We start from the raw sequence: 41,039 nt of genomic DNA on the forward strand, positions 1-41,039 counted from the left end.
CTCGATCACCGCCCACGCCGCGTCAGAAATCTCCCCATCCCTCACCACCGGACCAACGATCCGATGATCGGAAAGACACCCCCTAGACCGCCACACCGCCCACTTCGGCTGAACCGGTGGCTCGCCGAGCCCACGCAGAAAACCCAGCCGAAGGCCACCGCTCCGCCCAGGTTCGTGAACACCACTCCTCTGCCACGGTCGCGCTGGCTACGTAGGTCAGAACTGAGAGCGGATGTTCCTGGCGTTCGGGAACGATCCCAAGGGCAGAGGCTCGGAATTATTGATGAGAAGTAGCAGTGCTCCGCGTGCCTGCCGTGTTGAGAGGACTCACTCCGCGAGGCGGCGCTTCCACCAAACATCTGTGGGTGGTGAGAACGGATCTGGCAGAGTCCGTGCCAAGAAGCGGTCGTCCAGGGGTGCGACCGCTCCGAGAAGTTCACGGCGTGCCTTGCGATTCATAGCCGAGGCTGCACCTTCCAACAGTGTTCGCGCGTGTCTGTCCCTCCAGATGGTGGTTCCGCACCCGTGATTGGGGCCATGGTCTGGCCATGGCTGAAGCGCCAGCGCCCATGCCCGGAAGGCGTCTGCGACGTGACCGGAAGGCAACTTGTACTGAACTTCGAACCGTGCGATCTGCCCGTTCGTAGCAGCGGACAGTCCGCCGATCACGGGTGCCCGCCGATGATGCGTTCGGCGTCGCGGGAGCTGCGCCCTGATCTCGCCCGATGACCGGCGAGGCATGAACACTTCCAGTAGCAAGACGTTGGGGCGACCGACACCGCCCGCTGCATGCCGCAGTCCGCGAGCGCCGGGATCAGCATTCCCGGGGCCCGGCGCGACCCCGGCGTCACGCGCTGGCTGCCTAGGTCAGAAGCAGGTGCTCTAGACCCGCTCCAGTGGGCGGTGGGGAAGGGGCGGGGGTTCGACCTGGATCGAATCGTGGGGGCGGACGATCCCTCCACGGCGGACCACAGCCATGACGCCACACTTGAACGTGAACTCGCCGGACACGGGGTCGATGGCGAAGACCTCGCCGAGCAGCCCCTCGCGGAAGTCGTTGATCTTCGAGCACGGGTTGCGCAGTCCCGTCACCTCGAGAACCGCCTGCTCTCCGAGATGGAGCAGAGCGCCGGTGGGCAGGCCCAGCAGGTCCACGCCGCGCGTGGTGATGTTCTCGCCGAGTTGGCCCGCGGAGACCTCGAAGTCCTTGAGCGCGAGCTCCTCGAAGAGTTCCTCGTGGATCAGGTGGACCTGACGGAGGTTGGGCAGGTCCGGCTCGTAGGTCATACGGAACTGGTGGCGGATCGTCTCGCCTGCGTGGACGTCTCCTTCCACTCCGAGCCCCGTGAGCAGAGTGATGAAATCGCGATTGGACTTGCTGAACGAGTACATCTCGTCGCGGCTCACTGCGGCGACCTGACCAGTCATCACGCCCCCTGTGGTTGTTCTGTAGCCGGTTGATCTTAGACGCGGTGCAGTCGGCCCCGTGGGTGAGGCATGCCGTGAGCGACCTCGTCGGCGGAATGCGCAAGAGCGTAAGGAATCCGACCGCGTCCCGTCACCGACACCCGACAGACAGGATCTGGTGCCTGCGATATCGCGGGGCAGTTTCGTGCGGCTGAGCCAATGCTCACCGAACGCACCCGGGTCTTCGCGCACGCGGAGCGGTGGGCGGTCCGGTGCTGGGAGCCGGTGTGGCCTCCGCCGCGCCTGCCCCGGCCCCGAGCGGCCGCGAACAGGGTTGCACCGGAGGGAGGCTGAACCGTTGTCTGGACGGTTGCATGCGGCGGGGGACCGGAGGTGTTGCCGGAGGTGGGAGCCGGTCAAATCGGACACCGTCTGTTGTTCCTGGTCAGCGCGGGTGGGCAAGCCTTCCCGCGACGAGGACACCTCTTTCCCACGCGAGAGCCGTGGGGAAGAGGGCCTCTCCACCGCTGGGGCCGGCGCCGGACCCGCTGCTGTCTGCTGCCCGCGGCATGGGTGGCGGCCTGCCTGGATTGCGGAACGAGCCTGGCCGCACCGCTCAGCGCGCGTTGTGCGGGCGGCGAGCTCATGCGGTCGAGGAAGTCGCCGAAGGGCTCATCGAAACCCCTCTTCGACGCCAGGGCTTCGGCCACAGCATGCCAGCGGCCGGGGTCGGTCCCGCACAGGCGCAGCAGCGCGTCGGACCCCAGGGACGCCCAGATCGACCGGCTGAAAGCCGCCAACAGAGCCCTGCAGCACCGCCTTGCCGAGCAGGCCACGACGATCGAGGACCTGACCGACTTCAAGAAGCGAGCCCTGTCTCAACTCGCCGCCCAGCACGAGGAGATCAACCAGCTCCGCCGACAATCCGGACCACCCTCACTGAGGGCGCTTCCGCCTCGACGACCGGAAGCCGTCATCGGGACTTGCGGCTGACCCCCGTCCCGACCGTGGCGGGTGCCAGTGACGCGGACGACGACGTTGCCGCGCTCGGGGTCGGTGTCGACGATGCGGTGGGACCTGTGTGCGCATCCGATGACCTGACCTGCCGGTAGGGGCCTTGGAAGGCCCCTACACGACGTCCCCGTGGTAGTTGGTGTCCCACCGCCAGGAGGCCCACACCGCGGCACCGAGGCAGATGGCTCCGAACAGGACGGGGACTGCTCTTGGGTTCACGCTTGCTGCTGGGCGCGAACGGTTTCACGGTCCGGGCTGGTCGCCATGGTCGCCGACGGTGCGGTGCGGGGCCAGGTCCAGGCGTACCGCAGGATGAGGGCGAGAACGATCACTTCCAGTGCGACGCCAAGGCCGTAGAAGTACCTCCAGGACTCGCCCACCGCGTTGAATGCCGCGAAGGGGATCTGTACCGAGGCCACGATGAGGTTCGTGATGCGGTTCGCCCGGGCGGGTAGCGTCATCGACAGCACGACCATGAGGATCGGGATCGCCATGAGCGCGAGGAAGACGGTCAACAACGTCTGGCTGATGTCGAACTCCCAGACGACGCCGACCAGGATGTCTTCGATGACGCCGGGCTTGAAGAAGGCGAGAATGTCCACGTAGACGTACAGGAACATGAAGCTTGTCCACGCTGCGGCGAGCTTGGCTCTCACCGGGATCCGCTGGTCTTCCAGTGTGGCGGTGGGTTGACGTGTCCTCATCATGGGCTCCGTGGTTGTGGTGAGGATCGGTAGGTCCACGATCGTTGAGCCCGGCGGCGGGCACATCGGCGTCGAGGCCGGACCCGCCTCGGCCGTCGGGAGGAGCGGCGTCTCGTTCTTTCGGTCGGTCCCCGACACCTCGGCGGTCCGTAGGCTAGGTGTGTGATGACCAACGCCCTGAGCTCGCTGTGGGCCGAGCCCCGCGCCACGGACGCTCCCGAACGGGTGTCGCGCGACTGGGTGCTGGTCGCGGTGTTGATGGTGACGGCGCTGCTCGAGGGAGTCCTCCGGGACGACGTCGCCTGGCGGCCGTTCGCGACGATCGTGGCGGTCGGACTTGCGCCGGTGCTGCTGTGGCGGCGTACCCACCCGTTGGTCTGCGTCGTGGTGGGCTTCGGCACCGCCATGGCGTTGGGACTGGCGAGCCTGCTGGGCGGGATCCCGGGCGTGGGCCTGAACACGATGATCTACATCCTGGTGCTCGTCCACGCGCTGGTCCGCTGGGGCTCAGGGCGCGAGATCGTGATCGGGCTGGCGGTGGTGACGGTCGCTGCGGTATTCAGCATTGCGACCGACCACACCGGGCCGGCCGAGCTCTTCGGCGGGTTCGCCGTCCTGGCGGCGGCGGCGGCGGGCGGAGCGGCGTTCCGCTACCGCGCCGAGAGTTGGCGCCGGGCGTTGGACCAGATCCGCAGCCAGGAGCGGGTCGGCCTCGCGCGCGAGCTGCACGACATGGTCGCCCACCACGTCTCGGCGATCGCCGTGCAGGCGCAGGCGGGCCGGGCGATGGCCGGGCAGCGACCGGAAGCGGCGCTCGAGACGCTGGCGGTCATCGAAGGGGAAGCGTCGCGGACGCTCGCGGAGATGCGGGCGATGGTCCGGGTGCTGCGCGACGGAGCGCCGGCGGAGTACGCTCCCCAGCCCGGCGTCGCCGACCTGGTGTCCCTCGCCCGACGCGACCCGGTCCCGGTCGTCGACGTAGAGTTGTCAGACGACCTGGACGAACTTCCGCCCCAGGTCGACGCGGCGGTCTACCGGCTGGCGCAAGAGGCGCTGACCAACGCCCTGCGGCACGCCCGCAACGCCTCGCGTGTGGAGATCCGGGTCGTAGAGGGCGCGGGAAGGCTGCGACTACGCGTGACCGACGACGGACAGACCGACCCGGCACGGTCGGTGAACCACGGCTTCGGGCTGCTGGGGATGACCGAGCGCGTGCAGCTGCTCGGCGGCACGCTGCGTGCCGGGCCTGCGCCCGAGGGCGGGTGGACGGTCGACGCCGAACTGCCGACGAAGGTACGCCGATGACGGTGCGCGTTCTGGTGGCCGACGACCAAGATCTGGTGCGCACCGGCCTGTCGATGATCCTTGACGCGCAGCCCGACATCGAGGTCGTCGGCCAGGCCGCCGACGGCCACGCCGCCGTCGAGCTGGCGCATCGGCTCCGCCCCGACGTGTGCCTGGTCGACATCCAGATGCCCGGGCTCGACGGCATCGAGGTGACCGAGCTCCTCGCAGGGCGGGGCGTCCCGGACCCGATCGCGGTAGTGGTGATCACGACATTCGACCTCGACGAGTACGTCCAGGGCGCGCTCCGGGCCGGCGCCCGAGGCTTTCTGCTCAAGGACGCCGGGCCGGAGCTGCTCGTCCAGGCCGTCCATGCCGCCGCCGTCGGCGATGCCCTGATCGCGCCGAACATCACCCGGCGGCTGCTAGCCACCCTCGCCGCCAGGGAACCGTCGAGCCGACGGACCCAACCGATCGAGCCGCTCACCGAACGCGAGGAGGAGGTGCTGACGCTGGTCGCCCGTGGCCGCACGAACGCCGAGATCGCCGCCGAGCTATTCATCGGCTTGACGACCGCCAAGACCCACGTCGCCAGCCTGCTGACCAAAATCGGCGCCCGAAACAGGGTCGAGATCGCGATGTGGGCGTACGACACCGGCCGGGTGGGGAACTGAACCGAACCTGACGTGCACGCTAGCCCGCTTGGGTGAACGGCGCGTCGCCCCGAAACGCCACCTATCTCGACAACGCCCGCACGCTCGACGCCCACGCCATGAGCCACCGCGACGCCCACGACCCCATCCGTCAACTCGCCAAATAGAGCCGCGCGGCAGTTCGAGCCCCGACCTCCTGCCGCGCCCGACCCGTCACCACGCCAGGGCACACCCGCCCACCCCTGGCCCGCTCACATCTGCCGCTGATCCGATACGTCACGCCGGCCTCGCCGCGTACCCGTCCGACAACGAGTGGACCGAGGTCCGTGCTGGCCTTCGCGGACCTCAGCCCTGAGCCGGTGGCGTTCCAGGCGGCAGTGACACAACCTTCCTCCCAGTGCCACCATCCCTGGCCCTCGCCGTGTTCCAGGAGCTTGCGGATCCGCGGCAGATCCGCGTCCGGCGGGACATCCGGTGCGACCATGCGGTACCGCTCGATCCCTTCAGCACGATCAGCCGGATCGTGCTGTTCTGAGACGGCTGGACCGTCTCACCGGCCCAGAAGACACCGTCGCCATCGAGCTCCACCTTGATGATGTCCCCGCTGGCGACTCCGCGTACGAACCAGGGCGTGTTGTCCAGCGCAGGCGGTCAGCCCGCTGGACGAACCGCACCTGGAGGCCGCCGACGCACTCGCCCAGGCCCTGCGCGCCCGCGGCATCCACACCGTGGCAGCCGGGTTCGGCGGCGACGAGGTCGCCCGCGCCCGCCGCACCCCCGGCGAGCCGCCGCGGACGCCGGTCGCACCGCCCTGGTGCGGCGAGCGGGTACGCGACCTGCTGGGCGACGTGAACACCGCGATTTCCCCGGCCACTGTGGCGCCGGAGACCGCACTGATCGCCCTGGAGGTCGCCACCCCCACCACCGGCACAGTCACCTGGGACGACACCGATCTCGCCGAAGCCGACCCGACAAGCGTGTGGTCGAAGGTCGGACTCGTGCCACAGGACTACACCCGCTGGCCCATGGACCTGCGCGCCAACATCCACCTCGGCCAGCCCCGCACCAGCGACGACACCCCGCTGCTCCACGCCGCGCGCGCGGCCGACGGCGCCGACAGCAAGGCCGCCGTGTTCGTCACTCACAACCTGGAGAACGCCCGCATCGCGGACCGCATCGTCGTCCTCGACGGCGGCCGGATCGTGGAGTCGGGGACCTTCGAATCCCTCCTCGATGCGGCCGGGTTGTTCGCGGAGCTGTACAAACTCTCCCTGGACCGGTGAAACCGCTGGTCAGCGCAGTGCAGTGGCGCCTCAGCGACGGGCACCTCATCAGACCCGTCTACAAGGACGGCCCGGTCGAAAGGCCACCTTCACCCGGGAACGCTGCGCCCTCGGCGCCGGACACCTGTACGCACAGCAGACCCCCACCACCGCGAGCTACCGCCGCGCCCGCCATGTCCCCGCTGCCCACGACCGAGGCGGAAATCCGGTGAATCCGCGATGCGAGCGCACCGGGGCCGCCACGATGGTGGCGTGAGCGAAGAGGATGCGGGGCCGGGGGAGTGGCCGGTGGTGGTGAGGGTTCCGGTGGAGCCGGTAGAGGCCGCGATGGAGGCCGATGCCCTCGACGCCGCGGTACGCCACAGCGCCCTGGCGGTGCGGGGCCCGCTGTTCGGTGTCGCTGCGCACAGCGAGGATGACGGGCGGCGGTGGCGGGTGGTCGTCGAGGTCACCCACGGCTGTCCGCAGCAGGCCCGCGACGCGCTGAACTCCCTGCTCTGGTTCAGGGCGAAGGATCAGGCGACGAGCAGAAAGGAACGGCGCGCGCTGCTGGCAGCGGTCGCCCGGCTGGAGAAGGAGTACGTCGACGAGCTCACCGTGCTCGACATCCGCTACCGCGTCGTGCGGGCCGAGGAATACGCGGCCGTCGACGCACACGGCGACATTGAAGCGCCCCGGCCCACCGACCCCGAACCCCTCACCCCCGACTGGAGCCCCGGCGCCGGCGCCCGCAGCCCGCGGGTCGACGACGGCCTCGTCCTGGACCCGGACGCACCCCTCTCCCCGCTCCAGGCGGCGGAGCGAGTCGCCCTGCGCCCCCTGGCCTACAGCGGCACCCGCTTCCCCGCCCCGGTCCTGTCCGACTCCGCACGGGCCGTGGAAAGCCATCCGGACGTCCTGCTCATGCCGGCGGCCTTCCTGATCGTCGAGCGGACCGGCAACGGCCCCTGGTCCCCGGGCAGCGGGCTCCAAGCCACCGCCCACGACGCACGCCGCACCCTGGACTTCGCCCTGACCTGGATGGAACCACGCACCCGCGGCCTGATCTCCTACGACGCCGACCGCACGGTCGACGCCCGCCACCCGGCCGCCGGGAACACCGAAGCGGCGGTCGCGGAACTCAAAGAATTTGCGGAAGCCGCGGACAGGCTGCGTGCCGGCCGGTGCGACGAGGTCGAGGCCCACGGCACCGTCTACCGGATCGCCCGCTCCCGACGCCTGCTGCGCTGGGGCCCCGACGGACCGGAAGGCCCACGCCCGTCCGACACCACCAACCACACCCCCGCGGCGCTCCACCCGCGCCTCGACGAGGACGGCACCGTCCACTTCGACGAGCCCGAGTGACGGCGAAGGGCCATGTCATTCGCACGCCGACCATCACCGATGGCCCCCATGGGCTGGGAACCTTCAGTCGGGGGCAGGCGTGTCGCCCTCGCCGCAGGCGCGTGGTCTAGAGGATGAACACGCTCTGCGCGGTCTCCGTGTTGTACGTCTCGCCCGGGTACACGAGCCACTCCACCTGGCCGGTGCAGTCGGGGCCTGAGTGGACTTCGGCGATCGCATCGGTGTTGTTGGTCACCGACGAGGGGAACCAGTCGACCGCGTAGCAGCCACTGGGGTCTTCGTACGGGGCGCCGTTCACGACGAGGACGCCTTCCGCGGCTGAGGCGGAAGCGGGAAGGCTCACCGCGAGGAGAGCTGCTGCGGCGAGCGCGAAGGTCATACGGCGGATTTTCATGATCAGTTCAACGTCCGATCCCGTACGGGGTCACGGCTCGAGCAGGAAGAAGTGACGGTTCGGACGCCGGCGGTCTCTTGCCCGGCCCACTCGATCAGCGGGTCGTACGTCGCCTGTGCTCCCGACCCCATCGAGCCGGTCTCGGGTCACGGCACGGCCGCACTTGCGGGACACCGCCGGCGTCCGCGGCGAGACGGAGGGAAGAGGCGAGTCGGCCCCCGGCCGCCGCCATCGCCGACTCGTCCAGCACGATGTGCATCGCCCCGGTATCGGCGTGCGCACGGTGGACCAGCCGGGAGGCCGGCACCCAACTGCTGGTTCCACTACGCCCCCTCGTGCGCGCTCGTCGAAGCTGACCGAGACCGCCCGCAGATCGATTCCTCCGCGGCGGGCGGTGCCCTCTTGACCTCGGTGATGTCAGCAACTAACTTGCGGTCGACGTAGACCCACCACGACCGAGAGGAGGCGACCAGCGGATGTGCACTGCCACTGATCTGAGTCGCCTCGCCCACACCACGGTCTGGGTGCCGGGTCGTATCGCGCACGGCTGCTGACTCGCCGTTCTGACGTGCCCTTCCGTGGCACCTGCTGATCTTCCTTTCACCACCTTCTGGCACGTCGCTGTCACGTGCCCCTTCGCGCCCGCCTCCGGCATGTGGCGCCCCTGAACACAGAAAGCTGCCTGAAATTGGCGAACATGATGAACCGACCGCTCGCGCACCGAAACGAAGGCCCGTCATGGTAGGGGCGCGGATCACGGTCAACGGGAAAGAAACACCCCTCGCTCCGGCCTCACCCCACACCACCGTGCTGGAATTCCTGCGCGAGCGGGCGCTCACCGGCTCGAAGGAGGGCTGCGCCGAGGGCGAGTGCGGTGCCTGTTCGATCCTGGTGGCCCGTCCCGGGGTGCACAAGCCCACCGACTGGGTGGCGGTCAATGCCTGTCTGGTGCCAGTCGCGGCACTCGACGGTCAGGAGATCATCACCTCCGAAGGTCTGGCCACCGCCGGCGACCCCGGAACGCCGCCCACCCTGCACCCGGTGCAGGAAGAGATGGCGGTCCGTGGCGGCTCGCAGTGCGGCTACTGCACGCCGGGATTCATCTGCAGCATGGCGGCCGAGTACTACCGGCCCGACCGCTGCGCACACGAGGACCCGGACGGGAACACCGACGCCGAGCACGGTCCGAACGGCTTCGATCTGCACGCGTTGAGCGGCAACCTCTGCCGCTGCACCGGCTACCGCCCGATTCGCGATGCCGCGTTCGCCGTCGGCGCGCCGACCGACAAGGACCCCTTGGCGCGGCGTCGCGAGCAGGACCCGCCGGCCCCGGTCGCCACCGAATACGCCGCGGACGAAGGGGTGTTCCTCCGGATGGGCACCCTCACCGAGACGCTGCGGGTGCTGCGCGAGCGGCCCGACGCGGTGGTGGTCGCCGGATCCACCGACTGGGGTGTCGAGGTCAACATCCGTTCCCGCCGGGCGGGTTGTGTGGTCGCGATCGACCGGCTGTCCGAACTCCGGGAGCTGCGCGTCGAATCCGGGCACATCGAGATCGGGGCGGCGTTGACGCTCACCGAGATCGAGCGCCGTCTCGACGGGAGGGTCCCGCTGCTGGCGGAGCTGTTCCCGCAGTTCGCGTCCCGGCTCATCCGCAACGGTGCGACCCTCGGCGGCAACCTGGGCACCGGCTCCCCCATCGGTGACGCCCCGCCGGTGCTGCTCGCGCTGGAGGCCTCGGTGGTGCTCGCCGACGCCGACGGTGAGCGCGAGATCCCTCTGGCGGAGTACTTCACCGGCTACCGGCAGAGCGTGCGTCGCCCCGGCGAGCTGATCCGGGCCGTGCGCGTGCCGCTGCCGCTGTCGTCGGTCACGGCCTTCCACAAGATCGCCAAGCGGCGCTTCGACGACATCTCCAGCGTGGCGGCCGCCTTCGCGCTCGATGTCGAGGACGGGACCGTACGCAAGGCACGCATCGGCCTGGGCGGTGTGGCCGCCACCCCGATCCGCGCCCTCGCCACCGAGGCGGCGCTGGAGGGCGAGCCGTGGACGGCCGAGACCGTCGAGGCCGCGGCCGGAATGCTGCGGGGCGAGGGCACGCCGATGGACGATCATCGGGCCAGCTCCCTCTACCGCTCCGCGATGCTCGGCCAGAGCCTGCTCAAGCTGTACGCCCAGACCACCGAGGCGGTTTCCTCATGAGCCATCTGTCCGAGCGCCCCGAGAATCCTGTCGTCGGCGTCTCGATGCCGCACGAGAGTGCCTTCCAGCACGTCACCGGCACCGCGCTCTACACCGACGACCTGGTCCACCGCACCAAGGACGTCCTGCACGCCTACCCGGTCCAGGTCATGAAGGCCCATGGCAGGATCACCGCGCTGCGCACCGAGCCGGCCCTCGCCGTGCCCGGGGTGGTCCGCGTGCTGACCGGTGCCGACGTGCCCGGCGTCAACGACGCCGGGATGAAACACGATGAACCGCTCTTCCCCGACGAGGTCATGTTCTACGGCCACGCGGTCGCCTGGGTGCTCGCCGAGACCCTGGAGGGGGCCCGGCTCGGTGCGGCGGCCGTCGAGGTGGAGATCGACGAGCGGCCCTCCCTGATCAGTCTGCGGGACGCGATCGCGGCGGACAGTTTCCACGGTGCCCGGCCCGTGATGGTGACCGGCGACGTGGACGCAGGCTTCGCCGACTCCGCCCACGTCTTCACCGGCGAGTTCCAGTTCTCCGATCAGGAACACTTCTACCTTGAGACACACGCGGCGCTGGCCCATGTCGACGAGGCCGATCAGGTGTTCGTCCAGAGCAGCACCCAACACCCCTCCGAAACCCAGGAAATCGTGGCGCACGTGCTCGGCCTGCGCAGTCACGAGGTGACCGTGCAGTGTCTGCGGATGGGTGGCGGCTTCGGCGGCAAGGAGATGCAGCCCCACGGGTTCGCCGCCGTCGCCGCGCTCGGCGCCAAGCTGACCGGCCGGCCGGTTCGGCTGCGGCTCAACCGGACCCAGGATCTGACCATGTCCGGTAAGCGGCACGGTTTCCACGCCGCCTGGAAGATCGGTTTCGACGCCGACGGCCGCATCCAGGCCCTGGACGCCACCCTGACCGCGGACGGCGGCTGGAGCCTCGATCTGTCCGAGCCGGTGGTGGCCCGTGCGCTGTGCCACATCGACAACACCTACTGGATTCCGCACGCTCGCGTCACCGGCCGCATCGCCAGGACCAACAAGGTCTCCAACACCGCCTTCCGCGGCTTCGGCGGACCACAGGGCATGCTCGTGATCGAGGACATCATGGGCCGGTGCGCGCCGCTGCTCGGCCTGGACCCGGCCGAGCTCCGCGAGCGCAACTTCTACCGGCCGGGTCAGTCCACGCCGTACGGACAGCCGGTCGTCCACCCGGAGCGGATCTCCGCCGTCTGGGACCAGGTCAAGGCGGACGCACGCGTCTGCGAGCGCGAGCGTGAGATCGCCGCCTTCAACGCCGAGCACCCGCACACCAAACGGGCGCTCGCCGTCACCGGCCTCAAGTTCGGGATCTCGTTCAATCTCACGGCCTTCAACCAGGCCGGCGCGCTGGTGCTGATCTACAAGGACGGCTCGGTCCTGATCAACCACGGCGGCACCGAGATGGGCCAGGGCCTTCACACCAAGATGCTGCAGGTGGCCGCGACCTCGCTGGGCATCCCGCTGCACAAGGTGCGGCTCGCCCCGACGCGCACCGACAAGGTGCCCAACACCTCCGCCACCGCGGCCAGCGCGGGGGCCGATCTGAACGGTGCGGCGGTGAAGAACGCCTGCGAGCAGTTGCGCGAGCGGCTGCTGCAGGTGGCCGCCACCCAGCTGGGGACGAGTGCCTGCGACATCCGGATCGTGGAGGGCGTCGCGCGCGCTCTGGGCAGCGACGCGGAGCTGGCCTGGGACGACCTGGTGCGCACCGCGTACTTCCAGCGGGTCCAGCTGTCGGCGGCCGGTTTCTACCGGACCGAGGGGCTGCACTGGGACGCGAAGACGTTCCGGGGCTCACCGTTCAAGTACTTCGCCCATGGGGCTGCCGCGGCCGAGGTGGAGGTCGACGGTTTCACCGGCGCCTACCGCATCCGGCGGGTGGACATCGTGCAGGACGTCGGCGACAGCCTGTCCCCGATGATCGACATCGGTCAGGTCGAGGGCGGTTTCGTGCAGGGCGCGGGCTGGCTCACGCTGGAGGACCTGCGCTGGGACACCGGTGACGGCCCGCACCGCGGCCGGCTGCTGACCCAGGCCGCGAGCACGTACAAGCTGCCGAGTTTCTCGGAGATGCCCGAGGAGTTCAACGTCACGCTGCTGGAGAACGCCACCGAAGAGGGCGCGGTCTACGGGTCCAAGGCGGTCGGCGAGCCTCCGCTGATGCTCGCGTTCTGTGTGCGCGAGGCACTGCGGCAGGCCGCGGCCGCGTTCGGGCCGGGCGGGGTCGGTGTCGAGCTTGCGTCGCCCGCGACGCCGGAGGCGGTGTACTGGGCGATCCAGACGGCTCGGCACGGCGATGCGGCTCGGCACGGCGATCCGTCCCGCAACGGGCACGCCGGGGACGGGCCGACCGGGGACGAGCAGGCCGCCGACGGCCGACTCCGCACCGACGCGGAAGCGCTGAGCGGTGCCTGACATGACGTGGGTCGCCGCGGTCGCGCGGTTGCGGGCACGCCGGGAGTCCGGCGTGCTGGTGACCGTCGCGACCGTGCGCGGCCACGCCCCGCGCGACGCCGGTGCGAAACTCGTCGTCGGACAGACCGAGACCTGGGGCTCGATCGGTGGCGGAAATGTCGAGGCCGTCGCGATCGACCGGGCCCGGGAGATGATCGCCACGGCCGGGCCACAACCGGAACTGATCGACTTCGCGCTGAACGACAAGGTGGTCAACCGGCACGGCGTGCAGTGCTGCGGCGGGACGGTCCTGGTGCTACTCGAACCGCTGCCGGTGGTACAGGCGGTGGCGATCTTCGGCGTCGGGCATGTCGGGCTGGAACTGGCGCGCATCCTGGCACGCCAGGACCTCGACCTCCATCTGATCGACACCCGCGCCGGCATGCTCACCAAGGACCGGCTCGACGTGCTGGCCGACGCGGTGGCGCAGGTACGCGTGCATCACACACCGCTGCTGCCCGAGGAGGTGCTGGAGGAGCTGCCGCACGGCACCCACGTCCTGATCATGACCCATGACCACGCCGAGGACGCCGCCCTGTGCGACGCCGCTCTGCGCACGTCCCGTCTCGGCACGGTCGGGCTGATCGGCTCAGCGGCCAAGTGGGTGCGGTTCCGCAAGCGCCTGGTCACCGAGGGCGGTCACGACGACGCCACCATCGACCGGATCAAGACGCCGATCGGGCTGGGCGACATCACCAGCAAGGAACCCGCGACGATCGCCGTGAGCGTCGCCGCCGATCTGCTGCGCACCTTCGAAGCCGAGGGGGACTGACGGCAGGAGGAGAGGGGCGGTGCCGGGCGTCGCGAGCCCGGTCTGCTCGGCGCGCCACCCGCCAGTCTCTTGGTCCCCCTCCTTGGGCTCGGAGCCCGGCGGGGCGGCCCGCGCGACGAGTGCGGAGACGGAGCGTTCCGCTGGCTCGCCGATCAGTTCGGGGTACACGAAGAATCCCCTCTCCTCCGCCGGCGTCGCCTCGTCGGCGGTCAGCGGGCTGGCCAGGGCCCAGCTGGCGCAGCGGACTCCGGTGATCTGCCAGCAGACCCCCAGTCCCGCCCCGCCCCCGCGATCGCGAAGATGCGATCGGCGAGTGGACGGCTCACGTGCAGATCGGGGGCCGGGGCACGATGCCCGGCCACCGGCGCGCCCTGTACCCACGCGACGCCGAGGATCAGGCAGTGCTGCACCCGTCCACCCGCAACCGGTTCGGCTTCCCGTACGCCGGCCTCGACCGCCCGTGGGCCGGCCGTACGGTACTCCGCCACTCGGGGCAGCCACGCGCCCTCGAGCCCTTCCAGCCTCAAAGCCCCGCGCGAACCGGGTGCCGCGAGGGGCGGCTCGTAGCGGTCACTTGTCGGCCGTGGCCAGGAATTGGGTGGCGGCGAGCTCGGCGTACAGCGGGTCGGCGGCGATGAGTTCGCGGTGCGTGCCCACGGCCCGTACGCGGCCTGCGTCCATGACGACGATGCGGTCCGCCATGGTGACCGTGGACAGCCGGTGGGCGACCACCATCACGGTCGTGGTGCGGGCCACATCGGCCACGGTGTCGCGCAGCGCGGCCTCGTTGACGGCGTCGAGCTGGCTCGTGGCCTCGTCGAGCAGGAGCAGCCGGGGGCGGCGCAGCAGCGCGCGGGCGATGGCGACGCGCTGACGCTCGCCGCCGGACAGCTTCGTGCCGCGGTGGCCCACGAGTGTGTCCAGGCCCTTGGGGAGCCGCTCGACGAGACCGTCGAGCCGAGTGGTCCCCAGCACCCTCAGTACGTCGTCCTCGCCGGCGCCGGGGTTGCCGAGCAGCAGGTTGTCGCGCAGGGTGCCGGAGAGGACGGGCGCGTCCTGTTCGACGTACCCGATCGCGGAACGGAGCTGGGGTATCTCCCAGGCGTTCAGGTCGCGGCCGTCAAGGGTGATCCGTCCGGCCTCCGGGTCGTAGAACCGCTCGATGAGCGAGAAGACGGTTGTCTTGCCCGCACCGGACGGACCGACGAAGGCCGTCATGCCTCGCTGCGGTACGGAGAAGGTCACGCCGTGGTGGACATGCGGCAGATCGTCCGAGTACCGGAACCTGACGTCCTCGAAGGCCAGCGCGGCGGGTTCGGCACCGGGTGCGGGCAGTGGCGCGGGCGCGGCGGGCGGCTCGGCCGGCAACTGCAGAGCCTCGGCGATACGGGCCAGGGCGCCGGCTCCGGCCTGGTACTGGGTGACGGCGCCGACGACCTGCTGGATCGGCGACATCAGATAGAAGACGTACAGCAGGAAGGCGACCAGCGTTCCCACGTCGATCGCGCCGGTGGCGACCCGGGCGCCGCCGACCGCGAGCACGGTGATGAACGCGATCTGCAGGGAAAGGCCGGCCGTGTTACCGGCCAGCGCGGACCACTTGGCGGCTCGAAGGCTCTGCCGCCAGGACTCCTCGGCCGCCGCGTGCACGGCCTGCTCCTCACGGTGCTCGGCGCCGGACGCCTTGACGGTGCGCAGTGCGCCCAGGACGCGTTCCAGCGACGCCCCCATCGCCCCGACGGCGTCCTGTGCCTGCCTGCTGGCCTTGTTGATACGGGGCACGAAGACACCGATCACCGTTCCCGCGACCACCACGACGCCGAGCGTGACCGCCAACAGGACCGGGTCGACCACACCCATCATCACCAGCGTCGCGACGAGGGTCAGCCCCCCGGTGCCGAGACCCACCAGGGAGTCGGTGGTGACCTCGCGCAGCAGGGTCGTGTCCGAGGTGACCCGGGCCATCAGATCGCCGGGTTCACTGCGGTCCACGGCCGCGATGCGAAGTCGCAGCAGATACGACGACAGGGTGCGCCGCGCGCCGAGGACGACCGACTCCGCGGTGCGCTGCAGGACGTACCCGCCGAGCGCGCCGATCCCCGCGTTGGCGACGACCAGAGCCGACATCAGCAGCAGGGCCCCGGCGATCGGACGGTCGTCGGAGAGCGCGTCGATGAGGAACTTGGCCACCAGTGGCAGCGCGAGCCCGGTGGCTCCGGTGACCAGCGACAGCACCGCCCCGAGGAGCAGCGTCCAGCGGTGCGGACGGACGTAGCCCAGGAGCATGCGCCAGGCGGGCGTGGCGGTTTCGGTCGGCTCATCGCTCGCGGGCCGGTCCAGCGGTGCGGGCTCGGCGGGTGGGGCGGACTCTGCGGTGGTGGCCACGCGTGCTCCTCGTCGTCGTACTGTGCCGGGTGGGGGCCGGGGTCCGCCCGGGCGGGAGGAGGCATCAATGTACGTCCGAGCCGGGAGGGTACGGGCCGTGGTGTGAACCTCCAGGAAGCCAGACGCGGTGAGAGGCCCTGCGGTTGAGGAGGGCAGCCGTGTCAGCGCGCCCGCTCACTCCCACCACAGCCGGCCGTCGTCCGATGCGTCCAGGGCGGCTCGCTCGGCTCCGAGCTGGTAGCCGTTCTCCCTGGTCCAGATCAGCGGCGGCCAGTTGTCGGCGGAAGTACCTCACCCCGCACGGCTCGGTCACTTTCCGGCAGCGGTCAGTCGACGAGCACGCCGGGTTGAGAATGCCCCTCAGTCCTGGCGGGCGCCCTGGACGACCCGGCCGACGATGGCCGCGGCCTGCTCTGGGTGCCTCTCCAGCCATGTGCCGAGGTGTTCCTGTACGGCTTCGGCGACGCCGGCGCGTACTGCAGCGCCATCCAGCATGCCGCGCGTGGAGCCCGAGAACTCGGGCCGGTCCAGCTTCACCGACACGACCGCCGTCAGCCCGTCGCCGATCTGGTCGCCGCTGAGATCGGGGGCCGCCTCCGCCGCGAGCCGCCGCTCCCGCACATGCGCGTTCACTGCGGCCGCCACCCCGTCGCGGAATCCTGCCGTGTGCGTGCCGCCGTAGGGGGTGGGCTCGCTGTTGGCGTAGCTCCGTAGCCGCTCTCCGTGGGAGCCACGCCACCGCATAGCCACCTCGACCATCCCGGCGAGCCGAGAGTCCTCCCGCTCGAAGCCGATGACGTCCGGGTGAACGGATGCTCCCGCCTGCGCGTCGAGGAAGGCGACGAAGTCCCGCGCACCGCCCGGGAACCGGCACCGCACCGATCGGGATCCGCCCGAGGGGCGTTCGTCGGTCAGCGAGATGTCCAGGCCCCGGTTGAGGAAGGCCAATTCCCTGAAGCGCTCGGCCAGCACGTCGAAGGAGCACTCCGTCGTCTCGAAGATGTCAGTGTCGGGCCAGAAGGCGATGGTGGTACCGCTTCTGGTCGTCGGTCCTGCGCTGGTGGGTGGGGTGAGCGCGACGCCGCGCGCGTACTCCTGGACCCAGTGGACCCCCTCGCGCCGCACGTCGGCCGTCAGGCGGGTCGACAGGGCGTTGGTGACGCAGGGCCCGACGCCGAAGAGGCTCATGGCTACAGCGTGGCGGCCGCCTGGCTCCGCCCCGGGGTGCATGTGGGTCAGTAGGGCTTCAAGGCTGGGATCGCCGGTGTCCCCCGCGGCCTTGACCGGGACCCCCGGCCCGTCGTCGGCGACATGTATGCCGCCGTCGGGCGTGAGGGTGACGCCGACGGCGCTGGCACCGCCGGCCAGGACTTCGTTCACGGCCCGGCCGACGACATCGAACACCATCTGGTGCAGGCCGCGCCAGCCGGTCGAGCCGATGTACATTCCGGGCCGTCTCCGAATGGCTTCCGGTCCCTCCAGCACCTGGATGTGGCTGGCGTCGTAAGGGTTGGCGGCGTCACTCATAAAGTCCCCCAATGGTGTCTCCAGCGGAACTCTCAGACTAGGCGGATCCAGGGAAAATGCCAGGTCAAACCCTATTCGTTGAGGGCGTGGGTGGGCGGGTGAGCGCTTGCTCGGAGGAGGCCGGCCCAGGGAGCGGGTACCAGCGCCCCATACATCTGGGGTGACCTCGTCACTGCCTGGTCCAACTGCGACCAGAACCTCATCGACGAGACCTGGGGCGACGTCATCAGCGACCTCGACTCCGACTACGCCGCCCACGTTTCCGGCATCGACATCCGCGCCTGACCCCAGCCGCACATCAGGGCGACCGGTACACGTACCGGTCCCATACGCAGGCCTCGACCCCTCGTGGTGAGCGGGGTCGGCCGCCCCGTGGCGAGTGGCCGTCCTGTGTGGCTCACAGGCCGTTTCCTCTGGTGGACGTGCATGCTGTGAGGGCGTGAGGGACTGTCCGGGTGGCCCCCCCACCGGCTCGCACTGTCCATCGCGTTGAAGGCAGGCCCGCCCGAGGACTTCAGAAGCGGCCTCGGACCTTGCTGACGCTCATGCTGTCCCGCCTCCCGCCTCCCGCCTCCCGCCTGTTGGGTATGCGTAGCACCGTGTGCTGCGGGGGCAGCAGGGGAGCTGTCGGCGAGAGGTTCGAATGTGGAGTGATGAACCATGGCGGTCAGCTCTCTGCCCCATATCCAGCCCAGAGCATAGCGAGGGGAAGGGGCCGTGGAAGAACAGCTGTCCTTCTGCCCATGTCACGGAGATGGGGTGCCTGACCGGGTGCGGCAGTGCCCCGACATCATCCAACGCGCCATCACCGTCCGCTACGTGTGGGACGACCTCGTCACCGTCTGGGCCACTCGCAACCAGAACCTCATCGACGAGATCTGGGACGACGTCATCAGCGACCTCGACCTTCAGCATCGACATCGGAGCCTGACCTCGGCCGCACATCCCCACGGGATCGGTACATGTACCGGTCCCGTACGCATGCCCCCTCGTGGTGAGTGCCGCCTTGTGTGGCTCACAGGCCGTTTTCCCTCGTAGGAGGCCTGCTGTGAGGCTGTGAGGGAAGGCGAGCCGTGGCGGCTCTGCGGCCCCTGGCTGACGTCGAGCAGGGGCGGGAGAACTACCTGGAGTAGGTCACGGCCAACCGACCCGTACGTCGCTTCCAAGACGCTCATTCTCTGTCCCGCAGCCTCAATACCGGGTCGTCCGCCTCCTCCCGCGCATACAGACGCCCGCCAGGTGACCGTGCGACGGGCCTCGATTCAACGGCGTGGGGGCGCAGAGGCACCTTCGATTCAACGGATCCATGGAGTGCCCAGAACGCCAGGCGTTCTGGGCACTCCATGTGTCGTGGTGCTCTGCCCTGCTTCCTGGTGAGGCTGAATGATGACGAGGAGCGGGGCACGAGGCTGATGGACGTGTCGAGGTCTTGGCCCTGATGTCCCGTCCGAAGCTCCGCAGTCCCGTCGCCGCGTTGTGTGTAGCGCCGGTGTCGTCGGAGGGCTCCTTCACCAACGGCACCTGGAGACCCGCAGGCGGGGTAGGTGTCGTGCCACTCGACTCGTGGATGTAGCGCTGCTCGGCATCACAGGCCTTGAGTAGGGCGTGCAGTACCTCGGTGGTGGGGGCCTTGGTTGCACCGGCGGCGTTCAGGCCGGGGGAGATCGCCTCCGCCGGAGACGGGCCGGCGCGAGTCCGACGCGGCTGGTACCGGCTCGCGGCCGAATGAGGGAGGGGAGGGGGTTCCAGCGTGGCCGAGTGCCGAGTGCGGCAGTCGAATCCAAGCCGACGGGATACCTCGATAGATGTCGATCTGGTGTGCGAAGGAGGGGTCGTGTTTTCCTGCCTCGCTGAGGGGAGGCGGTTCCCGCGGCGGCACCCCGAAAAGCTACCGGCTAGTTCAACTGGCGCAAAACATCATGCAGTTGTTCAACAGCACTTAATATGACGGCCTGTGCCAGCGGCACAGGCCACATCAGCCTCCGCGCTTGCCGCACGCCACGCCTCTGTCCGCTCTGGACGGGGAGATACGGAGCAACTCCTCCCGTGTATCTCGACAGTTACTCCGCGCGCGGTTTCCGCTCCCTGGCCCACGTCGTAGACATCCCGGTCAGCCGTCCCACCGTTCTGGCTGGCCGTAACGACGGCGGCAAGAGCGCGGTGCTGACCGCTCTGGCCTTCCTCCTGGGTGCCCACCGCTTGACCGACGAGGACCGCACCTACGTGCAGGACGAGGAGGGCTCCAAGGGGCAGCGGTGCGCCGAAACCTGGGTGGAGGGCCAGTTCCGGCTGGATGCCGAGGAACAGGCCCGCAGTGGGCTTGGCGAGCATGTGCGTATCCGGCGGCGCTCGCGACTGGGGGAGGCAACCTGCCTGGAGTATTTCGGCAGCCAGCCTGCCGACTCGCGGTTGCGTGACCTGAACCGGCTGCTCAAGCCGGCCCTGACTGCGCTCGTTGTCGAGTACGGCCTGTCCCCGGCAGGAAACCTCAAAGAGGACCTGCTGGCAGAACTGACGGCACACGCCAGGACCCTTCCTCAGGACCAGGGATGGCAGCTGCTGCCCAAAGCGCTCGAGGAACGACTCCCGCGGCTTTTGTCGTTCGGCGGGAAGCACGAGAGCCCTGACGACGCCGTGCGCACCGCTCTGAACAGTAGCTACAAGACGCACCTGGAGGACGAGACCCTCCAGGGCCGCGTCCGCGAGATCGAGGGAGAGATCAACCAACGGCTGGAGAAGGAAGCCGATTCCCTCTGCCGCCACATCCGCCAGCACTGCGCCGAGTACGTCAACGTCAACGTCAAGCCCATGGTCTCCTTCAGCGGAGGATTCAAAGGCGCCCCGCTTCACGTCTCAAGGGCCGACGGCGAACCCGTCGACCTGACACGTGCTGGCCAGGGAAGCACCCGCCGCATCGCCCTGGCGGTGTGGGAGTGGACCAGCGACCTCCTGGAGAACGCCGAACTGGCCTCGTCAGGAGAACCCGCAACCGCCCAGCCCACGCAGACCATCGTCGTCTACGACGAGCCCGACACCCATCTCGACTACCGCCATCAGCGCACCGTCATGGACATCGTCCGCAAGCAATGCGCACTGCCGCACGTGAACGTCATGGTCGCCACCCACTCGATGAACCTCATCGACGGCGTCGACATCGCCGACGTGGTCCACCTGAGCCTCGGACCCGGCGGACGCACCGTCGTCGAACGACTCAAGGACGACCAGCACGACGGAATCGACTTCCACCTCGGCCAGATCGCGGCATCACTGGGCCTGCGTAACTCCGTCCTGCTCCATGAACGCTGCTTCCTCGCCGTCGAGGGCGACACAGAACAAAAGAGCCTTCCCCTGCTGTTCCGTCTGGCCCAGAACATGTCGCTCCAGGCGGCCGGCATCGCCCTGTGGGGCTGCGAGAACAACGAGGGCGCCCTCCACCTGGCCAGCTACCTCGTCAAGCACCAGCGCACGGTCATGCTGATGGTCGATGCCGACAGCCGCACCAACAAACTCTTCAAAGACGAACGCCTCCGACGAGCCGGCCTCGACCTCACACAGCAGGTGTCCTACGTCGGAGAAGCCGACGGCTACAACGAGCTCGAAGAACTCTTCACCGACAAGCAGTGGGCCACTGCTGCCAACACCCTGTGGCCCCGACCGGCCCCCCAGACCTGGCACCCCGACGACTTCACGGCGCACCGCGACGGCAAGAAGTTCAGCGCCCGCATCCTCGACATGATCAAGAATGACGCGGAAGGCAACAGCCCCAACGGCAAACCCGCCATGGTCTACGGGCTGGCCAGCACCCTCACCACCCCCGAGGACGTGCCCCGTCAGCTGCGGGAGATCTTCACCCACCTACAAGAACTCACTCACTGACCAGGCGCCGACCGCTGCGCCCGGCGCAAACGCATGCGCTCTTTGCGCTGCTCGTCGGTCGGCGACTCCCATGCATGCCAGCCGACCGACTCCACCCATTGACGGGCATGGATCCGGGCGTCGATCCCGCACCACCTGCACCCGCCTGGCGAGGGAACGCAGCCAGCACGAGCAGACCTTGGAGAGGGCATCTCTCCTCCTTCCCACGCCTCTCATCTTCCCTTCCGGCACTGACAATCACACTGAGTGACGAAGCTCGAGGTCTACGCGCATGAGGCTCCTCCACACGTCCGACTGGCACCTGGGCCGCCGGTTCCATTCAGAAGACCTGGTACCCGCCCAGCGGCTCTTTCTCGACCACCTCGTCGACACCGCCCGGACCGAGAACGTCGACGCCGTCCTGGTAGCCGGCGACATCTACGACCGGGCCATCCCCAGCCTCGACGCCGTACGCCTGTTCAACCACGCCTTGCACCAGCTCGCGGACCTGGACGTGCCGATCGTCATGATCAGCGGGAACCATGACTCCGCGCACCGCCTCGGTGTCGCATCCGGTCTCCTGGCACGCACTGGAATCCACCTGCGGACCGACCCGGCCACCTGCGACACCCCCGTCCTCCTCGAAGACGCCGACGGCCCCGTTGCCGTATACGGCATCCCCTACCTCGAGCCGTCGATGGTCCGCACGGTTCTGGAAGCAGAAGCCGTTTCCCACCGCGCCGTGCTGACCGCAGCGCTGGACCGCATCCGCGCCGACCTCACCAGCAACCAGCCGACCGGCACCCGCTCAGTGATCCTCGCCCACGCTTTCGTCACCCCTGGCACCGGACAGCCGGAAGAACGCGACAGGACCGAAGAATCCATCAGCGAACGCGACATCACCGTGGGCGGCGTCGCCCATGTAGGCGCCGACATCTTCGACGGAATCGACTACGTGGCCCTCGGCCACCTCCACGGCGCCCAGCGCGTCACCGACCGCATCCACTACAGCGGCTCACCCCTGGCCTACTCCTTCTCCGAAGCCCGCCACACCAAATCGATCACCCTGGTCGACTTCACCCCACAGGACGCACCTGCCCTCACCCGCCGGCCCTGCCCCGTCCCACGCCGCCTCGAACGTGTCACCGGCTTCATGGACGACCTCCTGACCAGCCCCGCATACGAGCCCCTGAAGGACGCCTGGCTCGAGATCACCCTCACCGACACGGCCCTGCCCTTCGAGGCCATGGCCCGCCTGCGCCGCCGCTTCCCTCACACCGCCGACCTCAAGCACCGGCCCGCTCACATCCCCGCACAGGCCACGAACACCGCCACCTACAGCGACCGCATCCGCGGCCGCAGCGACCTCGACATCACCACCGACTTCATCAACAGCATGCGCGGCACCGACCCCACCCCGGACGAACACGCACTACTCCAGCAAGCCGTCGAAGCCTCCCGCCTGAACGAGCAGCAGAAGGAAACCGTCTGACATGCGCCTGCACCACCTGCGCCTGCAGGCCTTCGGCCCCTTCGCCGGCACCCACACCATCGACTTCAACGCCCTGTCCGCCGACGGACTGTTCCTCCTGCACGGCGACACCGGAGCCGGCAAAAGCACCGTCTTCGCCGCCATCTGCTTCGCCCTCTACGGCAAACCGCCCGGCGACCGCGACCTGCTGCTGCGCAGCCACCACGCTCCGGCCGGGCTCCTGACCGAAGTCACTCTGGAAATCACTCTCGCCGGCCGGCGCCTGCGCATCCACCGGATCCCGGCCCAGACACGCCTGAAGCTCTCCGGCAAAGGCGAGACCCCTCAGAAGCCTGAGACCCGACTCGAGGAATGGGCCGGCGACGCCGACGGGCAGGGCCGCTGGGAGCCCTCCAGCAAGTCCCACCAAGAGGCCACCGCCGAGATCACCGGTCTCCTGGGCATGAGCCGCGAGCAGTTCTGCCAGGTCGTCCTGCTGCCCCAGAACGAATTCACCAAGTTCCTCCACTCCGATGCCCACGGCCGACGAGACCTCCTCGGCAAACTGTTCCGCACCCATCGCTTCTCCTTCATCGAACGCTGGCTGAACGAACACAGCCGCACCACCGAGAAGAACCGCGACGAGGCCCGAGGCGACGTACTGCGCCTGATCGAGCGGATCCACCAGGCCGCCGGCCCCGACCTGAAAGCCGAACATCCCGCACCCAGCCCCGACGACCCGCACACCCTGACCATGCACGCACACGCCTGGGCCAAGGACCTTGCCCGCGCCGGCCAGGCAGAGCACGAAAACACTCTCCGAGCAGCCGCTGCTGCCAAGGACAACCAGATCAAGCAGCAGTCTCTCGAACGTGCGGCCCGAGACCTCCACCAACAGCAGGCCACCCACTCACACGCCACACAGCAGCTCGCCCTGCTCCAGGAACAGGCTCCTCACCAGCAGACCCTGCTCCATCGCCGGGACCAGGCCCGTCGTGCTCAACAGGTGGCCCCCTTGCTGCACGCCGCCGACACCGCCGCCAACGATCACAGCCAGGCCCAGGAAACTGAACGCGCCGCCCGCACATGCCTGAAGCCCGAGCACACCGACCTGGACGCCGGACAACTGCAATCCGCCGAGCAGCAAGCTCGTGACGAAGCCGCCGTTCTCAGAGCCCTCGTCCCGCAAGAAGACACCCTCCGCCGCCTGGCCGAGGACCTGGAGCGCATCGACGTCGAACGGCAGGACTTCGCCGCTGAGCAGCGGGCAGCCGACGAGTGGCTCGAAGCCGAACCCGACCGCCGCCGCCACCTTGAGGCCCGCCGAGAAGCCGCCCGCCAGGCCGAGTCAGACAGCAGCAGCCACCGGGACGCACTGAACGCGCTCAACGTCCGCCTCGAAGCCGCCGAGCGTCGCGACGCGCACCGCGCCAAGATCGTCCACGCTGAACAGAACCTGGCAGGCACCGAGGAAGCCACCGACCAGACCGGCCAGGCCTACCTCGCCATCCGCCGCCAGCGCACCGAAGGCATGGCCGCCGAACTCGCCGCGACACTCACCGACGGCATCCCCTGCCCCGTCTGCGGATCATGCGCCCACCCGGCCCCCGCCGCCCCCCAGGACGGACAGCCCACCCGCCAAGACGAACAGCACGCCGAAAACCTCCACGAACAGGCCAAAGCCCGCCAACAGACCGCCTCAACCGCGCTGCAACAGCTCCGCGAACAGGCCGCCACCGCCGCCGGAGAAGCCGGCGACACCCCCCTGGCAGAGCTCCAGACCCAGCAGACCAGCATCACCACCCAGCTTGCCGACGCCCTCGACCGCGCCGCCGACCAAGGTCCCGCCCAAGAAGAACTCCACCTGCTCGACCGCACACACACGGACATGACCCAGCAGCACAGCACCGCCACCGCAGGCCTGTCCGCCCGCAACGCCAGCTACGACACCCTCACCCTGCGCATCGAGGAACTGACCACCACCCTCGAAGCAGCCCGCGGCACCCACTCCACCGTCGCCGCCCACGCCGACGACCTCAATCGCACCGCCGACCACATCAAAGAAGCCCGGGAATCCGCCCACCAGGTCACCGCCACCGGCCAGACCCTCACCCACCACACCGCCCAAGCCGCCCTCGCCGCCAAGGACAACGGCTTCGACACCCCCACACAGGCCCAGCAAGCCCTGCTGAGCGCCGACGACCTCCACACCATCGAGGCAGAGATCAACCAATGGCGCGAGGACTGCGCCGCCCACACGACAGTCCTCAACGACCCCACGCTGCAACTGGCCGCCGAACAGCCCCCAGCAGACCTCGACGCCGCCACCAACACACGAGAAGCCGCTGACGACCAGCACACCAAAGCCGCCACCCTCGCCGACGCCGCCGGCCGCCGACACGAGGCCATCACACAGCTCACCGCCGACCTCGACACCGCCGTCCAACGCCTGCAACCGCTCGAACAGGCCCACACGACCGCCCGCCACCTCGCCGAACTCATCACCGGCAACTCACCCAGCGCCCGAGTCCGCATGCAACTCGAGGCCTACGTCCTGGCCGCACGCCTCGAAGAAGTCGTCACCGCCGCCAACGTCCGCCTGCAAGTCATGTCCGAAGGCCGCTACACCCTCGTGCACTCCGACCACCAAGCCGCCCGCGGGGCACGCTCCGGCCTCGGCCTGCAAATCACCGACGCCTGGACCGGCCGCCCCCGAAAGACCGACACTCTCTCCGGCGGCGAATCCTTCTTCGCCTCCCTGTCCCTCGCCCTCGGACTGGCCGACGTCGTCAGCCAAGAAACCGGCGGCAACCCCCTGGACACCCTCTTCATCGACGAAGGCTTCGGCACCCTCGACGAAGACACCCTCCACAAGGTCCTCGACGTCCTGGACTCCCTTCGCGCCCATGACCGCACGGTTGGCGTCATCAGCCACATCCCCGAACTACGCCGCCGCATCCCCCATCGCCTCCACGTCCGCAAAGGCCCCACCGGATCCACCCTCGCCCACCTGGCCGAAGCAGCCGAATAGCCCACGCGCCCCCACCGGAAGACCACCCCGACCACATCATTTCGGGGTGTCTCGTGCTGTGCTGCACACAGCGAGGGAGCACACCCCGATCGGGTTAAAGGAAGGGATAAACGAAAGGCTAAAGAGGGTGTTAGTGTCCGGAGTATGGGGACGAGTGAGGAAGAACTGTTCGCGTCGGTCGACGCGCTGCTGGACGAAGGGCCGCAGCTCCCGCTTCCCGCAGAGCGGGCCCGGCTCCGCGAAGCCGCCGGCATCACCCAGGCGCGTCTAGCGGCCGCACTGAAGACGTCGACGCAGAGCGTCAAAAACTGGGAGAACGGCCGTTCCGAACCCAAAGAGCCGCGCCTGTCGGCGTACCAGCGACTGTTGAACGGCTGGGCAGCCAAACACCCCACCCACGGCACCCCTCCCACCCCAGCCACGACCGCTCTACCCCAGCCCGAGGTCCCACACCGGCCCACCACCGCGGCTGCCCACCCACCGCACACCCCACAAGACGCTCACGCCGCACCGGACAACGAACAACCAGCCCCCGCAGCTTTCACGCCCAGCCGCAGCTCCGCGAGCAGGCCGACAGCAGCGGCATCTCGCCGGCCCGCCCACAAGCCCGCTATTCCCCACGTGGCCCCGCCTCCCTACCAACACGGCCCGCTCGCGGTGCTGGACGCAGACGGGACCGCGTACGGCGTCAACGGGATCGTGCTGGACTGCCCGGCCACCACGATCGTGGAGCTGGTGGAGTGGACGCTCAAGGAGTCCGGCCTCGGCGCGCCGAAGCTGCACCGCTACGGCAAGGACTCCGACCCGCTGATCGTGCTGACGGCAGCCGCGGCCGCGAAGTTCGCGCTGCCCGAACGCCTGGAGGACCGGCGCGGCCTGCGTCTGGCGGCAGACCACCCGGTCGTCAAGCAGGTATTGAAGGCGAAGTGGGAACTCACTCAGCGCGGGTTCGGCCCCTGGGCCCGGATCTACCGCAAGACCCAGGGCCGCGACCGGCAGTGCGTCCAGCTCGCGATCCTGCCCTGGGACGCCCTGGACTCCCGCTCCTGGCCCGGCGTCAACGAAGCAGAGATGCACCCGGCCGACATCGCCCGCGTCCTCGGCATCTACGCCCAGCGAGTCATCACCCCGCGCGGCTCCACCGCCGTCTCCGGCCTGGAGCTGATGACAGCGCTGCGCCCGCCGACCCGACCGGTACGCGACGAGGAGACCGGCAACTGGATCTCGGGCCACCACGCCGGTTCGCTGGGCACCGAGCCGGTGGCCCCGGCGCCGCCGGAGGCCCGCCCCGAGCACCCCGTGGTCGTCAGCTCCGGCTGGAAGGGCGGTTTCCTCAACGAGGAGGCCTACCAATGGGTGCGCGACGTCGACCTGCTCACCGGAGAAGAGGCAGCGCTGCCGTTCGCGGTGGGCCTGGACCTGAACACCGCGTTCCTCGCAGCCGCCGCAAGGCTGATGGTCGGCCTGTCGGAGCCCGAGCACTTCACGCGCCCGAAGTTCTACCCGAAAGTCCCCGGCTCCTGGCTGGTCGACCTCTCGCACATCGAACTGGACCCACGTCTGCCCAGCCCGTTCACGCCGGACGGCACCCGCCCGGCCGGCCCGGCCTGGTACCAGACGCACACCGTCGCCTACGCCCAGGAGCTCGGCTACAACGTCGAGATCCTGGAGGCGTACCTGCGCCGCGAGACCGGCGCGTACCTGGATCCGTGGCACGACCGGCTCAAGACCGCCTACGTCGACACCCTGGCCGACCTCGGCGTCACCAACGACCTCACCGACGCCGAGTTCCTGGCAGCTATGGAGGTCCATAAACAGGTCGACCCGGCGATGACGGCCGTCCTCGCGGCGATCAAGGGCACGGTCAAGGGCGGCATCGGCAAGCTGTTCGAAGGCCCGCAGGGCAAGGACTATCGGGACGGCGAGGAGTGGCCGGCCATGAAGCGCCCGACCTGGGCGCCCTGGATCCGCAACGCCGTCATCTCCAAGGCGCGGGTCAACATGCACCGCAAGCTGCTCAACATGGCGAAGATGACGGGCATGCTCCCACTTGCGGTGCTGTCCGACTGCGTCGTCTACCCCTCGCCGAGCCAGAGCCTGCTGGACTTCCTGCCCTACGCGGAGTCCGGCAAGCCGATCCCCGGCACTTTCCGCCTCGGGCCCACCCCGGGCCGGGCCAAGCTGGAAGGCGTCCAGAGCATGGCGTGGGCGGTCGACCTGATGGAACAGGGCTACAACCCCGCCCGGCACATCAAGGGCGGCGACGCCGTCCTCGACGAAGGGGAGTGACCCATGGGAGAGATCGACGACGCCCTGGAGCGCGCCGACCGGGAGGCGTTCACCCGCGAGCCGCCCAAGACGCTCCAGGCCCGGATCACCTACCTGCTCAAGCAGCTCGGCACCTCGGCGGCCGTCGCGGCGGAGATCGGCGTCACCGCCGACTCCGTCAACCGCTACCGCCGCGGCGCACGCAAGCACCCGCCCCAGCACATCGCCGCACGGATCGACGCCGCCGTACGGTCCCGCTGGCAGCCCCAAGTCCGCAAACGCCGCCGGAAACTCGCCGCCACCACAGGCGGGATCACGGTGGAGACCCGCGCCCGCTTCGGCTACACCGCCCCGGTCGGCACGACCGACGACGGCCGCTTCCGCCGCCTCACCGTCCACCTCCCCGCTTCGTACGCCCGCCGTCTGTTCGACGCCCGCGACCAGGGATCCAGCGACCAGGACATGCGCAAAATCATCGCCGATGGGTTCAAAGAGGTGTATTTCCAGGACGGCGGAAGCCGCGCCGCAGGGCTCTCGGATGTCGAAATCAATGACATCGACTATCTCGACGTGGATTTCTAGAAGAACGCGAAACCTCGGGCGCACGCGTGAGGCCCGGATCCTGTGGATCCGGGCCTCACGTCGTTTCAGTAGCGGGGACAGGATTTGAACCTGCGACCTCTGGGTTATGAGCCCAGCGAGCTACCGAGCTGCTCCACCCCGCGTCGGTAGGCGCAACAGTACGCCACCCACGGCACCACCCATGACCAGGCGATTCGCATCGGGACTCACGTGAACCGGACGATGTCGGCGACCGCAGCACTCCCAGGAAGGCCGTTCCTGACCGGCACCGAGGTGTACGCGGTCAGCTGGCGCGGCGGTAGACGAGGGGCCGGGACAATGCGGCCGGCTGGGCGGGCATCGGCGGGGGCGAGGTCTGGGGGCCGCGGCCTTGCCGCACGAGGAAATCCTCCAGCGCGGCCGCCCACACCGAAGACACCGCATGGGACGTTCTGGACGCCGCCGTGGCCGACCCGTGGGGCTTTCGGCCGTGGAACTCAGACGACCCCGAGGGCGAGGACGTGCTCAACTTCCGACATCATCGACCGAACTGTGTTCGGTCCGGGCTCGCTCGCGTATCGGGGACGACGTCACGCCTGGAGCGTTGTGTTCCACGCCGGGTGGCGGGGGGCCGGTACGACGGCGCCGGCCTGCTCGGCGGCAAGCGCCGGCTTGACGAACTCCCTCACGAGCGCGGCAGTCTCAGCGACCGTGACGTCCTTCGTCCACGTCGCCTTGTGCCACCAGCTCGATGCACGGCACATGCCTTCATCGGCGGGAACGGATGATGTGGCGGTCCGTCGCCGGCACGTGCATCCGGGCGAGGGCGGCGTGGTACCGGGCGGGCAGAGTGCGTCGCTTCAGGCAGACGCGGCACTCCAGCAGGTGCAGCGCGGTGCCCTCCTTGTTCTGGAGGAAGGAGGGCGCGGTGCTCTTTCCCTCGTAGGTGTTGCAGCTGTACAACACGTCGCACAGGTGGCCGGTGTACCGCTGGAAGGCGGCTCCCGCGCACGGCGGACACAGGGTGACCCGGCGGCGAAGGAACCGCGCCAAAAGGAAGGCACCGGTCGGTAGGCGCAGACCTGTTCCACCGCGGCTGACCGGACCGGCGGTGCCGCCGGTCCGGCCGAGAGATCTGAACCAATACCGGGAATCAGGCCGCGACGAGCTCCTGCTCGCGGTCCGGCGTTTTGACCTTGGGCTTCTTGTTCGGCAGTGAGAGCCGGAAGACCTTGCGCCACGCGGAGAACACCTGCTTGGGGAGCGGCCCGGTGACGTACTCCAGCTCGTACTTCTCGAACAGCGCGCGCACCTTCACCGCGACCTCGGCGTACCGGTTGCTCGGCAGGTCCGGGAACAGGTGGTGCTCGATCTGGTGTGACAGGTTGCCGGTCATGAAGTGCATGGCCCTGCTGCCGCTGATGTTCGCCGAGCCCATCATCTGGCGGAGGTACCACTGGCCGCGCGTTTCGTCCTTGATCGACCGGCGCTCGAAGACCTGTACGCCCTCGGGGAAGTGCCCGCACATGATCACCGAGTGGGACCAGATGTTGCGGACCAGGTTCGCGGTGAACGTGGCGGCGAGCGTGGTGAAGAACGACGGGCCCGACAGCAGCGGGTGGATCACGTAGTCCTTGAAGACCTGCTTGCGGATCTTGCGGCCCACGGCCTTGGCCCGCGCGCGGAACTCCGGGTTCGTGCGGCGGCGCTTGTGCAGGTTCTTGCCGAGCTCCAGGTCGTACGCGGCGATGCCGTACTCGAAGAAGCAGGCGTTGATGAAGTTCCACAGCGGCTGGCCGAGGTGGAACGGGTGCCACTTCTGGTCCTCGTCGACGCGCATGATGCCGTAGCCGAGGTCGTTGTCCTTGCCGATCACGTTGGTGTACGTGTGGTGCAGCTCGTTGTGCGAGTGCTTCCACTGCTCGGAGGGTGAGACGTGATCCCACTCCCAGGTGGTGGAGTGAATCTTCGGGTCTCGCATCCAGTCCCACTGGCCGTGCAGGACGTTGTGGCCGATCTCCATGTTGTCCATGATCTTCGCCACGGACAGACCGGCGGTGCCGAGCAGCCACGCGGGCGGGAAGATTGAGAACAGCAGTACGCCCCTGCTGACCAGCTCGAGCTTGCGCTGCGCCGAGATGACCTTACGGATGTAGGCGGCGTCTTTCTCGCCGCGGCTGGCGATCACCTCGTCGCGGATCGCGTCCAGTTCGCGGCCAAGCTCCTCGATCTGCTCCGCGGTCAGGTGGGCGGTGGGGTCGATGGCGGTCAAGCTGCTCCTACCGTTCGATGTCGCAGGGGCCCGCCGCGGCGGACACGCAGGTCTGGATGAGGACGCCCGGCTCGGCCTCAGTGATCTCGCCGGTGCGCAGGTCACGGACGGCGCCGGCCTTGAGCGGCGTGATGCAGCCGAAGCAGATGCCCATGCGGCACCCGGAGGGCATGAGCACGCCGGCCTCCTCGCCGATGTCCAGCAACGGCGTGGCGCCGTCCGCGTCGACGGTCTTGCCGGTGGCGCTGAACGTGACCTCCCCGCCGTCGCCGGCGACGACGATGCTGGGGCGGAAGCGTTCGGTGTGCAGGCGCTCTGGTACGCCGTGCTCGCTCCAGTGCTCTTCGGCGGCGTCGAGCAGGCCTGCAGGCCCGCAAGCCCAGGTCTCGCGCGCGGCCCAGTCGGGCACGAGTTCGTCGAGACGGGCGATGTCTAGCATGCCGTCTGTGTCGGTGTGCACCTCGGTGAGCCGCAGCTTCTTGTCCGCGACCAGGTCGTGTAGTTCGTTGCGGAAGATCACGTCTTGCGGCTGTGGCGCGCAGTGGACCATGACGACGTCGTCGAACTCGATGTCGCGCAGCATGCCCATCACGGGGGTGATGCCGCTGCCGGCCGTCAGGAACAGCACCTTGGCGGGTCTGGTCTGCGGCAGCACGAAGTCACCGGTCGGCTGGTCGAGCTGGATCAGCGTGCCCGGTTTTGCCCTGCGGACCAGGTGGTTGCTGACCTTGCCGTCCGGGATCGCCTTCACGGTGATCGTGACGCGGTCGTCCTGGCGGTTTGTCGGCGAGGTGATGGAGTAGGCACGCCACAGGCGCACCCCGTCGACATCGACCCCGATCCGCACGTACTGACCGGCTGTGTGGCCGCGCCAGCCCCGTCCCGGCCTGATCACGATAGTCACGGCGTCACCCGCCTCGGGGTGCACGGCCTCGATGCGCCCACGCAGGTCAGCGCCCGCACGCAGCGGGCTGACCAGGTCGAGGTAGTCCGACGGCAGCAGCGGCGTCGTGACCATCTCCAGCAGTTTCCACGCCCTGCTGCGGAGGGCTGCACTCGTCATGACTCCAGCCTGCTGCGCCTCAAGGCGTAAAGTCCTGACCGCAAGACGTAAATCTGGTCGGCTGAATTGTTCGCAGGGAACAAAACGTGAGCCATGCAATCCGGAGGGCCAGCGAACTGGCCCTGGACGAGACGACGGTCGCCGCACTTCGGGCCGCGCTGAAGACCACCGCCGACGAGGTCGTCCAGGCGATCATCGACGAGGTCCCTCCCTACGCCAACGCCCTTTCGGGCCGCATGGGCGGCACCATCCGCCGAGCCGTCCGCACCGCTCTGGGGCACTACCTGGACCTCGCGAGCGGGAACGCCACAGGCGGCGACGCCGGTGACGCAGCCTACGAGTTGGGCCGCGGCGAGGTGCGCTCCGGCCGTTCGATGGACGCCCTGCTCAGCGCGTACCGCGTCGGCGCCCGCGTGGCCTGGCGATGCCTGGCAGCGGGTGCCGTACCCGCAGGTCTGCCCGCCGCCGAAGTCGCCAAGTTCGCCGAGCTGACCTTCGCCTACATCGACGAGCTCTCCGCCGCGAGCGCCGCGGGCCACGCCGACGAACTGGCCGCCCGGGGCAGGGCCCACGAGCGCCACCTGGAACACCTGGCCCGCGACCTCCTCGCCGGCGCGAGCCCAGACGTGCTGCTGGCCTCTGTTCAACGGGCCGGGTGGCAGCCCCCGGTTTCGCTGACCGCGGTCCTGCTGCCCGCCGCACAGGCCCGGCCGGCCTACCGCGGGCTCGACCCGAGCACCCTCGTCCTCGACGATCTGCCGGACGCCACTGGTGTGCTGCTCGTCCCCGATGCCGACCGATCACATCTCTTGCGGCAGCTCACCGACCGCGCCGCCGTGGTCGGCCCGGCCCGGCCATGGACTCGTGCGTCCGCCTCGTACGCACGAGCCGTACGCGCGCGCTCCCTCTCCTCTGATATTCGCGACACCGAGGACCACCTGCCCGAGCTGGTGCTGAGCGCCGACATGGACACGTTCGCAGACCTGCGTACCCGAGCCCTCGCACCGCTGCGGACCTTGCCTGTCGCGACCGCACGGCGGCTGGAGGAGACGTTGCGGGCGTGGCTGCTGCACCAGGGCAGGCGGGACGAGGTGGCGGCGGCGTTGTTCGTCCATCCCCAGACAGTCCGGTACCGGATGTCGCAGCTGCGGGAGCTGTTTCCGGATCTCGCATCGCCCCACCGGGTCCTTGAACTGACGCTGGCGGTCGGTCTTCGGGTCAGCTGACGAGTACTGCCTCATTATCGGTGTCATCAGCTGGCTCATGCGGCCCGCCAGGCCGGCGGCCACGTGGGAGATTACGGATCCAGCCGCGAACAGGAGGCGTACATGTCCGCGAACACTGCTCCCGCCGCCCCGTCCGTCCATCGCCGCGCGCTGATCACGCAGCTGGCCGTCTACCCGACCATCACCGTCGCCCTCGGCCTGCTCGGTTCGGTCCTCGGTGGCCTGGCGCTGCCGCTGAAGACTCTGATCCTCACCGCGATCGTCGCCCCCCTGGCCGTCTACGTCATCGTCCCGACACTGATGAAGGCCAACGCCCGCCTCACCCGCCGCTGACCCGCGACCTACCGCCGCACCGTGCCGACACCCGCGCCGGTGAGTCCCGGGATGCACGCCACCGGCATCTGCGGAAAGCTCACCAGCACCGTCACCATCTGCCTGTTGGGCGAGGCACTTGGACGACCATCCTGCCGGAGCAATCCCCGCTCCCAGTGAGCGGCACCGTGAACCATTGGCAGACCTGCATGGACGCCGCAGCGGAGAACGACGGCCTGACCCCTCGCGCCTGGGAAGACGAGCCTTGGTGGCACCCACTTTGGATTCCCTGGGCCGAGAGTGCCGATGGAGCCGCGCAGGTGATCGACCTGCGTCCTGGACCAGACGCGGGGCGCCTCGGCTGGGCAGGGCACAGCGGTGGCGGCGACTTCACCGACTCCTGGCCTGATCTGGCTAGCCTCCTCCACGCGGTCGCGCAAGCACTGCATGAAGGCGGCGGCGTCCGCGGGCTGCACCCCTACATCACCACGCAAGGTGGGATGTGGTGGGACGAAGAGGGCTGCATCGAGCTGAACGGTCACCCGCTTAGGGCAGCCCCGATCGGGCTGCCCTAACCGCCAGCCATCGCAGACCCGCCGCCGATCAGACGCGAACCGCCCGATCGTTCCTACTTCTCGCGAACATTCCCAAGGGGTCTGACCCGCGATCGTTCTCAGAACGCATCGACAAACGTTCCTGTTCGTGACCTACGCAGCCAGCTTCAGAAGGACCCCGACCTGGACGCCTTCTTCGAGACGGTCGACGCTCAGCACCATCTGACCGCGATCCATCGGGCCCGGGCGAAGTTCGATCTGGCCTGCGTTTTGACCACGCAGGGCATCGCGATGGAGCATCTGACGCAGTCGGCTCTGCTGCACTACTCGCTGGAGAGCAAGCGCCTGGGACTCACCCATGGAGCGAACAAGGACACCACCCGGTTCGCGGCCTTGGGCGCCTGGGAGGTCCTGCACAAGATGGGCCACTTCCCGCCCGGGTCGCCGCCGACGCTGAGGACGTTCGTCTATGACGGCCAGCGCAGCATCGAGGAGCTCGTCGACCGTTACGGCGTCAAGAATGCCGCGGTCCGGCAGCTGCTGATCGACTATCTGACCCGTCGCAAGGCGGAAACGGACTACAACACCCTCGAATCGCTAAGCCGTCACCTGGCAAGCAATTTCTGGGCACTGATCGAGGAGCTCAACCCGGGGCAGCGGGACTTGAACCTGAGCCAGGAGCTCTATGACCAGTGGCGGGCCGAGATCCAGTACTGGCGGAAGGACGGGAAGACCGACCGGACCAAGCTCCGCCAGGACACCGCGGGCGTTCTGCTGGCAGTCCGCAGCTTCTACATCGACCTTCACAGCTGGGCCATCGCGGAACCGGAACGGTGGGCCCAGTGGGTGACGCCCTGCCCGATCATGCCGCGGGACCTGAAGGGGTTCAGCAAACGGCTACGTGACGTCAACCGGCGGATGGCCGACCGAACCCGCGTCCGCCAGCCGCTGCTGCCGGTCCTCGTCCGGCACATCGAGGACCGCTACGAGCGTCTGGCCGGCCTCCTGGAACTCGCCCGGTCGGTTCCGCTGGGGGAGTCCTTCGAGCACGAGGGCCGCCGCTACAGCCGCACTGATTCCTGGGAGGACCGCCGCCAGGAGAAGCTCGTGGCCGAGCCGACCGTCAGGGTCATCGAGCACGGCACCGACGAGCTGATCCACGTGACGATCGCCGAGGACACGGCGTTTTGGGAATGGGTGTCCGTCGAGATCCTGCGGCACAGCGGCATCCGCGTCGAGGAACTCGTCGAACTCACCCATCTCAGCATCCGCCAATACGAGCGTTCCAACGGCGAGGTCATCGCCCTCTTGGTCGTCGCCCCCTCGAAGACCGAACGCGAGCGCGTCATCCCGATGTCCGCCGAGCTCTTCCACGCCATCGCCCAGATCGTCCGCCGCCAGACCCGCGACGGCCGGCCCATCCCGCTCCTGACCCGCTACGACCCCCACGAGAGGATCTGGCTGGACCCCATGCCATTCCTGTTCCAGCGTCACCGAGGCAGCGTCCGCGGGGTCATGTCAGGCAACACCGTGCTCGAAATGCTCGGCCGCAGCTGCGATGAGCTCGCCAAGACGAACCCTGCCTTCGCCGGGATCAAGTTCACCCCGCACGACTTCCGCCGGCTCTTCGCCACCGAGATCGTCAATGGCGGCCTGCCGATCCACATCGGTGCGGCCCTGCTCGGACACCTGAAACTGCGGACCACGCAGGGCTACGTCGCGGTCTTCGCCGAGGACATCGTCAAGCACTACCAAGAGTTCCTGAACCACCGCCGAACCCTGCGGCCCGACGATGAATACACCGACGTCACCGCCCAGGAGTGGTCCCAGTTCGAAGAGCACTTCGACAAGCGCAAGGTCGAGCTCGGGAACTGCGCTCGACCGTATGGATCACCCTGCCAGCACGAGCACGCTTGCATCCGATGCCCGGCCCTGCAGGTCAATCCCAAGATGCTGCCGCGGCTCGCCGAGATCGAGAAGGACCTGATCCTCCGCCGCAAACGAGCCGAGGAGGAACAGTGGCTCGGCGAGATCGAAAGAATCGACATGACCTTGACTTTCGTCCGCACCAAGCAAGCCGAAGCCGCCCGGCTCACTCGCCGAACCCCCGTCAACCTTGGCATCCCGACCACCCTGCCCCATCGCAGCTGATCTTGGTCAAACGCTCCTGGATACCCGCCCTACGATCGCCTCGCTTGACTTAGTGCAGAGAACGCGCTCACGAAACCTATGCGGGGCGAAGAACGGGATCGATCTCAGCCAAGAGTTCCAGCAGCTGACGAGCGCCTCGGGCAACGCGGTCGTCAGCGCCCTGTGACATCTCTTCGCACAGCCGCATCGCGTCGTCTCGATCGGCGGAGAAGATGCTCAACACATCGACGACTGCGGTGTGAATCCAATCGCTGTGGTTCGGGTTGGCGACCGCCAGCGCGGACGCGACGATCGTCAGCCCAATCCTGTCCTTTCTCCGAAGCAGGGCTTGCGTTGTCCGCCTGGTGACGAAGGTGTCACGCGGATCGAGCACAAGCTCAAGTAGCAGCCCGAAAGCCTCCGACATGTCGGCGAAACCCGCCAGGCCGTGACCAGCATCGGCCCGGTCCCGGTAGTCGTGACTTCGCCCGAGCTCGCCGAGTGCCACGACAGCGGCATGCCGCAACCCCTTGTCCACCTGTTTTGGCACCCCTCCCATGATTCCGAGCAAGCTACCACCGTGGTGCCTGACAAGTGATCGACAGGACAGGCCCCCCGGCCTACCGGCTTGACTAGTGCAGAGAAACTTCATCACTCCCGCTGGCCAGGTAGCGGCGAAACCGTATGTATGCGGAAGTCGCTTGGCGGCAGCCCGTACGCGCGGCGGAAGGCCCTGCTGTAGTCCGCCTGGTGACGGAATCCCCACCGCTGGGCGATCTCGCCTATCCGGCGGTGGGCGAGGTCCGGGTTCGCGAGGTCGGCGCGGCTACGTTCGAGGCGGAGCCGGCGGATTGTGGCGCCCACCGTCTCCGGCTCGTCGCGGAACAGGAGGTGGAGCAGCCGCACGGAGATGTAGTGGTGCGCCGCGACGGCGGCGGGCCCCAGGCCGGGATCGGCGAGGTTGGCCTCGATGAACGCGCGGACCCGCGCGAGGAGGACCTGGTGCCGGGTCTCGTGGGCCGCCGGGACCGGGCTTTCGGTCCGGGCCGCGAGGAAGGTCGCGGAGAGCGCGAGCGCGACGGCGCCCAGCCGACGCAGCTCCTCCGACTCGCACCGGCCGGCCTCGGCGTGAAGTCCGGTGAGGTACGAGGCGAGCAGTGCTCCCGACCCGGTGCGGGCGGGAAGGGTGGTGCCCAGCAGCCGGTCGACGCGGTCCTGGGGCAGCGGCAGGGTGGCCCTGGGGAGGCGCAGCAGACTGATGTGCGAGAGTCGGCCGTCGTCCCGAAACTCGCAGCTCAGCGGGTGGGAGGTGTCGAAGAGGGCCATGTCGCCTGCGGTGAGCAGGGTGTTGTTGCGGCACTGCTCGATTCCGATCGGGCCGCCGTGGACGAGGAAGAGGAAGTACTGCTCGGGGTCCGCGCGCCGGATGTGGGCGGCGGCCCGCTGGGCGGTCATCGGCGAGAAGGCGAAGTCAGAGACCTCGGTGTCGGTCAGCCGGATTGCCGTGGCGGTGCCGCGGAAGCGGTCGGCGTACGGGCTGGCGATGGCCACGGGCATGACGGCGTCGCCGACCATCCCTGACCACCACTCGAAGCCGTCGCGTGCGCCGACGCTCGCGGTAGAGACCGTAGTGATCCCGTTCACGCTCCGACCTCCGTGATGTGGACACGTCCATTCTTGAGGCTGGTCGGCCGTCGGCATAGGGCGAAGTCGGTCAACCGGCCCCGCGGTCGTGCACTCGGCGCGAAAGGAACGTGCGCACGATGCCAACGACGGGAGGGGCCCGCGCAGCCCACAGTGATGATCCGACTCATGACCACGGACGAAACAGAGGTGGCCCGATGATGAAGCCGAAGCAGGGATCCTTACCGACCGGCGGGTGGGCGCGGACCCTCGCCGCCCTGATGATGGCCCTTCTGGCCCTCGTGGCCACCCCCGCCGCCGCCGGAGCGGCCGATGCCGCGCGGAACGCCCGCACCGACTTCACGGACCAGGCCAGGAGCGCGGGGCTGAACGGCACCGAGGCGAAGGGCCTCCAGGCCCGGGTCGACGGCTACCTGGCGAAGATGCCCGGGACGCAGGTCAGCGCCAACAAGATCGTCCTAGAGGGCGGTGGTGAGCTGCTGCTCACGCTCCCCGGCGAGCGGAATGCCCGCGACCTGACCGCCCCGGACGCGGGGGTCGGCGCGGCCGCCAGCTGCCCGTACACCTACGTGTGCGCCTACCCGGGCGAGAACTTCACCGGTGACCAACTGCGCCTGTACACCTGCAACTCCTACACCTTCATCAGCTGGACCGGGACTGGCTCCTGGATCAACAACCAGCGCTCCACCTTGTACGTCAGGTTCTACGACTCGAACGGCAACCTCGGCTGGACCTCGCCGGGCGGCTACAGCGAGGACCGCCACGCCCCCTGGGGCTGGGTGGACTGGCTGAGCCCCTGCTGACGGTAGGGGCGTAGAGCGACGCGGCGCGCCCGGGGGACGCGCCGCGTCCGGCCGTCCGGCGCGCGGTCCACGCCTCAGCCTCCTAACGGAATGACACTTCGGGGCCGGCTCTGGGACCTGTACCGCCGATCTGGCCGGCGGTCGCGGCGGGGGTCGCCGACGGCCTGGTGAGTGATGGCGGCGAGCGCGGACAGTCCGGCGGGGCCCAGGAAGCCGAGCCACACCGGGCCGTCCGTTCCGGCCTAGCCCTCGACGCCAGCGGCTGCGTCCGGTCGAGGGGGACACCGAGCAGCCCGTAGACCGGACGTATGGTCCTTCGGCCGCCGGTGGAACCGATGCTGGCGCAGGCCCGCGACACGGTGCCCGCGCCGGGCGCGCTGCCCGGTGAGCTGCGCTTCCAGCCCAAGTTCGACGGCTACAGGGCGATCGTCTTCACCCCGTGGTCGGCGCCCGCGCGCACTGCAGCAGCGCAAGCGCAGCGCGCTTGAGACCCTGCTGCTTCGGGGACACGCCGCCGTTTCCACGGTCCGGCACCCGGTCACCCGCCGGAGTAGACCGGCGGTAGTGGGTCAGCTGGCCTGGCGGTAGGCGCCGGCGGGCCCGGTGAGGCGCCGTCCGTACCGCTGGTTGATGCGGTCGATGACCGGCTCCAGCCGTAGGCGCATCTCGCGGGCGTGGTCGAGGGAGAGCTGGGTGCCGGGGCCTTCGTCGGCCCGGCGGACTCCAGCACCGCGGTCAGGAAGCGGCGCACCGTCTCCAGCTCGCCCGCCTCGAACACCTCCGCGGCCACCAGCACTTCGCCGATCACCGGCCCGAAGAAGGACTGTCCGAGGTCCATGGCCTTCTCCTCCACCTTCAACAGCACGCGTCGCCGGTCCGCCGTGTCCCTGCTGCGCGAGACCAGTCCGAGCCGCTCCAGCCGGTCCACCAGGGAGGTAGTCCCGGCGGAGTTCAGCCGCAGTTGCCCGCCGAGCCATCCGGGCGTGGCCCGTGTACTGGCGCGTTCCGCGTCCAGCAGGTGGATCAGCGCGCGCACGTCGGTGGGATGCAGTCCGTGGCGTGCGGCGAACTCGGCGCCGAGCATGTCGAACTCCACGGTGACCGCGCGCAGCAGGTGCACCAGCCCCATCGCCCGGCTCTGTTCTTCGCTCTGTTCTTCCATGTGCACTCCTCGGTCCCGCAGCTAACATCTCGCTCAGCAAGATTATTGCCCAGTGAGAGGAATCGCCGTGTCTCTGCCCGATTTCGACCGTGTCTACGACGAGCTCCGTGCCCGCTGGCCCGAGACCACCGAGGAGCGTGACGTCGCCACCCCGTACGGGCCCACCCGGGTCCACGTGTACGGCCCGGCGGACGGCAGCCCGCTCGTGCTGCTGCCCGGCGGCTCGGCCACCGGCCTCGTCTGGTTCGCCAACGCACCGGCGCTCGGCAAGCGGTACCGGGTCTACGCGGTGGACCTGCTGGGCGACGCCGGCCGCACCGAACGCCAGGGCACACCGCTGAAGAGCGCCGACGACCTGACGGTCTGGCTGGACGCGTTGCTGAACGGCCTCGGGCTCGCCCGCACGCACCTGTGCGGCCACTCGTACGGCGCCTGGCTGGCCGTCAGATACGCACTGCGCGCACCGTCGCGGGTGGACCGCTTGGTCCTTGTTGACCCCACCCAGGTCTTCGCCGGCTTCCGTCCCGGCTACCTGCTGCGCGCCCTGCGCGCCCTGATCCGCCCGAGCGAGGCCCGTGCCCGCGCCTTCCTGGCCTGGGAGACGGCGGATGCCCACCCGGACGAGACCTGGCAGCGCCTCTACGCGCTGGCCACCACGGTCCCCGGCCGCAAGCTCGTCGTCGGCGGCCGCCCCCGGGTCTCCGACCTCCGTATGCCGGTGCTGGCCGTGTTCGCGGAGCGCAGCCGCGCCCACCACGCCGGCAAGGCCGCCGACAGGGCCCGCCGGACGCTCTCGCACGCCGAGGTGGCCCTGCTTCCCGGAGCCACTCACCACTCCCTGCCACTCACCGCGCCGCGGCAGCTGAACGACCGGCTGACGGCCTTTCTGGGCTGAGCACCGAACGTACGGCCGTCGACCGGTGCTGCCGTACTACCTCCAGCTGCCCGAGCCACCACCATGCCTGAAAGAACGCACCGGCTTCGTCGTCCTGCACCGCTGGGCGGAGATCGTCGCCGGACCTCGCCCTCGCCGAACCCGCCTTCGCCCACGAATACGAGGCCGACACGTTCACCCGCGCGGCGGACCGCTTCGCCGCACACGGTGTCGGCACCGGCTCGGGCGGCCCGGGCGGAGACAGCCCCTTAGGGCCTGTGTGATGTCGTGATCAGTTGCCGGGTTCTGTGCTCTTCGTGGGGTGGGACCCGGTAGGACTGTGGGCGTGACGCGTAGGCAACTC

30 protein-coding genes, 1 tRNA gene and 2 pseudogenes (1 of these 33 running past the window's edge) are annotated in these 41,039 nt (G+C 69.1%); 18 read left to right on the top strand and 15 right to left on the bottom strand.

The window, feature by feature from the left end; translation table 11 throughout:
* The 3 genes from ACIBG6_RS36665 to ACIBG6_RS36675 form a co-directional block, all read right to left on the bottom strand.
* Positions 1–96 carry the 5' portion of an IS5 family transposase gene (locus ACIBG6_RS36665; RefSeq protein ID WP_399227088.1) on the bottom strand. 321 nt of this gene lie to the left of the window's left edge, so the window shows 96 of its 417 coding nt (coding positions 1–96); the start codon lies at positions 94–96; its stop codon lies beyond the left edge, outside the window.
* Positions 97–882: 786 nt separating this feature from the next.
* Entirely contained in the window at positions 883–1,428 is a 546-nt protein-coding gene (locus ACIBG6_RS36670; protein WP_399227089.1) for an MOSC domain-containing protein, read from the bottom strand.
* Between the two features lie 1,208 nt (positions 1,429–2,636).
* Entirely contained in the window at positions 2,637–3,263 is a 627-nt protein-coding gene (locus ACIBG6_RS36675) for a DUF6326 family protein (protein ID WP_399227090.1), read from the bottom strand.
* 27 nt (positions 3,264–3,290) lie between these two features.
* Between ACIBG6_RS36675 and ACIBG6_RS36680 the strand changes: the two genes are divergently transcribed.
* Positions 3,291–4,430: a sensor histidine kinase gene (locus ACIBG6_RS36680; RefSeq protein WP_399227091.1), complete on the top strand. Its 1,140-nt coding sequence runs from the start codon at positions 3,291–3,293 to the stop codon at positions 4,428–4,430.
* Complete coding sequence (locus ACIBG6_RS36685) at positions 4,427–5,083, top strand: response regulator (protein WP_398561193.1); 657 nt, start codon at positions 4,427–4,429, stop codon at positions 5,081–5,083. The genes ACIBG6_RS36680 and ACIBG6_RS36685 overlap by 4 nt, the downstream gene beginning before the upstream one ends.
* Positions 5,084–5,213: 130 nt before the next feature.
* Here ACIBG6_RS36685 and ACIBG6_RS36690 read toward each other — a convergent pair.
* Positions 5,214–5,650 (bottom strand): annotated as a pseudogene (locus ACIBG6_RS36690) (hypothetical protein).
* Positions 5,651–5,790: 140 nt separating this feature from the next.
* Between ACIBG6_RS36690 and ACIBG6_RS36695 the strand changes: the two are divergent.
* Positions 5,791–6,345 carry a hypothetical protein gene (locus tag ACIBG6_RS36695; protein ID WP_399227092.1) on the top strand — a complete coding sequence of 185 codons (555 nt, stop codon included), beginning with the start codon at positions 5,791–5,793 and terminating at the stop codon, positions 6,343–6,345.
* Between the two features lie 252 nt (positions 6,346–6,597).
* Positions 6,598–7,689: a DUF5954 family protein gene (locus ACIBG6_RS36700; protein WP_399227093.1), complete on the top strand. Its 1,092-nt coding sequence runs from the start codon at positions 6,598–6,600 to the stop codon at positions 7,687–7,689.
* 106 nt (positions 7,690–7,795) lie between these two features.
* Here the strand turns inward: ACIBG6_RS36700 and ACIBG6_RS36705 are convergent, their stop codons facing one another.
* Complete coding sequence (locus ACIBG6_RS36705; RefSeq protein WP_399227094.1) at positions 7,796–8,068, bottom strand: hypothetical protein; 273 nt, start codon at positions 8,066–8,068, stop codon at positions 7,796–7,798.
* 753 nt (positions 8,069–8,821) lie between these two features.
* Here ACIBG6_RS36705 and ACIBG6_RS36710 point away from each other — a divergent pair.
* From ACIBG6_RS36710 to xdhC, 3 genes are read left to right on the top strand one after another with little or no spacing between them, the layout of a single operon-like run.
* Positions 8,822–10,285 carry a xanthine dehydrogenase small subunit gene (locus ACIBG6_RS36710; protein ID WP_399227095.1) on the top strand — a complete coding sequence of 488 codons (1,464 nt, stop codon included), beginning with the start codon at positions 8,822–8,824 and terminating at the stop codon, positions 10,283–10,285.
* Positions 10,282–12,726, top strand: coding sequence for a xanthine dehydrogenase molybdopterin binding subunit (gene xdhB / locus ACIBG6_RS36715; protein WP_399227096.1), 2,445 nt, complete (start codon positions 10,282–10,284; stop codon positions 12,724–12,726). The genes ACIBG6_RS36710 and xdhB overlap by 4 nt, the downstream gene beginning before the upstream one ends.
* Before the next feature lies 1 nt (position 12,727).
* Positions 12,728–13,537, top strand: coding sequence for a xanthine dehydrogenase accessory protein XdhC (gene xdhC / locus ACIBG6_RS36720; protein WP_399227097.1), 810 nt, complete (start codon positions 12,728–12,730; stop codon positions 13,535–13,537).
* 570 nt (positions 13,538–14,107) lie between these two features.
* On the opposite strand, the gene ACIBG6_RS36725 is transcribed toward xdhC, so the two are convergent.
* Complete coding sequence (locus ACIBG6_RS36725; protein WP_399227123.1) at positions 14,108–15,823, bottom strand: ABC transporter ATP-binding protein; 1,716 nt, start codon at positions 15,821–15,823, stop codon at positions 14,108–14,110.
* Between the two features lie 459 nt (positions 15,824–16,282).
* Positions 16,283–17,449 carry a DNA gyrase subunit B gene (locus ACIBG6_RS36730; RefSeq protein WP_399227098.1) on the bottom strand — a complete coding sequence of 389 codons (1,167 nt, stop codon included), beginning with the start codon at positions 17,447–17,449 and terminating at the stop codon, positions 16,283–16,285.
* Between the two features lie 2,046 nt (positions 17,450–19,495).
* Here ACIBG6_RS36730 and ACIBG6_RS36735 point away from each other — a divergent pair.
* The 5 genes from ACIBG6_RS36735 to tpg all read left to right on the top strand — a co-directional run bounded on the left by ACIBG6_RS36735 (position 19,496) and on the right by tpg (position 28,656).
* Positions 19,496–21,325 carry an ATP-dependent nuclease gene (locus ACIBG6_RS36735; RefSeq protein WP_399227099.1) on the top strand — a complete coding sequence of 610 codons (1,830 nt, stop codon included), beginning with the start codon at positions 19,496–19,498 and terminating at the stop codon, positions 21,323–21,325.
* Positions 21,326–21,596: 271 nt separating this feature from the next.
* A complete protein-coding gene (locus ACIBG6_RS36740) occupies positions 21,597–22,796 on the top strand; it encodes an exonuclease SbcCD subunit D (RefSeq protein WP_399227100.1) in 1,200 nt (399 codons plus the stop codon).
* A 1-nt stretch (position 22,797) separates the two neighbouring features.
* Complete coding sequence (locus ACIBG6_RS36745) at positions 22,798–25,806, top strand: AAA family ATPase (RefSeq protein ID WP_399227101.1); 3,009 nt, start codon at positions 22,798–22,800, stop codon at positions 25,804–25,806.
* A gap of 144 nt (positions 25,807–25,950) precedes the next feature.
* Positions 25,951–28,095, top strand: a complete 2,145-nt coding sequence (gene tap / locus ACIBG6_RS36750; protein WP_399227102.1) for a telomere-associated protein Tap — start codon at positions 25,951–25,953, stop codon at positions 28,093–28,095.
* A 3-nt stretch (positions 28,096–28,098) separates the two neighbouring features.
* Positions 28,099–28,656 carry a telomere-protecting terminal protein Tpg gene (gene tpg / locus ACIBG6_RS36755; RefSeq protein WP_399227103.1) on the top strand — a complete coding sequence of 186 codons (558 nt, stop codon included), beginning with the start codon at positions 28,099–28,101 and terminating at the stop codon, positions 28,654–28,656.
* 69 nt (positions 28,657–28,725) lie between these two features.
* On the opposite strand, the gene ACIBG6_RS36760 is transcribed toward tpg, so the two are convergent.
* The 5 genes from ACIBG6_RS36760 to ACIBG6_RS36780 all read right to left on the bottom strand — a co-directional run bounded on the left by ACIBG6_RS36760 (position 28,726) and on the right by ACIBG6_RS36780 (position 31,970).
* A tRNA-Met gene (locus ACIBG6_RS36760) sits at positions 28,726–28,799 on the bottom strand.
* Positions 28,800–29,225: 426 nt separating this feature from the next.
* Positions 29,226–29,399: a hypothetical protein gene (locus tag ACIBG6_RS36765; protein WP_399227104.1), complete on the bottom strand. Its 174-nt coding sequence runs from the start codon at positions 29,397–29,399 to the stop codon at positions 29,226–29,228.
* 4 nt (positions 29,400–29,403) lie between these two features.
* Positions 29,404–29,688: a hypothetical protein gene (locus ACIBG6_RS36770; RefSeq protein ID WP_399227105.1), complete on the bottom strand. Its 285-nt coding sequence runs from the start codon at positions 29,686–29,688 to the stop codon at positions 29,404–29,406.
* A 100-nt stretch (positions 29,689–29,788) separates the two neighbouring features.
* Positions 29,789–30,907, bottom strand: a complete 1,119-nt coding sequence (locus ACIBG6_RS36775; protein WP_399227107.1) for a fatty acid desaturase family protein — start codon at positions 30,905–30,907, stop codon at positions 29,789–29,791.
* A 7-nt stretch (positions 30,908–30,914) separates the two neighbouring features.
* A complete protein-coding gene (locus ACIBG6_RS36780; RefSeq protein ID WP_399227108.1) occupies positions 30,915–31,970 on the bottom strand; it encodes a ferredoxin reductase in 1,056 nt (351 codons plus the stop codon).
* Positions 31,971–32,056: 86 nt separating this feature from the next.
* On the opposite strand from ACIBG6_RS36780, the gene ACIBG6_RS36785 reads away from it, so the two are divergent.
* From ACIBG6_RS36785 to ACIBG6_RS36795, 3 genes are all read left to right on the top strand, one after another.
* Positions 32,057–33,196 (top strand): PucR family transcriptional regulator, encoded by a 1,140-nt coding sequence (locus ACIBG6_RS36785; RefSeq protein ID WP_399227109.1) that lies wholly within the window; start codon positions 32,057–32,059, stop codon positions 33,194–33,196.
* A gap of 102 nt (positions 33,197–33,298) precedes the next feature.
* Positions 33,299–33,529: a hypothetical protein gene (locus ACIBG6_RS36790; protein WP_399227110.1), complete on the top strand. Its 231-nt coding sequence runs from the start codon at positions 33,299–33,301 to the stop codon at positions 33,527–33,529.
* 803 nt (positions 33,530–34,332) lie between these two features.
* On the top strand, positions 34,333–36,213 hold the full coding sequence (locus ACIBG6_RS36795) for a tyrosine-type recombinase/integrase (protein ID WP_399227111.1): 1,881 nt from the start codon (positions 34,333–34,335) through the stop codon (positions 36,211–36,213).
* 76 nt (positions 36,214–36,289) lie between these two features.
* On the opposite strand, the gene ACIBG6_RS36800 is transcribed toward ACIBG6_RS36795, so the two are convergent.
* Positions 36,290–36,763: a hypothetical protein gene (locus ACIBG6_RS36800; protein WP_399227112.1), complete on the bottom strand. Its 474-nt coding sequence runs from the start codon at positions 36,761–36,763 to the stop codon at positions 36,290–36,292.
* An 80-nt stretch (positions 36,764–36,843) separates the two neighbouring features.
* Positions 36,844–37,836 carry a helix-turn-helix domain-containing protein gene (locus ACIBG6_RS36805; protein WP_399227113.1) on the bottom strand — a complete coding sequence of 331 codons (993 nt, stop codon included), beginning with the start codon at positions 37,834–37,836 and terminating at the stop codon, positions 36,844–36,846.
* A gap of 197 nt (positions 37,837–38,033) precedes the next feature.
* Between ACIBG6_RS36805 and ACIBG6_RS36810 the strand changes: the two genes are divergently transcribed.
* Positions 38,034–38,639, top strand: coding sequence for a peptidase inhibitor family I36 protein (locus ACIBG6_RS36810; RefSeq protein ID WP_399227114.1), 606 nt, complete (start codon positions 38,034–38,036; stop codon positions 38,637–38,639).
* Between the two features lie 326 nt (positions 38,640–38,965).
* Positions 38,966–39,127: a hypothetical protein gene (locus ACIBG6_RS36815; protein ID WP_399227115.1), complete on the top strand. Its 162-nt coding sequence runs from the start codon at positions 38,966–38,968 to the stop codon at positions 39,125–39,127.
* Between the two features lie 230 nt (positions 39,128–39,357).
* On the opposite strand, the pseudogene ACIBG6_RS36820 reads toward ACIBG6_RS36815, so the two are convergent.
* Positions 39,358–39,768 (bottom strand): annotated as a pseudogene (locus tag ACIBG6_RS36820) (MarR family winged helix-turn-helix transcriptional regulator); the annotation flags it as partial.
* 100 nt (positions 39,769–39,868) lie between these two features.
* Here ACIBG6_RS36820 and ACIBG6_RS36825 point away from each other — a divergent pair.
* On the top strand, positions 39,869–40,696 hold the full coding sequence (locus ACIBG6_RS36825) for an alpha/beta fold hydrolase (RefSeq protein WP_399227116.1): 828 nt from the start codon (positions 39,869–39,871) through the stop codon (positions 40,694–40,696).
* The last annotated feature ends 343 nt before the right edge of the window (positions 40,697–41,039 follow it).

Origin of the sequence: Streptomyces sp. NPDC050842, from assembly GCF_044456565.1 — a bacterium.
Taxonomy (GTDB): domain Bacteria; phylum Actinomycetota; class Actinomycetes; order Streptomycetales; family Streptomycetaceae; genus Streptomyces.

Excerpts from the sequence above, each read along its gene's own strand:
- ACIBG6_RS36670 (WP_399227089.1), bottom strand. The coding sequence starts at position 1,428 with ATGACTGGTCAGGTCGCCGCAGTGAGCCGCGACGAGATGTACTCGTTC.
- ACIBG6_RS36680 (WP_399227091.1), top strand. The coding sequence starts at position 3,291 with ATGACCAACGCCCTGAGCTCGCTGTGGGCCGAGCCCCGCGCCACGGAC.
- ACIBG6_RS36685 (WP_398561193.1), top strand. The coding sequence starts at position 4,427 with ATGACGGTGCGCGTTCTGGTGGCCGACGACCAAGATCTGGTGCGCACC.
- ACIBG6_RS36705 (WP_399227094.1), bottom strand. The coding sequence starts at position 8,068 with ATGACCTTCGCGCTCGCCGCAGCAGCTCTCCTCGCGGTGAGCCTTCCC.
- ACIBG6_RS36710 (WP_399227095.1), top strand. The coding sequence starts at position 8,822 with ATGGTAGGGGCGCGGATCACGGTCAACGGGAAAGAAACACCCCTCGCT.
- xdhB (WP_399227096.1), top strand. The coding sequence starts at position 10,282 with ATGAGCCATCTGTCCGAGCGCCCCGAGAATCCTGTCGTCGGCGTCTCG.
- xdhC (WP_399227097.1), top strand. The coding sequence starts at position 12,728 with ATGACGTGGGTCGCCGCGGTCGCGCGGTTGCGGGCACGCCGGGAGTCC.
- ACIBG6_RS36725 (WP_399227123.1), bottom strand. The coding sequence starts at position 15,823 with ATGCTCCTGGGCTACGTCCGTCCGCACCGCTGGACGCTGCTCCTCGGG.
- ACIBG6_RS36730 (WP_399227098.1), bottom strand. The coding sequence starts at position 17,449 with ATGAGTGACGCCGCCAACCCTTACGACGCCAGCCACATCCAGGTGCTG.
- ACIBG6_RS36740 (WP_399227100.1), top strand. The coding sequence starts at position 21,597 with ATGAGGCTCCTCCACACGTCCGACTGGCACCTGGGCCGCCGGTTCCAT.
- ACIBG6_RS36745 (WP_399227101.1), top strand. The coding sequence starts at position 22,798 with ATGCGCCTGCACCACCTGCGCCTGCAGGCCTTCGGCCCCTTCGCCGGC.
- tap (WP_399227102.1), top strand. The coding sequence starts at position 25,951 with ATGGGGACGAGTGAGGAAGAACTGTTCGCGTCGGTCGACGCGCTGCTG.
- tpg (WP_399227103.1), top strand. The coding sequence starts at position 28,099 with ATGGGAGAGATCGACGACGCCCTGGAGCGCGCCGACCGGGAGGCGTTC.
- ACIBG6_RS36765 (WP_399227104.1), bottom strand. The coding sequence starts at position 29,399 with ATGTGCCGTGCATCGAGCTGGTGGCACAAGGCGACGTGGACGAAGGAC.
- ACIBG6_RS36780 (WP_399227108.1), bottom strand. The coding sequence starts at position 31,970 with ATGACGAGTGCAGCCCTCCGCAGCAGGGCGTGGAAACTGCTGGAGATG.
- ACIBG6_RS36790 (WP_399227110.1), top strand. The coding sequence starts at position 33,299 with ATGTCCGCGAACACTGCTCCCGCCGCCCCGTCCGTCCATCGCCGCGCG.
- ACIBG6_RS36810 (WP_399227114.1), top strand. The coding sequence starts at position 38,034 with ATGATGAAGCCGAAGCAGGGATCCTTACCGACCGGCGGGTGGGCGCGG.